Annotated in this window: 58 protein-coding genes (1 of these 58 running past the window's edge); 17 read left to right on the plus strand and 41 right to left on the minus strand. The window is 59.0% G+C overall.

All coding sequences use genetic code 11. The features are described from left to right. Together TG4357_RS11955 and TG4357_RS11960 are read left to right on the plus strand one after the other, a co-directional pair. Positions 1-423: AMP-binding enzyme (locus TG4357_RS11955; protein WP_438695875.1), on the plus strand; the 423-nt coding region annotated here is incomplete at its 5' end. Positions 424-579: 156 nt separating this feature from the next. Continuing rightward, positions 580-855 (plus strand): hypothetical protein, encoded by a 276-nt coding sequence (locus tag TG4357_RS11960; protein ID WP_058263138.1) that lies wholly within the window; start codon positions 580-582, stop codon positions 853-855. Positions 856-915: 60 nt separating this feature from the next. Here the strand turns inward: TG4357_RS11960 and TG4357_RS11965 are convergent, their stop codons facing one another. The 4 genes from TG4357_RS11965 to TG4357_RS11980 all read right to left on the minus strand — a co-directional run bounded on the left by TG4357_RS11965 (position 916) and on the right by TG4357_RS11980 (position 4,952). Next, a complete protein-coding gene (locus tag TG4357_RS11965) occupies positions 916-1,386 on the minus strand; it encodes a helix-hairpin-helix domain-containing protein (RefSeq protein WP_058263139.1) in 471 nt (156 codons plus the stop codon). An 88-nt stretch (positions 1,387-1,474) separates the two neighbouring features. Next, entirely contained in the window at positions 1,475-2,275 is an 801-nt protein-coding gene (locus TG4357_RS11970) for a 3-hydroxybutyrate dehydrogenase (protein WP_058263140.1), read from the minus strand. Positions 2,276-2,277: 2 nt separating this feature from the next. Next, a complete protein-coding gene (locus tag TG4357_RS11975; protein ID WP_058263141.1) occupies positions 2,278-3,795 on the minus strand; it encodes a class I adenylate-forming enzyme family protein in 1,518 nt (505 codons plus the stop codon). After that, positions 3,792-4,952 (minus strand): acetyl-CoA acetyltransferase, encoded by a 1,161-nt coding sequence (locus tag TG4357_RS11980; protein WP_058263142.1) that lies wholly within the window; start codon positions 4,950-4,952, stop codon positions 3,792-3,794. The genes TG4357_RS11975 and TG4357_RS11980 overlap by 4 nt, the downstream gene beginning before the upstream one ends. 119 nt (positions 4,953-5,071) lie before the next feature. Between TG4357_RS11980 and TG4357_RS11985 the strand changes: the two genes are divergently transcribed. From TG4357_RS11985 to aat, 4 genes are all read left to right on the plus strand, one after another. Beyond that, positions 5,072-5,608 (plus strand): LuxR C-terminal-related transcriptional regulator, encoded by a 537-nt coding sequence (locus TG4357_RS11985; protein WP_058263194.1) that lies wholly within the window; start codon positions 5,072-5,074, stop codon positions 5,606-5,608. Positions 5,609-5,780: 172 nt separating this feature from the next. Further along, complete coding sequence (gene accB, locus TG4357_RS11990) at positions 5,781-6,266, plus strand: acetyl-CoA carboxylase biotin carboxyl carrier protein (RefSeq protein WP_058263143.1); 486 nt, start codon at positions 5,781-5,783, stop codon at positions 6,264-6,266. A gap of 10 nt (positions 6,267-6,276) precedes the next feature. Continuing rightward, a complete protein-coding gene (gene accC / locus TG4357_RS11995; protein WP_058263144.1) occupies positions 6,277-7,623 on the plus strand; it encodes an acetyl-CoA carboxylase biotin carboxylase subunit in 1,347 nt (448 codons plus the stop codon). A gap of 59 nt (positions 7,624-7,682) precedes the next feature. Beyond that, positions 7,683-8,333 carry a leucyl/phenylalanyl-tRNA--protein transferase gene (aat, locus tag TG4357_RS12000; RefSeq protein ID WP_074647215.1) on the plus strand — a complete coding sequence of 217 codons (651 nt, stop codon included), beginning with the start codon at positions 7,683-7,685 and terminating at the stop codon, positions 8,331-8,333. Here the strand turns inward: aat and TG4357_RS12005 are convergent. From TG4357_RS12005 to TG4357_RS12035, 7 genes are all read right to left on the minus strand, one after another. Continuing rightward, entirely contained in the window at positions 8,288-8,659 is a 372-nt protein-coding gene (locus TG4357_RS12005) for a DUF2155 domain-containing protein (RefSeq protein WP_058263145.1), read from the minus strand. The genes aat and TG4357_RS12005 overlap by 46 nt on opposite strands. Next, complete coding sequence (gene mlaD / locus TG4357_RS12010; RefSeq protein WP_058263146.1) at positions 8,656-9,120, minus strand: outer membrane lipid asymmetry maintenance protein MlaD; 465 nt, start codon at positions 9,118-9,120, stop codon at positions 8,656-8,658. The genes TG4357_RS12005 and mlaD overlap by 4 nt, the downstream gene beginning before the upstream one ends. A 10-nt stretch (positions 9,121-9,130) precedes the next feature. Next, positions 9,131-9,514, minus strand: a complete 384-nt coding sequence (locus TG4357_RS12015) for an NADH:ubiquinone oxidoreductase subunit NDUFA12 (RefSeq protein WP_058263147.1) — start codon at positions 9,512-9,514, stop codon at positions 9,131-9,133. 114 nt (positions 9,515-9,628) lie between these two features. Continuing rightward, positions 9,629-11,248 (minus strand): Vgb family protein, encoded by a 1,620-nt coding sequence (locus TG4357_RS12020; protein ID WP_139193691.1) that lies wholly within the window; start codon positions 11,246-11,248, stop codon positions 9,629-9,631. 243 nt (positions 11,249-11,491) lie between these two features. After that, positions 11,492-11,851, minus strand: a complete 360-nt coding sequence (locus TG4357_RS12025; RefSeq protein ID WP_058263149.1) for a RidA family protein — start codon at positions 11,849-11,851, stop codon at positions 11,492-11,494. Between the two features lie 164 nt (positions 11,852-12,015). Next, a complete protein-coding gene (gene clpX, locus TG4357_RS12030; RefSeq protein WP_058263150.1) occupies positions 12,016-13,281 on the minus strand; it encodes an ATP-dependent Clp protease ATP-binding subunit ClpX in 1,266 nt (421 codons plus the stop codon). Between the two features lie 140 nt (positions 13,282-13,421). Further along, complete coding sequence (locus TG4357_RS12035; protein WP_058263151.1) at positions 13,422-14,060, minus strand: ATP-dependent Clp protease proteolytic subunit; 639 nt, start codon at positions 14,058-14,060, stop codon at positions 13,422-13,424. Positions 14,061-14,305: 245 nt separating this feature from the next. Between TG4357_RS12035 and TG4357_RS12040 the strand changes: the two genes are divergently transcribed. After that, a complete protein-coding gene (locus TG4357_RS12040; RefSeq protein ID WP_058263152.1) occupies positions 14,306-15,313 on the plus strand; it encodes a GlxA family transcriptional regulator in 1,008 nt (335 codons plus the stop codon). A 15-nt stretch (positions 15,314-15,328) separates the two neighbouring features. Here the strand turns inward: TG4357_RS12040 and TG4357_RS12045 are convergent, their stop codons facing one another. The 10 genes from TG4357_RS12045 to TG4357_RS12090 form a co-directional block, all read right to left on the minus strand. Continuing rightward, on the minus strand, positions 15,329-15,949 hold the full coding sequence (locus TG4357_RS12045) for a thioredoxin family protein (RefSeq protein WP_058263153.1): 621 nt from the start codon (positions 15,947-15,949) through the stop codon (positions 15,329-15,331). Between the two features lie 106 nt (positions 15,950-16,055). Next, positions 16,056-17,114: a c-type cytochrome gene (locus TG4357_RS12050; protein WP_058263154.1), complete on the minus strand. Its 1,059-nt coding sequence runs from the start codon at positions 17,112-17,114 to the stop codon at positions 16,056-16,058. Further along, positions 17,098-18,372 (minus strand): sulfite dehydrogenase, encoded by a 1,275-nt coding sequence (gene soxC / locus TG4357_RS12055; protein WP_058263155.1) that lies wholly within the window; start codon positions 18,370-18,372, stop codon positions 17,098-17,100. Before soxC ends, TG4357_RS12050 begins: the two co-directional genes overlap by 17 nt. 85 nt (positions 18,373-18,457) lie before the next feature. Next, positions 18,458-20,161 (minus strand): thiosulfohydrolase SoxB, encoded by a 1,704-nt coding sequence (gene soxB, locus TG4357_RS12060; protein ID WP_058263156.1) that lies wholly within the window; start codon positions 20,159-20,161, stop codon positions 18,458-18,460. Between the two features lie 141 nt (positions 20,162-20,302). Continuing rightward, a complete protein-coding gene (gene soxA, locus TG4357_RS12065) occupies positions 20,303-21,157 on the minus strand; it encodes a sulfur oxidation c-type cytochrome SoxA (protein ID WP_058263157.1) in 855 nt (284 codons plus the stop codon). Positions 21,158-21,214: 57 nt separating this feature from the next. Next, positions 21,215-21,544: a thiosulfate oxidation carrier complex protein SoxZ gene (gene soxZ, locus TG4357_RS12070; RefSeq protein WP_058263158.1), complete on the minus strand. Its 330-nt coding sequence runs from the start codon at positions 21,542-21,544 to the stop codon at positions 21,215-21,217. A gap of 21 nt (positions 21,545-21,565) precedes the next feature. After that, positions 21,566-21,982, minus strand: a complete 417-nt coding sequence (gene soxY, locus TG4357_RS12075; protein WP_058263159.1) for a thiosulfate oxidation carrier protein SoxY — start codon at positions 21,980-21,982, stop codon at positions 21,566-21,568. A gap of 29 nt (positions 21,983-22,011) precedes the next feature. Beyond that, positions 22,012-22,485 (minus strand): sulfur oxidation c-type cytochrome SoxX, encoded by a 474-nt coding sequence (gene soxX, locus TG4357_RS12080; protein ID WP_058263160.1) that lies wholly within the window; start codon positions 22,483-22,485, stop codon positions 22,012-22,014. Between the two features lie 138 nt (positions 22,486-22,623). Then, positions 22,624-23,178 carry a thioredoxin family protein gene (locus tag TG4357_RS12085; RefSeq protein WP_058263161.1) on the minus strand — a complete coding sequence of 185 codons (555 nt, stop codon included), beginning with the start codon at positions 23,176-23,178 and terminating at the stop codon, positions 22,624-22,626. Positions 23,179-23,195: 17 nt separating this feature from the next. After that, entirely contained in the window at positions 23,196-23,933 is a 738-nt protein-coding gene (locus tag TG4357_RS12090) for a cytochrome c biogenesis CcdA family protein (RefSeq protein ID WP_058263162.1), read from the minus strand. A 74-nt stretch (positions 23,934-24,007) separates the two neighbouring features. Between TG4357_RS12090 and TG4357_RS12095 the strand changes: the two genes are divergently transcribed. The 5 genes from TG4357_RS12095 (at position 24,008) to cobT (ending at position 28,411) form a co-directional block, all read left to right on the plus strand. After that, a complete protein-coding gene (locus tag TG4357_RS12095) occupies positions 24,008-24,376 on the plus strand; it encodes a thioredoxin fold domain-containing protein (protein ID WP_058263163.1) in 369 nt (122 codons plus the stop codon). Between the two features lie 98 nt (positions 24,377-24,474). Then, positions 24,475-24,816, plus strand: coding sequence for an ArsR/SmtB family transcription factor (locus tag TG4357_RS12100; protein ID WP_058263164.1), 342 nt, complete (start codon positions 24,475-24,477; stop codon positions 24,814-24,816). 37 nt (positions 24,817-24,853) lie between these two features. Continuing rightward, entirely contained in the window at positions 24,854-25,912 is a 1,059-nt protein-coding gene (locus tag TG4357_RS12105) for a YeeE/YedE family protein (RefSeq protein ID WP_058263165.1), read from the plus strand. A gap of 153 nt (positions 25,913-26,065) precedes the next feature. Further along, positions 26,066-26,461: a hypothetical protein gene (locus tag TG4357_RS12110; RefSeq protein WP_058263166.1), complete on the plus strand. Its 396-nt coding sequence runs from the start codon at positions 26,066-26,068 to the stop codon at positions 26,459-26,461. Positions 26,462-26,533: 72 nt separating this feature from the next. Next, positions 26,534-28,411, plus strand: coding sequence for a cobaltochelatase subunit CobT (gene cobT / locus TG4357_RS12115; RefSeq protein ID WP_058263167.1), 1,878 nt, complete (start codon positions 26,534-26,536; stop codon positions 28,409-28,411). 134 nt (positions 28,412-28,545) lie between these two features. On the opposite strand, the gene TG4357_RS12120 is transcribed toward cobT, so the two are convergent. Genes TG4357_RS12120 through TG4357_RS12140 form a run of 5 tightly spaced genes read right to left on the minus strand, consistent with a single transcriptional unit; the run spans position 28,546 to position 32,520 of the window. Beyond that, positions 28,546-28,953 (minus strand): hypothetical protein, encoded by a 408-nt coding sequence (locus TG4357_RS12120; protein ID WP_058263168.1) that lies wholly within the window; start codon positions 28,951-28,953, stop codon positions 28,546-28,548. Next, positions 28,950-29,663: an ABC transporter ATP-binding protein gene (locus tag TG4357_RS12125; protein ID WP_058263169.1), complete on the minus strand. Its 714-nt coding sequence runs from the start codon at positions 29,661-29,663 to the stop codon at positions 28,950-28,952. The genes TG4357_RS12120 and TG4357_RS12125 overlap by 4 nt, the downstream gene beginning before the upstream one ends. 3 nt (positions 29,664-29,666) lie before the next feature. Further along, positions 29,667-30,800, minus strand: a complete 1,134-nt coding sequence (locus TG4357_RS12130; protein WP_058263170.1) for an ABC transporter permease — start codon at positions 30,798-30,800, stop codon at positions 29,667-29,669. Then, entirely contained in the window at positions 30,797-31,957 is a 1,161-nt protein-coding gene (locus TG4357_RS12135; RefSeq protein WP_058263171.1) for an efflux RND transporter periplasmic adaptor subunit, read from the minus strand. The genes TG4357_RS12130 and TG4357_RS12135 overlap by 4 nt, the downstream gene beginning before the upstream one ends. Then, on the minus strand, positions 31,954-32,520 hold the full coding sequence (locus TG4357_RS12140) for a TetR/AcrR family transcriptional regulator (protein ID WP_058263172.1): 567 nt from the start codon (positions 32,518-32,520) through the stop codon (positions 31,954-31,956). The genes TG4357_RS12135 and TG4357_RS12140 overlap by 4 nt, the downstream gene beginning before the upstream one ends. A gap of 378 nt (positions 32,521-32,898) precedes the next feature. Between TG4357_RS12140 and TG4357_RS12145 the strand changes: the two genes are divergently transcribed. Next, positions 32,899-34,701: an aminopeptidase P family protein gene (locus TG4357_RS12145; protein ID WP_058263173.1), complete on the plus strand. Its 1,803-nt coding sequence runs from the start codon at positions 32,899-32,901 to the stop codon at positions 34,699-34,701. Positions 34,702-34,761: 60 nt separating this feature from the next. Then, positions 34,762-35,103 carry a DUF427 domain-containing protein gene (locus TG4357_RS12150; RefSeq protein WP_058263174.1) on the plus strand — a complete coding sequence of 114 codons (342 nt, stop codon included), beginning with the start codon at positions 34,762-34,764 and terminating at the stop codon, positions 35,101-35,103. Between the two features lie 26 nt (positions 35,104-35,129). On the opposite strand, the gene TG4357_RS12155 is transcribed toward TG4357_RS12150, so the two are convergent. Next, a complete protein-coding gene (locus tag TG4357_RS12155) occupies positions 35,130-36,821 on the minus strand; it encodes a chloride channel protein (protein ID WP_058263175.1) in 1,692 nt (563 codons plus the stop codon). Between the two features lie 80 nt (positions 36,822-36,901). On the opposite strand from TG4357_RS12155, the gene TG4357_RS12160 reads away from it, so the two are divergent. Next, entirely contained in the window at positions 36,902-38,275 is a 1,374-nt protein-coding gene (locus tag TG4357_RS12160; protein ID WP_058263176.1) for an FAD-binding oxidoreductase, read from the plus strand. A 75-nt stretch (positions 38,276-38,350) separates the two neighbouring features. Here the strand turns inward: TG4357_RS12160 and recN are convergent, their stop codons facing one another. The 13 genes from recN to ftsW all read right to left on the minus strand — a co-directional run bounded on the left by recN (position 38,351) and on the right by ftsW (position 53,564). Continuing rightward, on the minus strand, positions 38,351-40,006 hold the full coding sequence (gene recN / locus TG4357_RS12165) for a DNA repair protein RecN (RefSeq protein WP_058263177.1): 1,656 nt from the start codon (positions 40,004-40,006) through the stop codon (positions 38,351-38,353). 27 nt (positions 40,007-40,033) lie between these two features. Next, positions 40,034-40,882: an outer membrane protein assembly factor BamD gene (locus tag TG4357_RS12170; protein ID WP_058263178.1), complete on the minus strand. Its 849-nt coding sequence runs from the start codon at positions 40,880-40,882 to the stop codon at positions 40,034-40,036. A 151-nt stretch (positions 40,883-41,033) separates the two neighbouring features. Beyond that, positions 41,034-41,954, minus strand: coding sequence for a UDP-3-O-acyl-N-acetylglucosamine deacetylase (gene lpxC, locus TG4357_RS12175; protein WP_058263196.1), 921 nt, complete (start codon positions 41,952-41,954; stop codon positions 41,034-41,036). Between the two features lie 209 nt (positions 41,955-42,163). After that, entirely contained in the window at positions 42,164-43,801 is a 1,638-nt protein-coding gene (gene ftsZ, locus TG4357_RS12180; RefSeq protein WP_058263179.1) for a cell division protein FtsZ, read from the minus strand. Positions 43,802-44,156: 355 nt separating this feature from the next. Beyond that, complete coding sequence (gene ftsA / locus TG4357_RS12185; protein WP_082644136.1) at positions 44,157-45,491, minus strand: cell division protein FtsA; 1,335 nt, start codon at positions 45,489-45,491, stop codon at positions 44,157-44,159. 4 nt (positions 45,492-45,495) lie between these two features. Further along, positions 45,496-46,359: a cell division protein FtsQ/DivIB gene (locus TG4357_RS12190; protein WP_058263180.1), complete on the minus strand. Its 864-nt coding sequence runs from the start codon at positions 46,357-46,359 to the stop codon at positions 45,496-45,498. Next, positions 46,347-47,261: a D-alanine--D-alanine ligase gene (locus TG4357_RS12195; protein WP_425329307.1), complete on the minus strand. Its 915-nt coding sequence runs from the start codon at positions 47,259-47,261 to the stop codon at positions 46,347-46,349. Before TG4357_RS12195 ends, TG4357_RS12190 begins: the two co-directional genes overlap by 13 nt. Positions 47,262-47,360: 99 nt before the next feature. Beyond that, positions 47,361-48,290 carry a UDP-N-acetylmuramate dehydrogenase gene (gene murB / locus TG4357_RS12200; RefSeq protein WP_058263181.1) on the minus strand — a complete coding sequence of 310 codons (930 nt, stop codon included), beginning with the start codon at positions 48,288-48,290 and terminating at the stop codon, positions 47,361-47,363. Between the two features lie 78 nt (positions 48,291-48,368). Continuing rightward, positions 48,369-48,620 carry a DUF2484 family protein gene (locus tag TG4357_RS12205; RefSeq protein ID WP_058263182.1) on the minus strand — a complete coding sequence of 84 codons (252 nt, stop codon included), beginning with the start codon at positions 48,618-48,620 and terminating at the stop codon, positions 48,369-48,371. Continuing rightward, entirely contained in the window at positions 48,617-49,810 is a 1,194-nt protein-coding gene (locus tag TG4357_RS12210) for an APC family permease (protein ID WP_058263183.1), read from the minus strand. Before TG4357_RS12210 ends, TG4357_RS12205 begins: the two co-directional genes overlap by 4 nt. Next, on the minus strand, positions 49,803-51,203 hold the full coding sequence (murC, locus tag TG4357_RS12215) for a UDP-N-acetylmuramate--L-alanine ligase (protein WP_058263184.1): 1,401 nt from the start codon (positions 51,201-51,203) through the stop codon (positions 49,803-49,805). The genes TG4357_RS12210 and murC overlap by 8 nt, the downstream gene beginning before the upstream one ends. Beyond that, the gene (locus TG4357_RS12220) at positions 51,200-52,297 is read right to left on the minus strand and encodes a UDP-N-acetylglucosamine--N-acetylmuramyl-(pentapeptide) pyrophosphoryl-undecaprenol N-acetylglucosamine transferase (RefSeq protein ID WP_058263185.1); all 1,098 of its coding nucleotides are present in this window, start codon (positions 52,295-52,297) and stop codon (positions 51,200-51,202) included. Before TG4357_RS12220 ends, murC begins: the two co-directional genes overlap by 4 nt. 100 nt (positions 52,298-52,397) lie before the next feature. Beyond that, positions 52,398-53,564: a putative lipid II flippase FtsW gene (gene ftsW / locus TG4357_RS12225; RefSeq protein WP_058263186.1), complete on the minus strand. Its 1,167-nt coding sequence runs from the start codon at positions 53,562-53,564 to the stop codon at positions 52,398-52,400. Between the two features lie 148 nt (positions 53,565-53,712). Between ftsW and TG4357_RS12230 the strand changes: the two genes are divergently transcribed. Further along, the gene (locus tag TG4357_RS12230) at positions 53,713-54,894 is read left to right on the plus strand and encodes a BaiN/RdsA family NAD(P)/FAD-dependent oxidoreductase (RefSeq protein ID WP_058263199.1); all 1,182 of its coding nucleotides are present in this window, start codon (positions 53,713-53,715) and stop codon (positions 54,892-54,894) included. A gap of 103 nt (positions 54,895-54,997) precedes the next feature. Here the strand turns inward: TG4357_RS12230 and TG4357_RS12235 are convergent, their stop codons facing one another. Next, the gene (locus tag TG4357_RS12235) at positions 54,998-55,456 is read right to left on the minus strand and encodes a GatB/YqeY domain-containing protein (RefSeq protein ID WP_058263187.1); all 459 of its coding nucleotides are present in this window, start codon (positions 55,454-55,456) and stop codon (positions 54,998-55,000) included. A 198-nt stretch (positions 55,457-55,654) separates the two neighbouring features. On the opposite strand from TG4357_RS12235, the gene carA reads away from it, so the two are divergent. Continuing rightward, on the plus strand, positions 55,655-56,117 hold the 5' portion of the coding sequence (carA, locus tag TG4357_RS12240) for a glutamine-hydrolyzing carbamoyl-phosphate synthase small subunit (protein ID WP_058263188.1). Its footprint extends 698 nt past the window's final position; only the first 463 of its 1,161 coding nucleotides appear in the window; it begins with the start codon at positions 55,655-55,657; its stop codon lies beyond the right edge, outside the window.

Raw genomic sequence — 56,117 nt, forward strand, 5'->3', positions numbered from 1 at the left:
TACTGGATCACCGGCCGGGTCGATGACGTGATCAACGTGTCGGGCCACCGGATGGGCACGGCGGAAGTGGAATCGGCGCTGGTGGCGCATCCGCAAGTGGCCGAAGCCGCGGTGGTGGGCTATCCGCATGACATCAAGGGCCAGGGCATCTATTGCTATGTCACCTTGATGAACGGGGTCGAACCCACCGAGGCGCTCTACAAGGAATTGCGCGCCTGGGTCCGCACCGAAATCGGTCCGATCGCCAGCCCCGACCTGATCCAGTGGGCTCCCGGCCTGCCGAAAACCCGGTCCGGCAAGATCATGCGCCGGATCCTGCGCAAAATCGCCGAAAACGACTATGGCAGCCTCGGCGACACATCGACCCTCGCCGACCCGTCCGTCGTCGAAGACCTGATCGAAAACCGGATGAATAAGGCCTGATGTCTGAAATCTGAAGGCGCTGATATCTGAGGAAAGACCGGCCTTCGGGCCGGTTTTTTCATTTCTGTATTTGCGCAGGATCAAGAAAGGTTGCGAAATTAGTGTTACACTCTTGTGGTGAGCAACAATTATTCACCATCCACGAGAGGGAAAATCATGAAACATCTGATCATCGGCGGTCTTACTGCGTCCCTATTGGCCCTGCCTGGCTGCTACGGAATGACCCGTCAGGAAAGCATGGTCGTGGGCGGGTTGAGCGGTGCCGCCCTAGGGATTGCGACAGCGGATGTGTTCAATGCGAACCGCAACTGGACCGTGGTTGCCGCCCTTGCCGGGGCAGCCGCAGGGTCGCAAGTGGCGGTCAATCAAAAGACCAATGAATGCGCTTATGCCAGAGCAGATGGCCGTTACGACGTACGGCGCTGTAACTGACGGCAGACACGCTCGTTTAATCGGACCGGTGCAATCGGACCGTTCGCGACAAGCGGACGGTCACTTGCCCTTTTTCTTGGATTTCTTGCCGTCTTTTTTCTTCGGCTTGGTCTTCGAAGTCTTTTTGCCCGACGTCTTGGATTTTTCGGCCTTTTTGGCGTCTTTGGCTTTGGCCTTTTTCGGCTTGCCCGCCTTTTTGGATGATTTGGCTTCGGTCTTTGCAGACGATTTCGAGCCTTTCTTTTTGGCTCTCTTTGGTTTGTCCGTCTTGGCCGGGGCCACCTGCGCCGGAACGGGTTCTGTCACCGGCACAGGGTCTGCCACAACCGGTGATGCGGGGGCCGGCAAAACATCGGCCACTTCGCGCGCCGCAGCAATCAGCATCAAGGCGCGCGCGGGCCCAACCCGCGGAATGGTGGTCAAATCGACCGGATCAGCCTTTGCCAGATCGGTCGCCGTTTTGATCCCCAGCGCGGTCAGTTGATCGGTGATCGCCGGCCCCACCCCTTTGACGTTGGATATTTCTGTCATTTTTACCTGTCCTTCAGGGTTCAAGAAATTTGACAGCAACCTACATCACAGGCACATACAATGTATATACATTTTCACGACCAGCCCGTCACTGCGCGGTCCAGCCGCCATCGATGGGAATCGCGGTGCCGGTCACGTTATGCGCAATCGGGGCACAGAGCCACAGCGCCAGCGCGCCGATTTCGGACGGATCAGAGGTGCGCAGAGAGGGCTGTTTTTCCGACAACAGATCGGCAATCCCGGCATCGCGATCACCGCCATGGGCGGCGGCGCGAGCATCGACCTGCGGGCCGATGATGGCGGTTTCGGTCCAGCCCGGACAGATGCAGTTCACCGTGACCCCGCCCTGCGCCTTGGTCCCTGCGGCGGCATATTCCAGCGCCGCCACCCGGCTGAGCCCGACCAACCCGAATTTGGCGGCCACATAAGGCGCTTTGTCCTTGCTGGCGACCAGACCGTGCACGCTGGCAATGTTGATCACCCGGCCATAGCCGCGTTCGGCCATGCGTGGCAGCGCCTTTTGCATGGTCGCAAAGGCCGCGCTGAGGTTGATCTGCAAGATCGCATCCCAGGTTTCGCGCGGCATGTCGGCCAGTGGCGCAGTGTGCTGAATGCCGGCATTATTGACCAGGATATCGACCCCGCCCCAGGCTTCGACCGCGTCCATCATATCGTCGATCTGATCCGGCTGCCGCAGATCGCCACGGAAAAATTCCGCCTGCGGCGATCCCTTGGCGCGCAGATGTTCGCAAACGTCGTGAATTTGCGCATCGCCCGCGATGCCATGCACCGCGATCCGCGCTCCCGCTTCGGCCAGGCTTTCCGCGATCGCCAGACCGATCCCCTGTACCGATCCGGTGATCAGGGCGGTTTTACCGGTTAGATCCATTGTCACATCTCCTCCAGACGTTTGCGCAGTTCGGTTTTCAGAACCTTGCCGTAGTTGTTTTTGGGTAGTTCATTAAGCGTGAAATAAGCCTTGGGCCGTTTGAACCGCGCGATCTGATCCAAGCAATGCGCGTCCAGCGCGGCCTGATCCATCTCTGCCCCTGTCGCCATCACCACGAAGGCGACCACGACTTCGCCCCATTCGGCGTCGGGGCGTCCGACGACGCTGACCTCGGCCACGGTGGGGTGGGTCAACAGCGCCTCTTCCACTTCGCGCGGATAGATATTGGTGCCGCCCGAAATGATCATGTCCTTGGACCGGTCTTGCATGGTGACATAGCCGTCTTCGTCCATGAACCCGACATCGCCGGTCAGCAGCCACCCGTCACGGATCGTTTTATCGGTCGCTTCCGGGTTCTGCCAATAGCCCGGCATCACGATATCGGACCGGACCATGATTTCCCCCGCTTGCCCGTGCGGCAGTTCGCAACCGTGTTCGTCCCCGATCCTGATTTCGACCGCCGATTGCGCCCGACCGACCGATTTCAGCCTCTCCTGCCAACGTATATGGCTCCGGTCGGCGACGTCATGGCGCGACAGAGCGGTGATGCCCATCGGCGCTTCACCCTGTCCGTAAATCTGTACGAAGATCGGACCGAAGTGATCGACCGCTTCGATGATATCGGCCTGATACATCGGGCCGCCGGCATAGATGATCGACCGCAGCCCTTCGCCGGTTTCGCCGGTCGCCTTGGCGATCTGGGTCATCCGTTTGACCATTGTGGGGGCGGCGAACATATGCACATTGCGGTGATGGCGGGCGAGATCGAAAATTTCGGCCTCCTCGAACCCGCCAGAGGGTGGACAGACATGACGCGCCCCCATCAGCACATGCACCATGTTATAGATGCCCGCGCCGTGGCTCATCGGGGCGGCGTAAAGGATGGTATCGTCAGAGCGGACCTGATCGGTATCGGCCAGATAGCTGAGCGACATGGTCATTAGCATCCGGTGATTGATGATCACCCCCTTGGGCCGTCCGGTTGTGCCCGAGGTATAAAACAACCACGCCAGATCGGTCGGATCGCGCGGCACCGGGGACACCGCAGAATCGGTTTGAAAAATCCCGGCATAGGCAGGCGAGGCAATGTCGATTATGTCCCCCGCCGCCCCGGCCTGTTGCAAGGCGTCGGTCAGGCCGGGTGAGGTGAAACTGAGCTTGGCGCCTGAATTTTCGATGATCCACGCGGCTTCGCGTCCGTGCAGTTTGGCATTGATCGGCACCACTGCGGCCCCGGCATACCAAGCGCCATAATGTGCGATCAGATAATCGGGGCAGTTTTTCAGGAACAACGCCACCCTGTCACCGGGTTCGATGCCCTTCCCGTGCAGCCAAGCCGCCACTTGCAGCGACTTGCGGTGAAATGTGGCGTAATCGGCCACGCAATCGCGGCCCAGGTGCAGCGCGGGGCGTTGCGGGTGTATCTGCGCAATGCGTTCCAGCCAACACCCGATATTCATGATTTCACCGACTCAAGGATCGACACATGCGACGCCACGCCGGACCCGCCCATGTTGAACACCAATCCCAGTTCCGCACCGGGCTGCTGCATCGCGTCGGCCTGACCGGTCAATTGTCGCATGATCATCGCGTGCATTGACACGCCGGTCGCGCCGACCGGGTGGCCCTTGGCCTTCAATCCACCGGACAGGTTCACCGGCAGACGGCCACCGGCATAAACGCTGCCATCTTCCAGCACCGACGCGCCCTGTCCTTTGGGGGCCAGTCCCATGGCTTCGTAGATCAGCAGTTCGGCAATGGTGAAACAATCATGCACCTCGGCCACGTCGAGATTGTCGACGCTGATCCCCGCCCGTTGATAGGCCAATGCCATCGCCCGTGCCGGACCTTCAAAATCTGTCAATTTACGCGCCGACAGGGGCAGCAGATCGTTGACATGCGCCACGGACCGGAACCGCACCGCTTTGGCGAAATCGCTTAGCATGTCTTCGGCCACCAGAACCACCGCCGCCGCGCCGTCGGAAACCAGCGAACAATCGGTTTTCTTCAGCGGGGCCGCGATCATCGGGTTGCGGTCGCTTTCGGTGGCGCAAAAATCCAGATCCAGTGGTTTTTGCAGCTGCGCCAGCGGGTTGTTCACCGAATTGCCGTGGTTCTTGGCGGCGATTTTCGCCAATGCCATGGAATGATCGCCGAATTCGTTGAAATAGGCTTGGGCGAATTGCGCGAAAATACCGGGGAAAGAAATGCCGGCTTCTTCCTTCTGATAGGATGCCCGGCCAAGTGCTGCAGTGACATCAGCCCCGGGCAGGTGGGTCATCTTTTCAACCCCCACGACCAGCGCCACCTTGCAGTCCCCGGCCAAGATTGCCTGCCGCGCCGCATGCACCGCCGCCGATCCAGAGGCGCAGGCATTTTCCAAACGGGTTGCCGGTTTGAACTGCAACCCCGGATCGATGCTCAGCATCAAGGACGAAGCGAAGCCGTCATCGACCATACCGGCGTTGAAATGACCCAGCCACATGCCATCGACATCCGCACCCGCGATCCCGGCATTGGCTAGCGCCTGGCGCCCGGCCTCGACAATCAGATCTTCCAGCGACTGGTCGCTCAGACGGCCAAATTTGGTGTGACCCCATCCTGCAATGCAAACCATGATTTTTCTCCCATTTTCCTCGGCCGCAGCAAATCACCGGTGTGGCGTCCGATCAATTGGTAGTAATACGCGGCCCTTTCCAAGACGCAGGTTTCACGGCATATGGTGGCGCTATGGACATAAACGATCTTGGCTTTGAATACGCCCCTGTGGGGCTGTGCATGTTGGAAAACCGCATTATTCGCGGTTGCAACCGGCATTTCGCCGAAATTTTCCAAGGGCAGGCCGACAGCTTTGACAACGCGCCCTTGTCGGAATTCTATGCCAGTCCAGAAGATTACGAAACCATCGGCGCACGCGGTTTGGCGGCGATGCGGGGAACCGGGCGCTATTCCGACGAACGGATCATGAAGCGTCGCTCGGGGCAATTGTTCTGGTGCCGGGTGCGAGGGCAATCACTGACCCCGGATGATCCGTTCCAGCGCGGCATCTGGTCGTTTTCCGACCTGTCGGACGAACGCCCCATCGTGGCGCTGACCCAACGCGAACGCGAAGTTGCAATGCTGACCTGCCGAGGCATGACCAGCAAGGAAATCGGGCTGGAACTGAAATTGTCCTATCGCACTGTCGAAGTCTATCGCGCCCGTCTGTTGGAAAAATTCCAGGCGCGAAAGCTGGCCGAACTGGTGGCGAAACTGTCGGGCATGCCGATGTGATTCCGCTCAATGAGGCGCCCGTTGCATTTTTCCCCTCGTATTTTTCGCAAAAAGCCCCATTTTTACGACGACAAGGGCGCTTTCCGCTCCGTAAAGGATAGCATATAAGACGGCCCAATGGGGAACCGGGCCAAACCAATAAGCAGCCCAATCAAAACCGGTCGAGGATTATATGACAAAGAAAAACCATGACTCCGATGTGGCCTTCATTCAGGCCCTGGCAGAATTGTTGCGGGCAAATGAATTGACCGAACTTGAGGTGATGCGCGAATATGGCGACAATGACAGCCTGAACGTCCGGGTCAGCCGCGCCAGCCAAGTCGTGGCACAGGTCGCCGCACCAGCAACAGCGGCAGCCCCCTTGGCCGCCGCCCCGGCCCCCGTTGCCGAAGCCGCCGCCGCGTCGGAAGATCCCGCCAACCATCCCGGCGCGGTCACATCGCCGATGGTCGGTTCGGTCTATTTGCAGCCCGAACCGGGTGCCCCGAGCTTCATCAAGGTCGGCAGTCAGGTCAGCGAAGGCGACACCCTGCTGATCATCGAAGCGATGAAAACCATGAACCACATTCCCGCGCCCAAGGCCGGGACCGTCAAGCGCATTCTGGTCGAAGACGGCGCGGCAGTGGAATTTGGTGCCCCTCTGGTCATCATCGAATAAGGCGCAGGCAATGTTCGAAAAAATCCTTATTGCCAACCGGGGCGAAATCGCGCTGCGCGTGATCCGGGCCTGTCAGGAAATGGGCATTCATTCGGTCGCGGTGCATTCCACCGCCGATGCCGATGCGATGCATGTGCGCATGGCCGACGAAGCGGTCTGTATCGGTCCGCCGTCGAGCATGCAGAGCTATCTGTCGATCCCGGCGATCATCGCGGCGTGTGAAATCACCGGGGCGCAAGCCATCCATCCCGGTTACGGTTTCCTGTCGGAAAACGCCAATTTCGTGCAGATCGTCGAAGATCACGGCGTGACGTTCATCGGGCCCACGGCGGAACATATCCGTGTCATGGGCGACAAGATCACCGCCAAGGACACGATGAAGGCGTTGGGCGTGCCCTGTGTGCCCGGATCGGATGGTGGGGTTGCGACGCTGGAAGACGCTCAGCGGATCGGCGCAGAAATCGGCTATCCGGTGATCATCAAGGCCACCGCTGGCGGTGGCGGGCGCGGCATGAAAGTGGCGCAGACCGCCGCCGACATGGAAAGCGCCTTCATGACCGCGCGGGCCGAGGGCAAGGCCGCCTTTGGCAATGACGAAGTCTATATCGAAAAATACCTGACCACGCCGCGTCATATCGAAATTCAGGTTTTCGGCGATGGCAAGGGCAAAGCAGTACACTTGGGTGAACGCGACTGTTCGCTTCAGCGTCGGCACCAGAAGGTTTTCGAAGAAGCCCCCGGCCCCAGTATCAGCCCCGAAGAACGCGCCCGGATCGGCAAGGTCTGCGCCGATGCGGTGGCCAAGATCAACTATATCGGTGCCGGCACGATCGAATTCCTGTATGAAAACGGCGAATTCTATTTCATCGAAATGAACACCCGTTTGCAGGTGGAACATCCGGTCACCGAAAGCATTTTCGGCGTCGACTTGGTGCGCGAACAGATCCGGGTGGCCGAAGGCTTGCCGATGTCGTTCAGCCAGGATGATCTGGAAATCAACGGTCATTCGATCGAAGTGCGGATCAATGCCGAGAAGCTGCCGAATTTTTCCCCCTGTCCAGGCAAGATCACTGCGTTCCACGCCCCCGGCGGACTGGGCGTGCGGATGGATTCGGCGCTGTATGACGGGTATTCGATCCCGCCTTATTACGACAGCCTGATCGGCAAGCTGATCGTGCATGGCCGCAACCGGGCCGAGGCGCTGAGCCGGTTGAACCGTGCTTTGGGTGAATTGATCGTTGACGGTGTCGACACCACTTTGCCGCTGTTCCACGCGCTGTTGCAGGAAGAAGATATCCATTCCGGCAATTACAATATCCATTGGCTGGAACATTGGTTGGAAACCAATATGGGCTAAGGCCCCTTGCGGCGGGCCGCTGACGCCCGCCGATCCCATTCGAACAGGATGCGTTCCCGGTGAAGGATGACGATCCCTTTCTGACCCCGCAATTGCTACTGCACGCCTATGCGTCGGGGGTTTTTCCGATGTCCGAAGGCCGGGATGATCCAGATATATTCTGGGTCGACCCCAAATTGCGCGGCGTCTTCCCGCTGGACCGGTTCCACATTTCACGATCATTGGCCCGGCGCCTACGGCGGGACGATTACGGCGTGTCGGTCAATGCCGATTTCGAAGGCGTGTTGCGCGGCTGCGCCGACCGCGAAGAAACCTGGATCAGCGATGTGATCCATGATCTGTACCTGCAACTGCACCGGCTGGGCCGCGCCCATTCATTGGAAGTCTGGATGGGTGGTGAATTGGTCGGTGGGGTTTACGGCGTCACGCTGGGGCGGGCATTTTTCGGCGAAAGCATGTTTTCGCGCCGCACCGATGCGTCGAAGATCGCGCTTGCCTATCTGGTGGACCGGTTGAAACTGGCCGGGTTCGTCCTGTTCGACACCCAGTTCATCACGCCGCATCTGGCGTCATTGGGAGCGATCGAAATACCACGGGCGGACTATCACAGGCGGTTGGAAAAGGCGTTGCTGGGAGCTGCGGATTTCACCGCACCGCAATTGCCTCAATCCGCTTCAGAAGTGTTGCAGCGCAACACCCAAACGTCGTAGCGGGCATTGTCCAAGGCGTGTAGCGCCGGTGCTGATGCCATCATCCAGCCTTGGAAGACCGGTGTATCGCTCCCATCTTCGCGGATCGTCAGGAACGCATAGGCGTCGCCGGCCGGGTTGCCAACCGGGTAACGGCATTCCCCCAACACCACTGTCAGCCGACCGTAATGCGCCGATCCGCCGTTTTCCAGAACGATATCGGTGGTTTCGCCGTTGACCTTGTCCAAGCCGCGTAGCGTTGCGCCTTGTCCCAGACTGACCTCTTCGGCCAAGCTGGGACCCGCCATGGTGGCCAGCAAGGCGAGAACGGACAGGAACCGGATCATTCTGTCGGGCCCGAACCGTTCGAGCCGCCGGAAACGAATTTCAGCAACAGCGACACCAGAGACACCGCCCCTTGGGTATCTTCTATTTCATCGCCAGCGGTCAGGTTGAACGGTGATCCGCCCGGCACAATTTCCATGAAATTCCCGCCCAGCAATCCTTCGGAGGCAACAACCACGGCGCTGTCATCAGGGATATCGATCCCCTCCTTGACGCTGAAGGTGGTGTCGGCACGGAAGGTCTGGGGGTTGAGCGCGATATCGGTGACGGTGCCGATTTTCACCCCGGCAAGACGCACATCGGTGCCCACGGTGATGCCTTCCAACGACCGGAAAGACGCATTCAGCGGATAGCCGCCGCTGCGATCGGTAAAGCCGGTCATCTGACCCGCATAGACGACAAAGCCGATTGCAACGGCCAGAACCATGCCGCCAACAGCCACTTCGGTTTGATTGCTGGACATCGCTGCTGCCTTATTCCGGCGACCAAGCCTCGTAGTCGCTGCGTTCTGCCGGGGCAGCGCGACGGATCGAACCGGTCGGCGCGTAGGCCTGCGCGGTCCCGGTCAGGTTTTCCATATGCGGTTTTTCCCAAGTTTTATGAGCTATGGGACGGTCGGTCGGCGCATCCTTGAAGGTCCAATGCATCCAACCATGCCAGTCGGGGCTGATCCGGCTGGCTTCAATTTCGCCGTTATAGATGACCCAGCGGCGTTTGCCGTCACGGGTTTGGTAGAACACGTTGCCCTGTTCGTCTTCACCCACTTTCACGCCTTTTCGGGCGGTATACATCTGAGTGTTGAGCGTTTGACCATCCCACCAGGTGACGGCGCGAAAAAGAGTGTTCAGAAGGCCCATGAGTCTCTCCGCAGTTCATTGCCCTTGATATGAACCAATTGGCAGCAAAGGTCCAGCCTACAGCACCGGTTAGGATGCCGCCCGCGCAGGGCGGCATCCACATTTGGTTTCACCTTATTGCGGGGTGAGCCGATAGATGGCGTTTTCCACATCGGACACGACATAGATGCTGCCATTTCCACCCACTGCGACACCGCTGGTCACATAGGTTGGCGGCGTTCCCTTGGCGGCCACCACCCCCATGGCAATGCTTGCGGCCAATTCCGTGACAGCCCCAGTTGCCGGGTCGATCGAGATTACCCGCTGTTTGCCAGCCTCTGCCACGATCAATGTGCCGTCGGGCGCGATATCGATCCCTTCGGGACCAACAAGCCCTTCTGCCACCACGGTTTTAGCGCCGTTGGCCAAATCCACACGCGATACCGTGCCTGCCCCGGCTTCGGTGACATAAACGCCCTGATCCTTCAAAACCAAGCCCACTGGAAGCACCAGACCGTCGATCAGAACTTCGCGTGTGTCACCATGTTCACCCGAAACATTGACCAAGCTTCCAGTGGCAAGTTCGGCCACGAGATAGCTGCCATCGGCCAGTTCAACCGCATCCTGCGGGGCCGCGAAGTTGTGGAACATATGTAGAGATTCGCCCGTTTTACGGTCAAAAACCTGAACCGAACTGGTAAACCAACTGGACAGGATCACATGATCCTTGTTGGCCCGCGCATTGAATGGGTATTCCAGATGATCGGCCTGCATCCGTGCGACATCTGTCACGGCACCGGTGGCGGCGTCGATGGTGCGATAGGCGAACAGATCGGCCAGATACAACGTTTCGCTGCCATCGTCATCAGCAATCAAGGCGATCCCGCCCGGGCTTGCCAGCGCGCCCTTGACCACCTGCCGCACGGCCCCGGTTTCTGGATCGATTTCCTGAATTCCGTTATCGGCCATGTTCGACACGAAAATGCGATCTTGGTCATCAATCGCCAGATTGTCCAACGAGGTCGACAATTGCGCCACCATGGCTTTATCGCCGCTGACCGGATCGATTTTGACCAATTGCCCCAAAGCGGTATCAACCACCCAGATATTGCCCTTGGAATCCAGGTTAACGGCGGCTGGAACCTTGAACCCGTCTGCGACGGTTTCGATGTCTCCGGTATCCGCATCAATGCGTACGACCTGCCCCTTGAACCACAAAGGCCCGTAGATCTTGTCATCGGGACCGAACTGGAATCCGTTCAGACCGCCCATTCCTTCAATGATTTTGCGCGGTGGCGTTTCACCACTGGTGTCGATTTCATATAATGCATCGCCAATGAACACTTGCGACGCATACAGCCGCCCGTCGGACCGGTAAGCCAGCGAATTGATCCCGGGCAGGCCCGAAGCGAGTTTTTTCACCGTGCCGCCGGGGGCGCGGACATAAATGTCCCCGGTGATGAATCCAGTCCATGCCATCGTGCCGTCAGGCGCAAAGGCGATATCGTCGGCCATCCCATCAGGGTTGGCAATTTCCACCCCGACCTTGCCGGTTGCGCGATCAACGTTGTAAATCGATTGCCCGATCACGCTTCCCGCGTAAAGCTGTCCGTTCGGATCGATACCCAACCCGTGAACACCATGAAAATCCGATCCCGGCACGAACAGATCAACCGCATAACCATCTGCCAAGGCTGGCATTGCGACCCCGATCGTCAACGCCAGCGCCGACACAGTGCGGCGTGTCCAATTCATTAACATCATTCTCTCCTCCCTAGTGAATGCAACGAGCAGCAGCGACTTAACCTGAGGCTGAGACGCTGCCGCCACTTCACATTAGGAGAGAATTTCACGCTGATACTTGTGACGCGGCGTCATACTGCAGAAATCAATTCCATCATACGAAATAAGGCGGTGCAAATTGGATCAACCGCATTTCCCAAAATTGCCCTTCCACCCCGGAAGTTAGCGTTGCGTTGCGCCAATCCGGTGGATGGTTCAACCCACCAGAGCCGTCAGTTCAATTTCGATTCGGTACTTCGAATCGATCAATCCACATTCGATCATCGTGGCGACGGGCGGATTGGCACCGAACACCTGCGACAGGATCGGCCAGCAGGGTTCGAATTCTGCTGCGTCCGGCAGGTAATAATTCACCCGCACGGCATTTGCGAAGGAACTCCCCGCCTCATCCAGCGCCTTGCCGATGGTGTCGAGCGCCGCGCGGCATTGGTCCTCGACCGTGTCGCCCTGCCCCACAGTGCCGGCCACATGGACGAAACCCCCGGCCACAACGGCCCGGCAATAGCCGATCTTGGCTTCGAATTCGCCGCCCGAATGAATGCGTTTGATGGTCATGTCTGATCTCCCGAACCTTGATCGCCGAAGCGCAAATGCGACGCGCATATTCCCGCGAAACCGGAGGAATTCAATGGGTGAAATGCGGCCTTGTCGCCAAAGAAAATGCCCGCGAAATCCGCAGGCATTTTCAAAGTTCAAATTTTCAGCCTAGAAAGCGGTAATCAGCTGGCGCTGGCTTCTTCTTTCTTGGCGTCCGAATAGATCATCAGCGGTGCCGCTTCGGCGCTGACGGCTTCTTCGTTCACCACCACTTCTTCGACATTTTCCATCCCCGGCAGTTCGAACATGGTATTGAGAAGAATTTCTTCCAGAATGGACCGCAGACCACGCGCGCCGGTTTTGCGCTGAATCGCGCGTTTGGCAATCGCGTGCAGCGCATCTTCGGTGAAGGTCAGCTGAGTGTCTTCCAGTTCGAACAGGCGCTGATATTGTTTGACCAGCGCGTTTTTCGGTTCGGTCAGGATGGTGACCAGTGCTTCTTCATCCAGATCTTCCAGCGTTGCCAGAACCGGCAAGCGCCCGACAAATTCCGGAATCAGGCCGAATTTCAGCAGATCCTCGGGTTCCAGTTCCTGAAACAGTTCGCCGACCCGACGTTCATCGGGATCCTTGACGTCGGCCCCGAAGCCCATCGCAGACCCCTTGCCACGCTGCGCGATGATCCGGTCGAGACCGGCAAAGGCACCGCCGCAGATGAACAGGATGTTGGTGGTATCGACCTGCAGAAATTCCTGCTGCGGATGCTTACGGCCGCCCTGCGGCGGCACCGAGGCAACAGTGCCTTCCATCAGTTTCAACAGCGCCTGCTGCACACCTTCTCCCGACACGTCGCGGGTGATCGAGGGATTTTCCGACTTGCGGGTAATCTTGTCGACTTCGTCGATATAGACGATGCCGCGCTGCGCCCGTTCCACATTGTATTCGCTGGACTGCAACAGTTTCAGGATGATGTTTTCCACATCTTCGCCCACGTAACCGGCTTCGGTCAGGGTGGTCGCGTCAGCCATGGTGAACGGCACGTCGAGAATCCGCGCCAACGTCTGTGCCAGCAAGGTCTTGCCGCAGCCGGTCGGGCCGATCAGCAGGATGTTCGATTTTGACAGTTCGATATCGCCGGATTTCTGCGCGTGGTTCAGCCGCTTGTAGTGATTGTGGACTGCCACAGACAGCACACGCTTCGCCATCGCCTGACCGATCACATAATCATCCAGCACATTGCAGATATCCTGCGGGGTCGGCACCCCTTCGGACGATTTCAGCCCGGCGCTTTTGGTTTCTTCACGGATGATATCCATGCAGAGTTCCACGCATTCGTCGCAGATGAAAACGGTCGGACCGGCAATCAGCTTGCGGACCTCGTGCTGGCTCTTGCCGCAGAAAGAGCAGTAGAGCGTGTTTTTGCTGTCGCCGCCGGTGGAATTCGCCATTTCTTCCCTTTCAGGCCTTGAGTCGAAGTTTGCGCCCCTGCGGGCCGCCCCGTGCTTCTTGGTCAAACAGCTTAGGACAGGCCCATGGTCGCTACAATGCAAAAATCGACGCGGCGGCGTTTACCGCCGCGCCTTATCGCTTAGGAGCCGCCTTTTTCGTCATCCCCGGACGCACGGCTGGATACGATTTCGTCGATCAATCCCCATTCCTTAGCGTCTTCGGGGGACATGAAGTTGTCCCGCTCCAGTGCTTTTTCAACATTTTCTAACGTCTGGCCGGTATGGTGGACATAAATTTGGTTCAGACGCGTTTTCAGCTTCTGGGTTTCTTCGGCGTGGATCATGATATCCGTCGCCTGCCCCTGATACCCGCCAGAGGGCTGATGTACCATCACCCGGCTATTGGGCAGCGAAAACCGCATCCCTGCCGCCCCTGCGGTCAGCAGCAGCGACCCCATCGAGGCCGCCTGACCGATCACCAGCGTCGACACTTTGGGTTTGATATACTGCATGGTGTCATAGATCGACAGGCCGCTTGTCACCACGCCGCCCGGCGAATTGATATACATGCTGATTTCTTTCGACGGGTTCTCCGCCTCAAGGTGCAGCAACTGTGCCACGATCAGGCTGGACATGCCGTCATGAACCGGGCCGGATACGAAAATGATCCGTTCCTTCAACAGGCGCGAAAAGATGTCGTAAGCCCGTTCGCCGCGACTGGTTTGTTCCACCACCATCGGAACCAGAGTGTTCATGTATACGTCTAAGGGATCTTTCATTGCCGCCTGCCTATTGCTTACCGTTATGATCATTATCGACCAATTCCTTCTAGAATCTTAGTGCTGCACCAAACCGGCTGCAAGGGCAGGAAAATCATTTGTCGCATCCGGCCCAATACCTGCGTCATCTGTCGCAGATATTTTCAACCTTGTCGTAAAATGTATATTGAGCGAAAAGCACGGTCTCTGGATTTGCACCGACACCTGCGCCAGATCACTTATCATCCGATTGCTTGGGCTTCACGATGCAACAAGACCATTTCATTCAGAAAGCCGCGTCTGCCAGTTTTCCGATGACGTTCGACGGGCCACCTCAGGATTTCTATTTCTTGCTCTTGCCGAATATGACGATGCTGTCGGTAGCTTCTGCGATCGAGCCGTTGAGGATTGCCAATCAGCTGACCAATAGCAGGCTCTACCGATGGTTCACGATGACCGAGGATGGTGAACCGGTCACCTGTTCCACCGGGATAAAGGTGACGCCTGACACCGCGCTAAAGCCGTTGCCGGCCAATTCGGTCGGATTCGTTTGCTGTAGTATCCAACCCTATGGCATGGCGTCGGAAAAGACCCTGAACTGGCTGCGGCGCGAAGACCGATTCGGCAGGCCGCTGGGCGGGATATGTACCGGCGCTTTCGCGCTGGCCGAGGCGGGTTTACTGACGGGGCGGCGGTTCACCCTGCATTGGGAAAACCACGACAGTTTCCAGGAAACCTATCCCCAGCTGACCCCGTCCCCCAACATCTATGAAATAGACGGTCGGATCATGTCCTGCGGCGGCGGCAATTCGGCCATCGACATGATGCTGGCGTTGATCGAGAAACAGCACGGCCCCGATCTGGCCGCATTGGTGGCGGACATGTGCCTGCACACACGGTCCGGACCGACCAATTCGCCGCAAAAATCATCGCGGTCCTTCACCATCGGCACCCGCAACCGCAATCTGCTGGCAGCGATTCGGGTCATGGAAAATGCGCTCGAAGAACCGCTGTCGATGGGAGGTCTGTGCGCCACACTGGGTGTATCCCGGCGCCAGATCGAGCGTTTGTTCAAACGCTATCTGGGGCAAAGCCCGATGTCGTATTACAACGATCTGCGGCTGACCCGGGCTTACGGTTTCCTGAATGAAACCGACATGACGGTGACGGAAATCGCAGCGGCGACTGGTTTCCGGTCGGCCAGTCATCTGGCCCGCGCCTTCCGCAAGAAATACGGCAATAATCCCAATTCGTTCCGCAAATACTGGTCTTGAGCGCAGGTTTGTCGATCACCAGACATCGGGGTCGATTCCCTGCTGCCGGAGATGGTCGAACTTGTCCTGCAAGTAGCGCTGGAAACGTTGATTTTGATAGTCCTGCGTCACCACGTATTCTAGCGAACTGAGATAGTGGAACGGTTTGAGATAGCCGGGCATGCGAAAGGTTTCGGCCCGTCGCATGTCCGCGGCACCGGCATTGGCACCGTCACATAATATCGTGGTCGGGGTGAAATTCACGAACCATTTTTCCGCCAGATCGCGTTCTTCCAAGGCTTCGCCATCGAAGTCCAACACTTCGCGCGCCCCAAACATGTCAAGCTGCACCACATCGAAATGGGCGGTAATATACTCGACGATTTCACGACGTCTGAAATTGACCTGGTGCAATTCCCGGCAATAGGGACAGCCGCGTTGTTCCCACAGGATCATCAGGTTGCGGCCGTTTTGCGCCGCAGTGGACAGGTCATCGCCCAATTCCAGAAAGGAATCGGTGAACCAAGGTTGTTTGTGCAACCCATCGTCGCCCAGCACGGCCTCGCCCGTATCAGCCCCCCAGGCTGCAGCGGGCAAAATCGCCCCCGCCAGACCGAGGCCAGCCCCGTTTTTAAGAAGATTGCGTCTAGTGAGCATCGTTTTCCTCCGCAAACGTTGCGCACCCATTGTGCCATCAAATCGTCAAAACGCAAAACGGGACCGCATACGCGGTCCCGTTTTCAACTCAGCACTCTTTACTCGATTATTGCGATACGGATTTCAGATACTCGGTCACAGCCGCGATATCCTTTTCCTTTTTCAGACCGACAAAGCTCATCTTGGTTTTCGCGATGAAGTCTTTCGGCTTGCTCAGGAACGCGGCTAAGTTTTCGTCGGTCCATGTTTCACCGGAGTCACCGAATTCCTTCATCCCTTTGGAATATTTGAAATCTTCGATCACCGCGACCGGACCACCGACCACGCCGTTCAGCATCGGGCCGGTCTTGTTCTGGGCACCTTCACCGACCTGATGGCAGGCTTTGCACTTCTTGAAGACCTTTTCACCGTCTTTGACCAGTTCGGGGTCAAGTGCGGCAGCTTCTTCCACAACGGGCTCAGCCGCCGGTTCTTCCGCTTTGGCTTCCTCGACCGGGGCGGCTGGTTCTGCCGGAGCTTCTTCAGCGGCGCCCTCTTCTTCTGGAGTCACGTTCAGGACCGTGGCGCGCATGGTGATCTTCACCTCGCCTTCCTTGCAGTCTTTCATGCAGGGTTCGGTCCAGAACGATGCTTCGGCAGTTTCGCGGTCATCGACGATGAAACCGCCCGCATTCGGCATTTCCACATCAAGGAAGTTTTCGTTGCTTAGAACGAAGTCGTCTTCGACGATATAGTTCGAATACAGGATATAGGCCGTGATCGCATAGACGTCGTCATCGCTCATGGTCTGAGCGGCACCGAACGGCATCGAACGGCGGACATAGTCATAGACGGTCGACAGGTAAGGCCAGTAAGACCCAACGGTCTTCAGCGGGTCCTTATCGGCCAGCGTGCCATCCCCTCCGGCCAGTTTCGGCCAGTTGTCCACGCCTTCTGCGAATTCACCGTGGCAGATGGCACAGTTTTCCGAAAAGATCGCTTCGCCATCTTCGACAGAACCCGATCCGACCGGCAGGCCGGTGCCATCGGGGGAAATATCGTGATCCCACGCTGCGACTTCTTCGGGCAGTGCCGGGCGGCCAATGCCATATTTTTCGGCCAAAGCAGGAGATGCGGTCAGAGCGGCCAGAGCGGATCCGATCAGGAAATTACGATACTTCGACATTTTCGGCCTCCCCATCTGCCTTGACCCACCAGGTCTGAATGCAGTTGTTGTGATAGACAGAGTTTTCTCCGCGAATTTCGCGCAGCATGTTCTTGGTCGGTTGAACATAGCCGGTTTCATCCATGGCGCGCGATTGCAGGTACATTTCTTCGCCGTTCCATTCGGTATCGAGATAGAAACGGGTCAGGGCCATCGGTTGACCAGGATTGGCCAGACGCGCGGTTTCCCAAGTCTTGCCACCATCCTTGGACACGTCAACGCGGGTGATTGCGCCACGTCCCGACCAAGCCAGACCGGTAATGACCAGCGGGCCATGACCGTGCTTGATCGGCGATTGCGGGCTGGGCGACGTGACCACCGATTTGGCGTCCATGACCCAAGTCCACTTGCGCGCGGTGCCGTCTTCCAGCGTGTCGGTGTATTTGGACGTTTCTTCACGGCTTTCGACCGCGATTTCCTTCACCTCGATGCGGCGGACCCACTTGACCCACATGTTGCCTTCCCAGCCGGGAACGACCAGACGCACGGGATAGCCATGTTCCTTGCGCAGCGCCTCGCCATTGGCTTTGAAGGCGATGATGCAGTCATCAAGCGCCTTTTCGATCGGAATCGAACGGCCATTCGAAGAGGCGTCGGCACCTTCGACATAGACCCATTTGCCTTCGGGCTTCACGCCGGCTTCTTCCAGCAAGGTGCGCAGCGACACACCGGAATATTCCATGTTGTGGATCATGCCGTGGGTGAATTGCGCACCGTTCAGCTGCGCCCCAGCCCATTCCATGCCGGTATTGGCGGCACATTCCAGGAAGAAGGTTTTGTTGACACGCGGGAAGCGTTCCAGATCTTCGTAGGTGAAAACCAGCGGCGTATCGACAAGGCCGTTGATCATCAGGCGGAAATCTTCCTTGCGCAATTCGATCGCACCGGAATGGTGACGTTCGAACGCACAGCCCTGCGGCGTGATGGTGCCGTCCAGCGCGTGGATCGGGGAAAAGTTAATCGAACTGATCGTGTCAGCGGTCAACCATTCGACGTTGCGGCGAATCACATCGCCTTCGAACTGAATCGGCAGGCCATAAGGCGTTTCATCGACACCGTCGCCGGTGCCCATTGCCCAGTCCTGTTTTTCGGTGATCAGAGGATCGGGGCCCGCTGCATTGGCAGCCCCGGCCCCGGCCATTACCCCCGCCGTCGACGCCAGCGTCCCTTTCAGGAACGCGCGCCGCGAAGGTTTTTTGCTGGTGAAGCGGACGGTCATCTGTCTTTGGCTCCTGTTACATTATCAAATTCATTTTCGTGAATTTGTTAGGGATAGTAAAGCGCTTTTTCGTCGTCGTTGGGGCTTACGCCCCAACGACCTTGACGTTGTCGCGCGGTTGTACCGAAACGGTGCCTTGTTTGCGGATATGATTTTCCACCACATCCCAAATCTGCGGACCTTCGGTGCCTTCGTTTACGCTGGCCCAACCGGCAACCATATAGGTCTTCGCCGGATCGATCTTTTCGCCGGTCTTGAGCAGCGTCATATTGCTGATCCGTTCACCCTGCGGTTTGGTGACGTCGATTTCGTAGCCCATGCCACCGATCCGAACCATGTCGCCGCCCTGTTGGTAATAGGGATCTGAGTTGAACAGGTTGTCGGCCACGTCTTCGAGGATGACATTGATGAATTCACCCGTCATTTCAGACCGATAAGCCTGACCATAGGTCATCGAAGTGACGTTCCAGATATCTTCGCGGGTGATGTCCTGTCCGGGCAGGATCGACGGCCCCCAACGAACTCCGGGCGACATCGCGATATCGGCATCGCGTTCACTGATCAGTGCATCGCAGATCAGATCGTCCCAAGTGCCGTTGAAGTTACCGCGACGATACAGCAGGCTGCTATCGTCAGTGCGGCCAATCACTTCGCTCATCTGGTCCAGATGCGGCGCTCGCTGCTCATCGATGACCTTGGTCACCGCAGCGTCCGGTTCGATCACGTCGCTGAAGATCGGGATCAATTTGTGCCGGAAGCCCATCATCCGGCCATCGCGGACATCCAGATCGATTCGCGACACGAATTTACCGTTCGACCCCGAGGCGATGATGATGGTGTCACCCGCCACAACCGGTTCCGGTATCGCGTCATGGGTATGACCCGACAGGATCACGTCAATGCCCTTGACCCGGCTGGCCATCTTTTTGTCCACGTCAAAGCCGTTATGGCTCAGCAGGACGACAAGTTCTGCGCCTGCGGCCTTCACTTCGTCGACCACTTCCTGCATCCGTTCGTCGCGGATACCAAAGCTGTATTCGGGGAACATCCAACGCGGGTTAGCGATCGGCATATAGGGGAAGGCCTGACCGATTACGGCGATTTTCACGCCACCGCGTTCGAACATCTTGTAGGGGGCGAAATCTTCGGCCGGTTCGTCCCATTCGGAATCAAAGATGTTGGCACCCAGTGCCGCAAAAGGCAGATCCTGCACGATTTCGCGGACCCGGTCACCGCCCAAGGTGAATTCCCAATGGAATGTCATCGCATCGGGTTTCAGCATGTTCATCACGTTGACCATGTCCTGGCCTTCGGTGTGGTAGCAGGTATAGGATCCGTGCCATGTATCACCGCCATCCAGCAACAGCGCATCGGGCCGTTCGGCGCGGATCGAGTTGATGACGGTCGACACCCGGTCCAGACCACCAACCTTGCCATAGCCTTGTGCCAGCGCGGTAAAATCTTCGTAAGTCAGCGCATAAGCCGAAGGCGAACCGTCGGCGATGCCATACATCTTGCGGAAATCGGCTCCGGTGACATGCGGCACCTGACCAAACGCGGCACCAACGCCGAGATTGATTTCAGGTTCGCGGAAATAGATCGGTTTGAGCTGCGCGTGGATGTCGGTGATATGGATCAGCGACACGTTGCCGAAGGTATCGAATTGCAGCAGCTGATCCTGTGTCAGTTTCTGCTGTGCGGCCAGGCGCGCCCAGTTGCCAAATCCCGATGCGCCAAGCATCGCGGAGGCAGCCATAGATACCTGCAAAAAATCGCGGCGAGAGATCATTTCTCAAAGCTCCAAATGGTTAGAGTGGTCCAGCCCCTAGCCTGACGGATAGAGGTCAGGCCGGTTTGGCCTAGATTTCAACCTGTTGAGAATTATTATGGTTGTCCGAGGGCACCGTAAAAGCGCCCTCGGAAGGTGTTTTTAGTTACGCACAGACGGCCCTTCGACCGACAACCCATTGCCGCGCGAAGCGACATAGAGTTCCAGCGCCAGGAATTCGTTGCTGCCGGGACTGTAAGTTTCGGCACGGGTGTCGCGGACGCACCCTTTGAAACGACCCTGCGGGGTGGTCAGCTTGGTATCCTTGAGACGATACACCGGGAACCCGTTGATATGACCTTGGCTCAGGTGGTCGGCGCGAATCATGTTGCCATAGTTTTCTTCGTGGCAGCTTGCGCAGGACAGATCCAACTGACCGGTGCGGGTGTAGTACAATTCCTTGCCTTGTTCCCACATCGCCTGGGCCGGGCCGTCGATCGCCACGTTCACGGGCATGCCGCGCGACACCGAAGTGACCAGCGCTTCCATGTTCTTGGCGTCACCGGCGTCATATTTCCACGCTTCCGCGCCCATCCGGTTGGTCCGGCAATCGTTGAACTGCATCTGAAGGTTGCGAACCTCTCCGGCGGCTTCGTTCCATTTCGGGTAGACCGCCTTGACGCCCTTCATGCTTTCCTGGACATCACCGTGGCAGGACGCGCAGGATTTGCCTTCGCTGCCGTCAACGGTTTCCCAAACGTCCATAGCGGCTTCGACGCCCAGCATGCCGGGGTTGTCGAAATCATCCATTTCCATTGCCTGGGTGCCGTCATCGCGGAAATGCCAGCCGGAAATGATTTCGTCCAACGCATCCGAAAGATGCGCCGGCGCCGCGGTCTTGGTAACGATTTCAATTTCGCCGTTGATGACAAGGGTGTCATCGTCCGCGTCCGCCATACCCAATGTCGGAACCGACAGGGCCAGGGCGGCAATTGCGCTCATTGGCTTGAATTTCATCTAGCTTCCTCCCTGAAAGCGGCCTTGTTCCCGGTCGGGAACAAGGCGCTCTGATTATTAAGCGATCGCGACGGTTTTGTTTTCTTCGTAAACCGATCCATCGTCGTCGTACCAAGTGAATTTGAAATCACCTGCTTCGGGCACAACGGCTTCGAATTCGAAATACGGGTTGGTCGAAATCGCCGGTTCCATCGTTACGTCAATCACGGACTTACCGTTGAATTCGCACGTGAACCGATTAATGATCGAACGCGGAATGACCGAGCCATCCTTGTTCTTGCGCTGACCTGATTCCATGTTGTGGCTGATCAGGGTCTTGAGCGTAACGGTTTCACCAGCAGCCGCCTTTTTGGGGGCTTTGACGCGGGGTTTAACACCTTCTGCCATTTTTTATCTCCTGTATCCTGATTAACCGCCGCAGCCGCCGATGGTGACCTTGACGGTCTGGGCTGCCTTGGCAAAGGAACCATCCGCCAGCTTGGCGATGGCAACGACGTCTTGCGTGCCCGCCAGACGGATACGAGTCGATGCCGACTGCGATCCGGCCAGTTCGCCGAAGTTGAAGGTGGCCACACCCGGGGTCGGGTTACCGGTTGCCAGCAACAAAACCGCCGAAGCACCGGGCGCATCAACCGCGACCGGCACGGTATTACCGTTTTCGGCGATTTCCGGAGCGGTCAGAGTGACCCCGCCTTCACCGATATCAGCACCGCCGGTGAAGGCGGCAATTGCGTCATCCGCAGCCGCATTCAGCCGGAAAGGCAGAACGGTCAGAGCCGCCGCCCCCAGCCCAAGCGCCAGCGTATCGCGTCTTGAGAATTCCATACTCATCTCCTTACTTCAGGCCCGTCAGGTCACTCTTTCAGAGTGCCCAGAAACGCGACCACATCTTCAATTTGCTGGGCCGACAACAGCGGGTCCAACGGACCTTCTGCGGCCTTGCCAGTATAAGCGTTACCCGGACGGGTGTAGCCATCGACCTTGAAATAGGCAGGCATGACCGTGCCTTCATAGGTCATCTTGGCATTCACCAGGATGCCGCGCAGCTGGGTTGCATCCCAGCGATCCGCGACGCCGTCCAGAATCGGGCCTACATTGCCGTGAAACGGCGCATCGGCCAGAGCGGTGATTTCGTGGCAGGCAACGCAGTTCCCGATCGATTTGGCTTTCATGATATTGGCGCCCTCTTCAGGGTTGCCAGCAACGCCGGTAAGCGATGCTTCTACGCCGCCATCTTCATTGAAAACCACATCGGCATAAGAGACTGGATTGGCGAATGCCGCCCCAGCAGCCAGCGTTGCCGCCAGTGTCAGTGTTAAAAGCCTCATGTTTCCTCCCTTGGCTACCAGATCTTTGACTGAGATAGCTCTGTGTACCGTAGTCTACGCTCCGCCCTAACGCAACATCAAATTCATGATTTTGAATTTACCAATGTGTTTCGCGCGGAGGGCCTATACGAAAGAATATTACTGGGAAAGTCTGCGCTGCAGATACTTCTGAAAAGGTTCATCACTATCGTATCCCTTTTCTTTCACCCAGTGCAGCATGGCCAGGGTTGTGCCCTTGCCAAACGCCCCGGGAACTACAGAAACAGCCGCTTGCTGAGCCGTCAACCCTTCTGCAACTTCCTCTGGAAAGAACATCATCGTCGGGGTAAACATCAGCCCCCATTTCCGCACCATTTCCTTTTCCGTCAGAGTATCGCCATCGAAATCCGTCACTTCGACATCCCCGAACATGTTCAGCTGAACCACAAAATAATTGTCAGTGATGAACGAATCGATAGCGGCGTCGGGAAAGACTTCTTCGTGCATCTTCTTGCAATAGATGCAGCCGCGTTGTTCGATGATGATAACGAAGCGCTTGCCTTCGGCATTGGCTTCACTCAGGTCTTCGCGCAGATCTTTGAAAGTGTCGCGCATCCAATGCGTCTTGTGCAGTCCGTCATCGCCCATTTCGGCCGCCCAGACCGGCAAAGCGAAGATGATCGCCGCAACACATGCTGTCAGAAAACGTTTCATTTCTCTTCCTCCCTAAATCATCCAACCGTCTGGAATGACGGCATCCAGCGGATCATCAGATCTGCAATCAGGTTTACGCCATTTGTCGCGATCAGGATTGCAAACACAATCAGCATCACGCCCATGACTTTTTCGACATAACCCAGATATTTGCGATTGCGCTGCATCCAGCCCAGGAACGGGCGTGCAAACAGGGCCGCGATCACGAATGGCGCCGTCATCGACAATCCATAGACCAGCAGCAAAAGCCCGCCGCGCCAGATATCGCCCATGCCGCTGGCCACCATGAGAATCGATGCCAGGGCCGGCCCGACACACGGCGTCCAGCCAAACCCGAAGGCCAACCCCATGACATAAGCGCCAACCACCGAGGTCGGTTCGGCTTTGCTTTCGATCCGCGCTTCCCGGTAAAGAAAGCCGATCTTGACGACCCCGAGGAAATGCAGGCCAAACACAAACAACACGGCAGCGGCAATATAGCTGAGCGGCTGTTTCCACTGAACAAACGCCTGCCCCAATGCGGTCGCGCCCATACCCAGCAAAACAAAGATCGTGCTGACGCCAAGCGCAAAGAAAATAGACGACAAAATCAGACGTCGCTGCGCCCCGGGGGCAATCGCCCCGTCGCTGCGCAATTCAGACATTGATATCCCGGCCATGTAGCATAGGTAGAACGGGACCATCGGCAGGATACAGGGCGTAAAGAAACTCAACAGCCCCGCCAGCGCCGCGCCGGCAAAGGTAATATCCAGCATTACCGCAATTCCTTGATTAATTCACATATTCATATTATGTTATGGAAAACATGTCCGTCAATCCAGAGTTTGTCATGCAGCGTATTTTCCGGATCTTCGCCCCGCTTGTATTCATCGCGTTGCCTGTCTTGGCACAAGCGGTGGAATTGGTCATGGTCGAACGTCAGGGATGCCATTACTGCATAGAATGGAAGGCCGATCTTGGACCGATCTACCCCAATACAGCAGCGGGCCAATACGCCCCTTTGCGGGTCATTGATATCGCCGAAGACGTTCCCGCCGACCTGAATTTCGCACGCAAAGTTGTCTTCACGCCGACCTTCATTCTGGTGGAGGAAGGACGCGAGATCGGCCGGATCGAAGGTTATCCGGGGGAAGACTTCTTCTGGGGGCTGCTTGAGATGATGCTGAAATCCAAGACAGATTTCGGCGGAGGGAGCTGAAAATGCCGCGGAAACGCGGCGTCGGGCTGGACGATGGTCCGCATATTGGGCTAAACGACCCAAACCTTAACGCGGAAAATACCTGTAAGAGGTGTTGTATGGGACTACCAGTGTTCGACGACAGCATCACCGATGACGAAATGGACCTGATGGTGGACAATGCCACCACCGCGTCCAATTTCCTGAAGGCTGTCAGCCACGAAGGTCGGCTGTTGATCCTGTGCCACTTGGTTACCGGCGAAAAATCCGTCACCGAACTGGAAGATCTTTTATCGGCGCGGCAGGCTGCGGTATCACAGCAATTGTCGCGCTTGCGTCTGGAAGGGTTGGTCGTTCCCAGACGCGACGGCAAGGCGATCTATTATCGTTTGGCCGATGACCGCCCTCGGCGTATACTTGAACTGGTTTACGAGCTGTTCTGCGCCGACGACAAAGGCTGAACGGCAACCGCGCGGCCAGGTCTGGGAGGTTCCGGCAATGCTTGATATTCTCGGTGAAGAAATAGCCATAGCCTTGGTTGGTCTGGCGGGGGGTGTCCTGCTTGGTCTGGCGGCGCGTCTGGGGCGGTTTTGCACCATGGGTGCGATCGAAGACCTTTTATATGGCGGGTCCGACCGGCGCATGCGGATGTGGATTCTTGCCATCGGCGTAGCGGTGCTGGGCGGTTTTGGATTATCCTCGGCCGGGCTGTTGCAGACCGAAACATCCTACTACCTGTCGATCCGCTGGATGCCGGTCGCTTCGATCCTTGGCGGGTTGATGTTCGGCTATGGCATGGCGCTGGCGGGCAATTGTGGCTACGGGTCCATCGCGCGGCTGGGGGGCGGCGATCTGCGCGCCTTCGTTATCGTGGTGGTGATGGGCGTCAGCGCCTATATCTTCCTGTCCGGGCCGCTGGCAGGATTGCGGGTCATGTTGTTCCCGCAAAACGCCGTGGTCAATGACATACCGCCCGGTCTGGCCCATCTGATCGGACAGTGGACCGGGTTTTCGGTGAATGCCGTCGGGATGACGATCGGTGGGCTTATCGTGCTGGCTGTTCTGGCCAAGAAAGAATTTCTAACCGATGCAAAGGCGGTTTTCTGGGCAACGGTCGTGGGCGTTGCCATCACCACCGGGTGGGCCGGCAGTTATTGGGTGGCCACCCAAGGCTTCGAAGACATCCCGGTTGTATCGCACAGCTTTTCCGCCCCGGTGGGGGAAAGCCTGCTGTATCTGATGACCGCTTCGGCGCGGGCACCGTCCTTTGCGGTCGGTTCCGTGGCGGGCGTGGCGCTTGGTGCCTTTATCGGATCGCTGTTCAAGGGGCATTTCCGCTGGGAAGCCTGTGAAGACCCGCGCGAATTGCGCCGTCAGATCACCGGGGCCGCGCTGATGGGGGCCGGTGCGGTGCTGGCGCTTGGCTGTACCATAGGACAGGGATTGTCGGCGTTTTCGATGCTGGCCTTTTCCGCGCCGGTCACTTTTCTGGCGATTTTTGCCGGGGCGGCGTTTGGACTGCGCCAGCTGATCGAAGGGTTTCAGCCAGCCGAATAACGGTCGTGGCCGGAGTATTTTTACCAAGATGAAACGGATTGATCCCCCGGCATCCGGGAAACCGGTTATTTGGCACGGGTCCGAATTTGCGCCCAGGAATAGTTTTTATTTCGCCTTCTTTTTTGGCATATTTTATGCTGAAATGATCGCATCATGGGCGCTTTGAAAACTTTATCCTGTGTTTTGTTGTTGGCATCGACGCTTGTCGCCCCTGCCCTGCCGGCCTTTGCCACCGCTCAGCCAGACCCTTTGCGACTTATCGCCACCTGCACCGGACGGATGTCGGCGCAAATGGAATTCCAGTGGATGTTCGATGGTGCCAAAGCCGATGCAACCGAAGCCGTGCGGGACAGAATGATCGACATTCTTGAGGCGATGATGTCGCCAGACCAAGGCAGGGACGTTCTGAATTGGCGTATCGAGGCGAAAATGGCCCAAGCCGCCCTGCTGTCACGCGCGGTGTTCAATCTCGATAAGCGCGACGCGCGGCGGGCACAGCGCGCCGCACAGCAGAAAATCGGGGCCTGCCGGTCGCTGCTGCTGAGCTGACTCGGCGGCGCATGGCTTCGAGAAAGCGATTCCTACCTTGCCTTTTGCGCCGGGGACGTGATTTATCGAGCTATGAAAAAAGCCTCTGACAATCCCGCCGATCCGTTCAAGAAAGCCCTGGCCGAAGCGACCAAGGTGATGGCCGACGATCCCGAACTGAATGTCGCCTATTCGGTCGACCCGTCGGGTATGGCTGGCGACACCATGCGGCTGCCACAGGTCAGCCGCCGGATGACGCGTGATGAAGTCCTGCTGGCGCGGGGCACCGCCGACGCGCTGGCGATGCAACGACGCTATCATGACGATGGCACCCATGCCCGCTATGCGCCGCCCGGCGACATGGCGCGCAGCCTTTATGAAGCGATGGAAACCGCCCGTTGTGAAGCGATGGGCGCGCGCGACATGCCGGGCACCGCCGGCAATATCGACGTCAAGATCGAAGCCGAAGCGCGGCGGCTGGGCTATGACCAGATCAAACAGCCGTCGGAGGCCCCTTTGTCGGTGGCCGCAGGGTACATGATCCGCCATCTGGCAACCGGGCGCGATTTGCCCCCGGCCTGTGACAATGTCATGGAGCTGTGGCGCGGGTTCATTGAAAATCAGGCTGGCGACACGCTGGAAAACCTGCAGGAGAAATTGTCGGATCAGGCGGAATTCGCCAAATTTGCCCGCAAGGTCATCGAAGATCTGGGCTATGGTGATCAGCTTGGCGATGATCCCGATCAGGAAGACGACGATCAGCAAGACGATGCCGAGGAAGACAGCGAAGATCAGACTGATCAAGACGATGCCGGTCAAGATGATCAGGACGACCCCGATGCAGAAGCCGACCCCGAACGGTCGCAGGACGAAACCCAGGACAGTTCCGAAGCCCAGGTCAGCATGGATGATCTGGCCGAGGACGAGATGTCGGAAGAAACCGACATGCCCGATGGCGACGCACCGCTGGAACCACCGCCGCCCCCCCCTGCCTCCGAAGCCGATCCCAATTACACCGTCTATGACGGCGGGTTCGACGAAGAAATCGCCGCCGAGGATCTGGCAGAACCGGCCGAATTGGAAAGGTTGCGCGCCTATCTTGATCAGCAGCTTGAGCCGCTCAAGGGGGCGGTCAGCCGTCTGGCCAACAAGTTGCAGCGCCGGTTGCAGGCACAGCAGAGCCGGTCCTGGCTGTTCGACATGGAAGAAGGCATTCTGGATGCCGGGCGCTTGGCACGGGTCGTCGCCAATCCGACCACGCCCTTGTCCTTCAAGGTCGAGAAAGACACCGAATTCCGCGACACGGTGGTGACGCTGCTGTTGGACAATTCGGGGTCGATGCGCGGCCGGCCGATTTCGATCGCGGCGATCTGTGCCGATGTTCTGGCCTCTACGCTGGAACGCTGCGACGTGAAGGTCGAGGTGCTGGGCTTTACCACCCGCGCGTGGAAGGGCGGACAGGCGCGCGAAAAGTGGCTGGCCGAGGGAAGACCGCAACAGCCCGGGCGGCTGAACGATCTGCGCCACATCATCTATAAGAAGGCCGATGCGCCGATGCGCCGGACCAAGGCCAATCTGGGCTTGATGATGAAGGAAGGGTTGCTGAAGGAAAACATCGACGGCGAGGCGCTGGAATGGGCGCATCGGCGGATGCTGGCGCGCCACGAACAGCGCAAGATCCTGATGGTGATTTCCGATGGCGCCCCAGTGGACGATTCGACGCTGTCGGTGAATCCGGCCAATTATCTGGAAAAGCACCTGCGCGATGTCATCGACATGGTGGAAAAGCGCAAACAGGTGGAATTGATCGCGATCGGGATCGGCCATGATGTGACCCGCTATTACCAGCATGCGGTGACGATCACCGATGCCGAACAATTGGCCGGGGCGATGACCGAGCAATTGGCAGGCCTGTTCGATCAGGATCCGCGTGCGCGGGCACGGATGATTGGCATCAAGAAAGCGGGTTGAGGATCAGGCGGGATCAACGCAGCACCGGTTGCCACGTGGTGAAAACGCGGGGCGGTTGATGTCACCCGATCGCTGCGTTCTATGCCGTCTAGCGTCACGGCCAAATGGATTGGGGCGTGACGCTAGGATGGGTGTTAGCGGCGCGAACCGGACTTGGCCGAACGGCCGAGGAATATGGCGATGACGATCCAGACCCCGGCGCGTAAAACCATCGCGCCCGCAGTGCGCATTTCATATGCACCGCCCCGAAACACGTGCCAACCGAATAGAGCGAAGACCGCCACGATCGCAAGCGCCAGCGTCACGGCAAGCGTACGCCCCCAAGGTTTGCGCATCGCGATCCCGATCCCGGCAAGCACATAGACAAAGCCCGACAGGAAATTGAACCACAACACGAAGGGCACTGCATTCCCCACAGCGGCCTGCGCTTCAGCGCCGCCAAACAAAGCCCTTCCTCCTGACACGATGGTCAGCGCACCGAACACGATCGCAATGCCTGCCGCGACCCAAAGTCCTGTCGATCCTGAATTTTTAGGTGTCATTTCAAGTCTCCATTGTCATTTTCAAGGCGCCCGTCGCGCAGGTGAAACAATCGGTCGAACCGGTCGAGAATTTTTTCGTCATGGGTGACAGCGATGATGCAGGCGTCCTGTTCTTCTGCCAGCTTGCGCAACAGATCCATCACGATGCCGGCCCGTTTGCTGTCCAGCGCGGCAGTCGGTTCATCGGCCAGAATGATGCGCGGGCTGTTGGCAAGCGCACGGGCAATCGCAACGCGCTGTGCCTCGCCGCCTGACAACAGGGCCGGCATGGCGCGGGCGCGGTGTCCCACCTCCAGATAGTCCAGCAATTCCTGCGCCCGGGCTTGCGCCTGCGCACGCGGTTTGCCCGCCAGTTGCAGCACGAGCGCCACGTTGTCGGCGGCGTTCAGGAACGGCAGCAGGTTATGCGCCTGAAAGATGAACCCGATCTTGTCGAGCCGAAGTCGGCGCAGATCAGAGCGCAGCCAACGATTGTCATAGACCAGCTCCCCATCCAGACTGACCTGCCCCGTGGAAGGTTCAATGATGCAGCCGATGATGTTCAATAGCGTTGTTTTACCCGAACCGGATGGGCCCAGCAGCGCCACGACTTCGCCCGCATGTACCGTCAGGTCAAGATTGCGAAGCGCATCGACGCGCGTTTCACCTTCACCGTAATGTTTGGCCACGCCGCTGATATCGACAATTACCCGATGGCTGTCATCCCGCATGGCCTATCCCCCCAAAGCGGTGGCAGGGTCCACCTTCAACGCGGCGCGCACGCCCAGCCCAGAAGCCAGCACGCAAACCACAAGGATGATCCCGGTCAGCGCCAGCGCATTGACCGGTTCCAGCAGCACGCGGCGGGGGAAGTAATCCTTCACCGTCATGATCAGCCCAAGGCCAAGGACAAGCCCCACCCCCCCAAGCGCAACAGATTGCTGCACGATCAGCGCGATAATGGTGCGGTCCGGTGCGCCGATCAGCTTCAGCGTGGCGATCTGTTTCAGCTTTTCCATCGTCATCGTGTAGATGATCAGTGCGATCACCACGGCAGACACTGTCAACAGGATGCCAAGGAACAAACCAATCTGCTTGCGCGCCTTGTCGACCACCGATTTGATCAGGATGTCTTCCTGATCGGCCTGCGTCAGGGCGGCAAGGTGTTTCCACTGCCGCACCGTCTGCGCCACGCTGCGCGCATCCACATTGGCATCCAGCCGTGCGATCACGGCGGCAACCGTGGCGTTGCTGGTGGCTGCCGACCCGCGTGCGACCTGAACACGCGCCGCCGGAGGGGCAAGCTGCGTTTGCAACACCTGCGCGTCGGCCAAGGTGATGAAAATTGCGGGATCGCCGCCCGAATTCATCGTATCCTTGACCAGCCCGACAACTTCGAACCGATTGCGGCCAAGGGGGATCGTGTCGCCAAGCGCCAGCCCGCTTTTAGTGTCGGCCACCATTTCGAAATGACTGGCCTCCAGCCCGCGCCCTGCCGCGATGGTTTGGGGGCCGCCCAGTCGCCCCCGTTCGTAACCGATGACGTAAAGCCGCAGCACCGCCCCGCCAAAGGGGGCTTCGATCGTCTGATAGGTGATACTGCCCGCCTCGGTGACACCATGCAGCCGCGCCACCGCATCGCGGGTGTCATTGGGAATTTTGGAGGCCTCGGCAAAGGGTCCCTGAGTGTCGGCTTCCACCACCCAGATATCCGCCTGAGGGGCTTTCACCACGTTCAGCGCATCAGCGACCAAACCGTTGTAAATCCCCATCATCGCCAGAACCACAGTCATCAGCAGGCCCAAGCCGAGACAGGTCAGGATGAAGCGAAACAGATTGTGACGTACATCGCGCCAAGCCAAGTTCATGGCGCATCCCCCGTCACACGCGCAAGCCGTCCCTCGGCCAGGGTCTTGTTCGGGCTTGCCACGATCTGCGCGCCTTCGGGCAGATCCGAAACAACCTCGACTCGGGCATCTTCGGTGCGATGGCCAAAGATCAGAGGCACGTTTTTCAGCCGTCCATTTTGCACCACCCAGACACGGCCCTGATGACCGTCAAACCCCTGAACCGCGATTTCCGGCACCAGTATCGCGCTGTCGAGCGTGGCGGTGGTTATGCGCACCTCGGCCTGTTCGCCCAGAAAAGCCTGATCCGGGCAATCGGTGCAGGTGATCCAGACCCGGCGTTCTTCGTTCACGCGGTCGCTTTCGATGCCGATACGGGCAACCGTGCCCGTGAACACCGAATGCGGCAAGGATCGCAGTCTGATTTCGGCAACCTGCCCCAGCGCCAGTTCACCGGCACGCCCTTCGTCGATATAGGCCTGCACCCAGACGGTTTTCGGGTCCATCAAGGTGAAGATCACATCGCCTGAGCGCACCACGGTGCCCGTTTCGGCGTGGCGCTGGACGATGACGGCATCGAATGGGGCCGTCAGCACATGGTGGTCCAGCAACGTCTGTTCATATCGCAACGCTGCGCGAGCATCCGCGGCTTGCGCCGTGGCGACGCCCACATCGCTTTGCGCAACAGTCAGATCGGCGACGGCAACATCGACATCGCGTTGGGCTTCTTCTGCCAAAGCCGAGGCAATTGTGCTGCGCGACGCCAATTCCTGCTGACGCGCGTTTGCCGCCAACCGCTGCCCCAACACCGCGTCCGCCCGTTCGACATTGGCTTCGGCCTTCTGAATTGCGGCTTGGGATGCCGCCACTCCCGCCTCGGCTCGCGCCACCCGGGCCACTTGTTCTGCGGGATGCAGCTTGGCCAGAACGTCACCTGCGGCCACGACATCATTGCTGTCGACCATCAGGTCTGTCAGCGCCGCGCTCACTTCGAAGCCGATTTTCGAGACGACTCGCGCCTCGACGGTGCCCAGCCCGAAAATCCGAACCGGCACATCCTGTTCGACTGTCACCACCGGCACAAACACCGGACGTTCGGTCAGGAAAAACCACCCCGCGACCGCAACCGCCGCGACGGCTGCCATCCCGAAGATATTGCGTTTTGTCAGAAGTCTCATGCGGTTTTCTCCATCAACGCCGGGGCGCGGAACAATGCAATCTGACGGGCCAGCAATCGCCCACCTTCGGCTTCCAGCGAAAAGGTGCGTTGTCCAAGCGACCAGCGGATCGCCAACCCCTGGACCAGTGATATCAGCAAAATCGCAGCATCCGATGGCGCGATATCTGAACGGAACACGTGTTGCGCCTGCCCTTCGGCCAACGCCTCAACCAGCAACTTCTGAAACCGGGCCATCAGGCCCAGGAATTGCGTACGCAGCGCAGCATTTTCGGCATGAAGTTCGCGCGAATGCAAAATTGCCGGGATCGCGGGGCTTGCCGTGATCTGACGCAGTTGCACCAAGATCAGTGCCGTTACCCGATCTTCTGGGGATGCGTCAGTTGCCAGAACGTCTTCCCATGCTTCGGACATGATTTCGGATATATGGGAGGCAACCGCCAACCAGATATCTTGCTTTGTCGGGAAGTGCCGAAATATCGCCGGCTGGGTCAAACCTACGGCCTTGGCCACTTCATTCGTCGTCAAACGGTCTGGCCCCAGCTCATCTGCCAGTCTGAGCATTGCGATGACGATTTCAGTCCTGCGACTGTCAGCTGATTTGCGTGCGCTCACGTGCCATGGTCCGATATGTTAGTTATCAATCACTAACATATCGGACCTTAGCGGCGTTTTGTCAACCTGGTTGGAAAAAACCGATGATACCCACCAATATATCAAACCTGACATCCAATATCTTCCAAGCGTATCTGGAACGCGGTTTGAAACTAACTTACTGGATTTAAATAAGTTCTAAAGGGCGTGGGAATTTTGTTGAACAGATGATATGGAACGACTGCTCCGGTGGGCGTATTTGAACCAAGGTGAAAACCATTTGCGTCTTGGGGTTGTTTCCGACACCTAAAACACGTTTTCTGGGCCTGTTACATTTTGGGAGACGCAATGTTTCAATCCTTTGAAGAAAGCGCTGATCCGGGTCAGGGACCGGCGCGTCTTGCCGCGCTGCGCCAGATGTTGGCGCACGAAGGTCTGAGCGGGTTTCTGGTGCCACGCGCCGATATGTATCAGGGCGAATATGTTGCCCCGCGCGATGATCGGCTGGCCTGGCTGACCGGGTTCACCGGATCGGCCGGCTTCTGTGCCGCGTTATTGCACGATGCCGGCGTATTCATCGACGGGCGCTATCGGACCCAGGTCAAGACGCAGGTCGATCTGGATCATTTCACCCCGGTGCCCTGGCCGGAAACCCGGCTGCAGGACTGGTTGCGCAACAGCCTGCCGCAAGGTGGCGTGGTGGGGTTCGATCCCTGGCTGCATACCAGCGATGAGATTTTCAAGCTCGAACAGGATTTGAAAGGTAGCGCGATAGAACTGCGCCCGGTGGCCAATCAAGTCGATGCGATCTGGGCCGACCAACCCGATCCGCCCCGCGGCAAGGTATTCGTTTACCCCGACGACATGGCCGGTGAAAGCCATGGGGAAAAACGCGCCCGGCTGGCCGCGACCCTGCGCGAAGAAGGACAAAAGGCGGCGGTGATCACCCTGCCCGACTCATTGGCCTGGTTGTTGAACATCCGTGGCAATGACATTCCGCGCAACCCGGTGGCCCATTGCGTTGCCATCCTGCACGATACCGGCCATCTGAGCCTGTTCATCGAAGCGGACAAATTGGACGATACGGTGCAGGAGCATCTGGGCGATGAGGTTACGCAACTGCCTTTTACCGGCTTTGCGGCAGCCTTGCGCACGCTCAGCGGTCCGGTGCGGGTCGATAAAGCCACTGCGCCGCTACAGGTCGTGCGGGAACTGGAAGACGCCAATGTGGCGCTGAACTGGGGCCCGGACCTGTGCATCCTGCCCAAGGCCTGCAAAAACACCACCGAAATCGCCAATACCAAAGCCGCGCATCTGCTGGACGCTGCGGCGATGTGCGAATTCCTCTGCTGGTTCGATGCCCAGCCCCCGGGCAGCATCAGCGAAATCGATGTGGTAACGACGCTGGAAAACATGCGCCGCGCCACCAATGCGCTGCGCGATATCAGTTTCGACACCATTGCCGGTACCGGTCCGAACGGGGCAGTGATTCATTACCGGGTGACGCAGCACACCAATGCGATGCTGCAAGACGGCCAATTGATCGTGGTCGATAGCGGCGGGCAGTATTTGAACGGCACCACCGATATCACCCGCACCCTGCCAGTGGGCGAAGTTGGAGCAGAGGAAAAGACCTGTTTCACCCGCGTATTGCAGGGCATGATCGGGATTTCGCGGCTGCGCTTTCCCATCGGGCTGGCGGGGCGCGACATCGACGCGATTGCACGCATGCCGCTTTGGGTCGCCGGACAGGATTTCAACCATGGCACCGGCCATGGGGTTGGGGTTTACCTGTGCGTGCATGAAGGACCGCAGCGGATCAGCCGGGCGTCCGACGTGGCGTTGAAACCGGGAATGATCCTGTCGAATGAACCGGGCTATTACCGCGAAGGGGCATTTGGTATCCGGATCGAAAACCTGATCGTGGTACAGCCAGCCGCCGATCTGGACGGGGCCGATGACCGGCCGATGTTGGATTTTGAAACGCTGACCTGGGTGCCGATCGACCGCCGCCTGATCCTGTCGGAAATGCTGAGCAAGGCTGAACGCGACTGGATCGACGGATATCACGCTGCGTGCCGCGACAAAATCAGCCCTCGGCTTAGCGAGGCTGCGCAGCTATGGTTGCGCCAAGCCACCGCGCCGCTGTGACATCTGTTTGTCATAAACATCCGGCACAGCGAGATGCGAACAGGAAACAGGGAGAAAAGCATGACCGATATTACGATCCGCAAGGCGGAAGGCACTTGGGTTGTCCGCGCAGGCGGGGCCGTTCTGGGGGAAAGCAAGGATGCGCTGGAATTGAGCGAAGGATCTTTGGCCCCGGTGATCTATTTCCCGCGCGGCGATGTTGCGATGGCGTTTCTCGACAAAAGCGATCACAGCACCCATTGCCCGAAGAAGGGCGATGCAAGCTATTATTCCATCGTGACCAAAAGCACGACATTGGAAAACGCCGCCTGGTCCTATGAAGCCCCCAAGGAAGACGTTGCGCGGATCAAGGATTATCTGGCCTTCTACGGGTCCGATACATTGGCTGTCGAACGGGTCTGATCCGTGCAAGCCGTAACGACAGCGGTTCAACTGTGTTCTTCTGCGGCTTTGGTCGCCAGCGCACTGTTATAAGTCTTCAGCGCATCGACATGGAACAAGGCTCCCAGCGGTTCGCGGGGGCCTTGCGGATCTGAAACAGGTCCGACGATTGGAATGAACGGCACCCCGGCCCGATCAAACAGGGGCATCGCCTGCTCCAACGTCGCTTCGACATCAAGGAAAATCCCGTCTTCGACCATTTCGCGGCAGCGCTCGATATCCGCCGCGCCGGGATCTTCGGGGAGACGCATCAGCGTGGCCGCCCGGAACATCGACAGAAGATAGGCCTGCGGTCCGGCTGCCAGATGGACATTGCGCCGTTCCAGTTGGGTCAGGAAAAACGACCGGTCCACCAGACGCGAAGCCAATGCCGTCGACAGCGACACCGCCACCATCACCGCCAGCCCGGTTTGCCAATCCCCGGTCAGTTCGAACACGATCATGGTGGTGGAAATCGGTGCGCCGAGAACGGCCGCTGCGACCGCCCCCATGCCTGCCAACGCGTAAAGCGTATGTGCGCCGGACACTTCGGGGAATATCCCGGTCGCAATCAGCCCGAAGGCCAGCCCGGTCAGCGCCCCGATCATCATTGACGGGGAAAACATGCCGCCGCCCATCCGACCCGCCATGGTGATCACGACCGCAAGCACCTTGACCATTGCAAAAAGGATCGCCTGTCCCAGCAAAAGCTGCCCGGTCAGCGTCGCCGAAGTGGTTTCATAACCGACCCCGATGATATGCGGAAACCAGATGGCCATGGCCCCCAGCACCGCCCCGGCCAGCGCCGGGCGCAGCCAGCGCGGCATGCCGCTGCGATCCTGAATGAAATTGCCGATATCTTCCGCCAGGAAGACCGAACGCATCAGCAGCGTCGCAACCAGCCCGCAAATCAGCCCCAGCAAAAGAAAAGCGGGCAATTCGACATAGAATTCCAGCACATTCGCTTCGGGCAGGTGAAATTCGGTCACCCCGCCAAATTCCAGCCGGTTGATGATCGTGCCGGCCACGCTGGCGATCACGATCGGGGCAAAGGCATGCACAGCGAAATGGCGCAATATCACTTCCAGCGCGAACAGCGCCCCGGCGATAGGGGCGTTGAAGCTTGCTGAAACGGCAGCGGCCACGGCACAGCCCAGCAAATCCCGCCCGGTGATGCCATCGGCATGGATCCGGTTGCTGACCCAACCGGAAATCACCCCGGCGATATGCACGACCGGTCCTTCACGGCCCGTCGACCCGCCAGTGCTGAGCGTGATGAAAGAAGCAACGGCCGACGCAATCCCGGCACGTCCCTCGACCCGCCCGTTATTCATCGCCGCACCTTCGACCACGTCGGCCACCGCCCGCACCCGCGCGTCGGGGGTGAAAAAATGCAACACCAACCCGGTCGCCAACCCGCCTGCGACCGGCAGCAGTAATATCCAGTACCAAGGCAGCGTTTCGGAAAGGTGTCGCAAATTGGCGGTGTTGTCGGTGCCGTAAAGAAAGGCTTGAAACAACTCGATCCCTTTGCGGAAAAACAACGCGGCAAACCCTGCCGAAGTGCCGATAGACGCCGCAATCAGCCAGAACTGAAACTGGCTAGGCCCTTGTCGGCGCATCAACTGAAGGGCTTCGACAAAGAAATGCAGCCAATCGCGGATCAGCTGAAAAAATTGGTTTCTGATCCGCTCGGGCATTGTGCCTTCCCTGCACTTTCACTCTTTTCGCGCCCCGTCGGTTGGCCTAGGTTTTCCGGCACCAGCAACGGGAGACAGAAATGACGATCCAGAACGCACTTGCAGAGCTTACATCCTTACTAGGCCAAGGGCTGAGCCGCTCCAAGTCCGATCTTGACCAGCATGGCGCGTCCGAGTCGCATTTTCCGCTAAGCCCACCCGATGCTGTGGTTTATCCCGAAAGCACCGAACAGCTGTCGGACATCGTGAAAATCTGCGCCCGCCATGGCTGCCCGCTGATCGGCTGGGGGGCGGGCACCTCGCTGGAAGGTCAGGCGCAAGCGTTTCAGGGCGGCGTATCGGTCGATTTTAGCAATATGAATAAACTGCTGCGCGTCAGCCCCGAAGATATGGACGTGACAGTGCAGCCCGGCATGACCCGTGAAGAGCTGAATACCGAATTGCGCGCAACCGGATTGTTTTTCCCGGTCGATCCTGGGGCCAACGCGTCGATTGGCGGCATGGCGTCGACCCGGGCCAGCGGCACCACCGCAGTGCGCTATGGCACCATGCGCGACAATGTTTTGGGATTGCAGGTGGTGCTGGCCGACGGCCGGATCATCCATACCGGCACGCGGGCCCGGAAATCTTCGGCAGGGTATGACCTGACCGGGTTGTTTGTCGGTGCGGAAGGCACGTTGGGATTGATCACTGAATTGACGCTGCGGCTGCATGGGCAGCCCGAAGCGATCACCGCCGCCGTCTGTGCCTTTGACAGCATTGACGACGCAGTACAGGCGGTGATTGCCACGATCCAGATGGGCATTCCGATCGCCCGGATCGAATTCGTTGATGCCGCCACGGCGGCGGCCTTCAACGGTTATTCAGGATCGGACATGCCGCTGTGCCCGCATCTGATGGTGGAATTTCAGGGCTCCGAAGCAGGCGTTGCCGAACAGGCCGAAATGTTTGGGGACATCGTTGCCGACCATGGCGGTAAAGGATTCGAATGGGCGACCAAGCCGGAAGAGCGCACCGCCTTGTGGAAAATGCGCCATCATGCGCATTGGGCGGTTCTGGCATCGAAACCGGGAGCCAAGGCGCTGGTCACGGATATCTGCGTGCCCATTTCGCGGCTGGCCGACGCGGTCAACGAAACCCGCGCCGACATCGAAACTTCGCCGATTTCAGGGCCAATTCTGGGTCATGTCGGCGACGGCAATTTTCATGCGATCCTGTTGTTCGATGACGCCAACCCCGACGAGGTGAAGGCGGTCGAAGCGCTGTCACACCGGATGGTCGAACGGTCCTTGGCGATGGGCGGTACCGCAACCGGCGAACACGGCATCGGGATCGGCAAGAAAAAGTACATGGAAGCCGAACACGGCGCGGCATGGGATGTGATGGGCGATATGAAGCGGGTGCTTGATCCGCAGAACATCATGAACCCGGGCAAGATGCTGCGCGGGAATTGAGCACTGCTTGCGACCCGTGTTCCGGGGCGCAATATTTCAAGATCCTACAACGATCTTAAACATGAGTTTTGATGTTCAGGACGTCGCGGCCAGCAATGCCCGCGCCGCGCCGCGTGCTTCTTCTGTGATGCTGTCACCGGCAACCATGCGGGCGATTTCATCGACCCGTTCGTCCGCATCCAACGGCACAACGGTCGACGTCGTGACATTATCCGCGACCCGCTTTTCCACCCGCCAATGATGCGCCCCCAAGGCGGCGACCTGCGGCGAATGGGTGACCACCAGAACCTGCGCCCCTGCCGCCAAGCTGGCCAGACGCCGGCCCACCGCGTCGGCGGTGGCGCCCCCTACCCCACGATCAATTTCGTCAAAGATCATGGTGATGCCCGATTGGCTTTGATGCAGGCTGACTTTCAACGCCAACAGGAACCTGCTGAGTTCGCCACCCGAAGCGATCTTGGCCAACGGCCCGGACGGCGCACCGGGATTGGTGGCAACGGTGAAAGCCACCGCGTCGCGTCCTTCGGGGCTGGGATCGGCCGGGCCGATTTCAGTGGTGAACACCGCACGTTCCATTTTCAGCGGTGCCAATTCATCCGACACCGATTTGTCCAGACGCGCCGCCGCTTCGGTCCGCGCCGCGCTCAGATGCGTTGCAGCTTGATCATATGTTGCCTCTGCCACAGACAGAGACTGCCGCAGCGCGGCCATATCGGCATCGCCCCGGTCCAGCGCCGCCAGCCGCCCGCGCAGATCTTCGGCAAAGACGCCCAGTTCATCCGGCACCACCCCATGCTTGCGGGCCAAGCCGCGGATGGCGAACAGGCGTTCTTCGGTTTCTTCCAATTCATGCGGATTGAAACTCAGGCTTTGTAGCGCGGTTTCGACCCCTTGCACCGCGTCGCCCAGTTCGTTGAAGGCGCGACCCAAGGCTTCGATCGCGCCATCCAGCGCACCTTCGGCCTTGTCCGCCGCCCCGTCGAGCCAGCGCATCGCGTCGCCCATTGCGCCTTCGGCCCCGTCGCCCGACAGCACCTGTAATGCGCGCGACACGTCTTCACGGATCCGTTCGGCCCCTTGCATCTGACGCCGGCGACTGTCCAGTTCGGCATCTTCGCCCGGCTGCGGATCAAGCTGATCAAGTTCGGCCACCGCATGACGCAGGAATTCTTCTTCGGCGCGCATTTCGGCCAAGGCGGATTCGGCCTTGGCCAGCTCCTTGCGATTTTGCGCCAGATCGCGCCACGCCGCGCGGGTGGTGCCCTGCAAATCGGGATAAGCGCCGAACGTGTCCAGCAACAGCCGGTGCCCCTTGGGATCAAGCAACCCACGATCATCGTGCTGCCCGTGCAGTTCGATCAGGGTTTCCGACAGATTGCGCAGCACCTCACCAGAGCAGCGGCGATCGTTGACCCAAGCGGTTTTACGGCCCTCACGGGTATTGACCCGGCGCAGGATCAATTCTTCGCCATCGGGCAGACCGGCGTCCTGCAACACGGCATGGGCGGGATGACCTGCCGGCAAGTCGAAAACGGCGATCACTTCGCCCTGATCGGCCCCGCTGCGGACCAATTCGGCCCGCCCGCGCCAGCCCAGCACAAAGCCCAGAGAATCCAGCAGAATCGATTTACCCGCCCCGGTTTCGCCGGTCAGCACGTTCAAACCCGGCTGGAAATCCAATTCCAGCCGGTCGATGATCAACATATCGCGGATTTCAAGCGCGCGCAGCATTCCGCCACCTCGGATCGGATCGGACTATCAGATCCATTTGCCCCTGATCATTTGACGATAGATCTGATTGAGCCAGTTATCGCCCTTGGCTTTCAGTTCCAGACCTTGCCCGGTCAACAGCCTGTAGCTGTCTTCGTACCATTCGGTGGATCGGAAATTGTGGCCCAGAATCGCACCAGCGGACTGCGCTTCATCGGTCAGACCCAATGACAGGTAGGCTTCGACCAGACGGTGCAACGCTTCAGCCGTATGAGTCGTGGTCTGGAAATCCTCGACCACCACGCGGAACCGGTTGATCGCAGCGGCGAAATGATCGCGGCGCAGATAATAGCGCCCGATTTCCATTTCCTTGGCCGCCAGATGATCGAAGGCCAGTTCAAATTTCAGGATTGCCGAACGGGCATATTCGCTGTCGGGATACCGTTCAATCACCATGCGCAGCGACTGCAACGCTTGGAAGGTCAGGCCCTGATCACGGCCAACTTCATCTATCTGGTCGTAATAGCTGAGCGCCAGCAGATATTGCGCATAGGCCGCGTCGTCATCTGTGGGATAGAAATCGATATAGCGCTGCGACGCCGCACGGCTGTTTTCGTAGTCCTTATCCTGGTGATAGGAAAAGGCCTGCATGATCAGTGCCCGCTTGGCCCAATCGGAATAAGGGTAAAGCCGTTCGATTTCGGAAAAGAAAAACGCGGCCTTTTCCGGCCGATTGCGATCCAGTTCGAATTCACCACGCCCGAAAATCTGTTCAGCGGTGTAATCTTCCAACGGGACTTCGCCGCGATCCAGCGCCCCCTGCCCGCCGCAACCGGCCAGCAATCCGACCAGAAGAAGAACACCGATCACCCGTTTGCGCGATCCGCTGCCTGTCATGACCTGTCTCACCCTCGTCTGGACCGTTATCAGGGATCTTGAATCCCTTGCTCGTTCCGGTCCTAGCACAGAAAATTCCGGTGCAAAACGTCTTTGGCTGGATTTCACGCCGGGAACGTCCCGACAATTGATCATCCGCCTATCACGAGGATCAGGCGACGGCGGGAATTTCACCCGGATGGACGCCAACACCGGGCAGGCGCGCCATCAGATTGCGGTCACAAGTGACCATGCGGAACGCGTCGGGTTGCGCGAACAACGCCCGCAACAAATCGTTGGTCATCGCATGTCCGGCACGGTGGCCGACATAATGTCCAACAATCGGAGCCCCCGCCAGCGCCAGATCGCCAAGTGCATCCAGCATCTTGTGCCGTACCGGTTCATCCGACCGGCGCAGCCCGCCGGGACTCAACACCTTGTCACCTTCGACCACAACGGCATTGTCCAGCGTCCCGCCAAGAGCAAGCCCATTTTCGCGCATCGCATCGACATCCGCCTGGCGGCAGAAGGTCCGGCAATCGCAAAGTTCGCGCACGAAACTGCCATTGGCCATGGAAAGAGATTTTTCCTGAACGCCGATGGCGGCGTCGGAGAAATCGATATGGAAATCGATCTGCAATTCGTCATGCGGGTCCAGTCGCGCCCAAGCGTCGCCCCGGCGGACTTCGACCGAACGTAGGATCTTGATCGCGCGTACCTGCTCGGCCTGTTCCCGCAGACCTTTATACAGGATACCGCGCACGAAACTGGCCGAACTGCCGTCGAGGATCGGAACTTCGGGGCCGTCGATATCGATCAACGCGTTATGCACACCGCAACCGGCAAGCGCCGCCATGACATGTTCGATGGTAGAAACCGAAACGCCTGAATCGTTTTCAATTCGGGTGCAAAGAGGCGATTGGTTCACCGCATCCCACCGTGCAGCAACCATCGCGTCCTTGTACAGAACATCGGTACGGCGGAACCAGACCCCCTGATCGGCCATGGCCGGTCTGAGCGTCATACGGACAGGTTTCCCTGAATGCAGTCCCATGCCGGTAAACGTGACCGGCCCTTTAAGAGTTGTCTGCAAGATCTTCCCCAACATCTTGTCGATGCTTCTGTGTGCACCGCATGAATGTCGTACCCCTAGCCTAAAGTAGGCTCAACTCAATCTTTGTAACGTACTGAAACATCTAGTAGACAGATGCGCCGATTTTCGCCAATTCACCCACCAACCCTTTGCTATAAAATGAAAAAGGCCGCCCTAAGGCGGCCCATTCATTGATCTGAAACTTGGCGTCAGTTCGCTTGGCGGCGCAGGAAAGCAGGGATTTCGATCCGTTCCTGTTCCGGGTCCGCTTCGGGTTGCGGCACCGGTTGCTGTGCGCGCAGTTGCGGTTGTTGACGGGCGGCCTGCTGCTGCGGTGCGGCCGATGCCGCCTCGGGGCCGTGGCCCGTCATGCGGTTGATCAGCGAATTCAAACCGAAGCGGCTGCGATCGGCCTGGCCGTGGTCTGCGGCCGGTTGGGCCTGCTGCACAGGTTGCTGTTGAGCGGCGGCCTTCTGCGAAGGCACGTTGTGAACCGCTGCCTGAAGTCGTGCAATCGCTTCGTCCGACGGCTGACCGGCGGGGCGGGCCTTGGGGGCCACGAAGCTTTCCAGATTTTCCGGCTCGGCTTCAAACGCATCGGGCAGCGGATTGAACTGCGCGACCTGCGGCTGATAAGCCGGCGGCGGCAAATCGCCTTCGGCTTCGTATTCTTCTTCGAAGATATCTTCCATCTGGTCTTCTGCAGCTGCGCGCTGCGCGTCCAGATCCTCGAACAGGCTCGGCTCTACCGGTGCCACGGTTTGCGCGGCGACCGGCGCGGGTTCTGCGACCGGAGCTTTCGCGGTTTCGGCGCTGACGGTCTGGGTCAGCGGTGCAGCCATCGAACGGCGCGGAACAGGAAGTTCGCTATTCACATCTGCGGCATCAATGCCGGTGGCCACGACGCTGACGCGCATGTGGCCTTCCATGCCGGTATCCAACGTCGAGCCGACGATGATGTTGGCGTCGGCATCGACTTCTTCGCGGATGCGGTTGGCGGCTTCGTCCAGTTCGAACAGGGTCAGGTCGTGCCCGCCGGTGATGTTGATCAAAACGCCCTTGGCACCGCGCAAGCTGATTTCGTCCAGCAGTGGGTTGGCAATCGCCTTTTCCGCGGCTTGGATGGCGCGATCTTCGCCACCGGCTTCGCCGGTGCCCATCATCGCCTTGCCCATTTCATCCATCACGGCGCGTACATCGGCAAAGTCGAGATTGATCAGGCCCGGACGCACCATCAGATCGGTCACCCCCTTGACGCCCTGATACAGCACATCGTCGGCCATGCTGAAGGCTTCGGTGAAGGTGGTCTTTTCATTGGCCAGTCGGAACAGGTTCTGGTTCGGAATGATGATCAGCGTATCGACCATCTTTTGCAGCGTCTCGACGCCTTCTTCGGCCTGACGCATCCGTTTCGCGCCTTCGAACTGGAACGGTTTGGTCACTACGCCGACGGTCAGAACACCCAGTTCACGGGCCGCCTGCGCGATGATCGGGGCCGCCCCGGTGCCTGTACCTCCGCCCATACCGGCGGTGATGAAGCACATGTGCGCTCCGGCCAGATGGTCGACGATCTGTTCGATACTTTCTTCTGCCGCCGCGGCACCGACTGATGCCCGTGCGCCTGCGCCCAACCCTTCGGTGACTTTCACGCCAAGCTGAATGCGGGTGTCGGTCTTGGATTGTTGCAGCGCTTGTGCGTCCGTGTTGGCGACCACAAAGTCAACGCCGGTCAGATCCTTTTCGATCATGTTATTCACAGCGTTGCCGCCCGCGCCACCGACGCCAAACACAGTGATACGGGGTTTCAAATCGTCGTCGTGCCCGGGCACCGAAAGGTTCAAAGTCATGGATCTGTCCGCCTGATTTTGTTACCCGCTTACGCGGTTTTTCTGCCTATTACCTATAATGGTAACGAGAACCAACCCGTGCGTCACCAAAAAAACGCAAAAACACCACGAAATATAGACAAAATTGGGACTATTTATGCGGCATCTTGCCGATTCCGGCAGATTTTGCGGATCAGACGCCAAAGACCACAAGACAAGCGCTGCCTGCACGCGAAACCCGCGCGGTGCATTGCGTTTTCAGACTGTTCTGAGGGCCTGCCCGGTCCTCGATTTACCCCACCTTTACACAGGCGGCTGTGGATAACTTAACGCAGGGAAACCGGCGCGTCATCCCCTTTTTCGGGTCTTTGACGGATCACCAGTTATCCCGGAACCATTTCACTGCACGTTTCAGCGACCGCGCCGGGTACCGATCCACCGGCAGGTCGAAATCCCACCATTCGTCCTGCGGATGGGCGGCGAACAGGCACATGCCGACGGCGCTGGCAAATCCCGGCCCGGTGGCGGCCTGAGGCAATCCGTGCACCCGCAAAGGTCGGCCCAGCCGCACCTGTTGCCCCAGGATCTTGCTGGCCAACCCGTCAAGGCCGGGGATCTGGCTGCCGCCGCCGGTCAACACGATTTGCTGGCTAGGCAGATGTTCGAACCCGGCCGCGTCCAGCCGCGCGCGGACCTCTTCCAGAATTTCTTCGACCCGGGGGCGCATGATGCCGATCAGTTCGGCCCGGCTGACAGAGCGCCGGTCATGTTCCCAATCACCAGTATCGCCGCCGATTTCGATCATTTCGCGGTCATCCATGCCGGTTGCCACCACACCGCCATAGAAGGTCTTGATCCGTTCGGCGGTGTTATACGGCACCGACAGGCCCATCGAAATATCGCTGGTCACGTGATCGCCGCCCATGCGCACGCTGTCGGCATAGATCATGTGTTTCTTCATGAAAATCGATAGGCTGGTGGCGCCGCCACCCAAATCGATACAGGCTGCGCCAAGTTCCTGTTCATCCTCGACCAGCGCTGAAATGCCCGACACATAGGCCGAACTGGCGATCCCGGCCAATTCCATGTCGCACCGCTTGACGCAATGGGCCAGATTTTGCACTGCCGCCGCATCGATGGTCAGCATATGCATGTCGGTAGACAGCGTATTGCCCATCTGCCCGCGCGGATCGGCCAGACCCGAGCGGTGATCGAGCGCGAAATTCACCGGCTGGGCGTGCAGCACTTCGCGCCCCACACCGTAATCGGGCACATCGCAGGCCGACAGCACCCGGCTGATATCCTGTTCCGATACGATCTGTTCGGCGACTTCGACCTGACCGGCAAGCCCGTAGCTGCGCGGTTCGGCCCCAGCAAAACAGGCGATCACGTGATCGACCCGAATATTGGCCATCTTCTGCGCCGCCTGAAGCGCGGTGCGGATCGCCCGTTCGGTTTCCTGCATCGCGCAGATTTCACCGAATTTGACACCGCGCGACCGGGTCGTCGCCGCCCCGATCACCCGGAACCCGGCCTGCCCCGCCAAGGGACCGATCCCGTCATTTTCAAAGCCATGTTCGGCCCCGTCGAAACGCAGCACAAGGCAGGATATTTTCGAACTGCCCACATCCAGAATGGCGACAACACCCCGCTGCATCGCCGCCTTGCGCATTGTCCGCATCGCCCGTTGGGATTCATAAAGTTCTATCATGCCGTCAGTCCTTGAAACCGATCTTGTTAATGCGCCACCACTGCTCGACGGCGGCTTCGTTCATTCTGATTGTCGGGCGCGACCCGATCCGCATATCGACCTGTGCCAGATCGCGGGCCATGACCTCTTGCGCCTGATGCAAGGCGATGACCCGGTCCAATGCCTGTACCGGTTTGTCCTCGGGCAGCAGAATGCGCTGATCGCGGTCCAGCACCAAATCCCAGCGCCGTTCGCCCATCCGAACCAATCCACGCATGCGCGACCGCAGCGGCCCAGCCGCCGCGATCAGTGCCAAGGCTTCGGGAACCGCCCGATCCGCGCCTTCGCCTGCGATCAAGGGCAAATCCGCGTGACTTCCCCGGCTTACCGCCTGTCCGACATAAAACCCGTTTTCATCCAGCAGCGCCAAGCCGTTTTCGTCCCGCCACAGGATTACCGGCAACCGTTCGATCACATCGACCTGCAACACCCCGCCCGGACGCACCCGCACGCTGACATCCTTGACGGCGGGCAATTCGGCAATGGTTTGACGCATCCCGCCCAGATCAAGATCGAAAGAACTGATCGGGAAATCTATCGGTATGATTTCACGAATATCTTCGGCCACGCTGGTGCCCGCCCCGTCGATTGCCATCAGCTTGACCATGAATTCCGGCCGGGTTTCGATTTCATTGCGAATATCGCTGACCCACAACCGGAACGCATCGCGATTGCCTTCTTGAGCGAAATAGATCGACGTTGCCGCGAACACCGCCGCCATTGGCAGCCCGACCCGAAGCAAAAGCCGAAACAGCGGCGTCAGCATCAGCCGCTGCATCCGGTAGGACCACCGCGACGGTGCTGGATCTGGACGGGTCACCGATTGCATGAAGCGTCCTCCACCAACCAGCGGCACAACGCGCCGAAACTTAATCCTACTGCCTGCGCCTGTTCCGGGCTGAGCGAGGTCGGTGTCATCCCCGGCTGGGTGTTGGTTTCCAGAAGATACAGCCCCTCCAGACCGCGGGCTTCGTCCCAACGGAAATCGGTGCGGCTGAAGCCCCGGCATCCCAGCGCCTGATGCGCACGCAAGGCGTAATCGAGACAGGCGTCGAAAATGTCCTGTGGCAGGTCGGCCGGCACCACGTGGCGCGATCCTCCGGTCGAATATTTGGCATGATAATCATACCAACCTTCGGAATAGATATCGGTGACGGTCAGCGCCCGGTCGCCCATCACCGTCACAGTCATTTCACGGCCCGGCACATATTCTTCGACCATGACGATATCGGGCATGTCTTCGGACAGGTGCGGTGGGCTGTTGGCCGCCTCTTGCACGATATAGACACCGACGCTGGACCCTTCGTTATAGGGTTTGACGACATAGGGGGGCGCCATCACATGGCGCGCCTCGACTTCGGCCTTGGTGGCCAGCTGGCTGGGCACCACCGGCAAGCCAGCGGCGCGGTAAACCTGTTTGCTGCGTTCCTTGTCCATCGCCAAAGCCGACGCCAGAACGCCGGAATGAGTATAGGGAAGGCCCATCCATTCCAGTATACCCTGCACACAGCCATCTTCGCCCCAACGACCGTGGAGCGCATTGAAAACGACATTCGGCTTGAGATCGGCAAGACGCATAGGCAGATCGCGGCCCGCATCGACCTCGACCACTTCAAAACCTTCATCCCGGAGCGCCGCGGCGCATTCGCGCCCGCTTGTCAACGATACCTCGCGTTCAGCCGAGGGGCCGCCCATCAATACCGCCACTACCGGGTTTGCCCTGCTCGACATACCCACACTGTGCCTCAATTGCATGACCGCTTGAGCGGTCTTTATTGCTTAATGTATGGACCTGTTTCGGTCCTGCCTGTTTGCGCCTTTCAGCGGCGCTTATTCCGGGGTCGGTTCACCGACCCGCATGATTTCCCACTCTAGCGTGATCCCGCTGTTTTCGTAAACCTTTTTTCGCACATCTTCGCCCAAACCTTCGAGATCGGCCGCCGAAGCATCACCGGTGTTGATCAGGAAATTCGAATGTTTTTGGCTCATTTGCGCCCCGCCACGACGGGCGCCGCGCATCCCGGCTTCGTCGATGACCTTCCAGGCCTTGAGGTCATGAACATCATCGGTGCGCCCCGTGCTGGAAAATCCGGCGGGGTTGCGGAAGGTACTGCCGGCGCTGCGGTCCTTGGTCGGTTGCGTTTCGTCACGCTTTTTCAGTTGTGCGTTCATTCTATCGGCCAACACCTGCGGGTCGCCCGATGGGGCCTTGAACGTCGCGTCGACCAGAACCCAACCTTCGGGCAGGTCGGTTTGTCGGTACTGGAACTTCATTTCGTCCGGGCCCAGTTCAACCAGATCACCCTGACGGGTCACCGCGCGGGCCGAAACGAACGCATCCGCCGTATAAGATCCATAGCAGCCCGCATTCATCCGCACCGCGCCGCCGATACTGCCTGGAATGGTACGCAAGAAGGTCAGGTCCAACCCCGCCTCGGCCGCTTTTTTCGCCACATGAGCATCAAGCGCGGCAACACCGGCGGTCACCAAGGCACCGTCGATCTGAATACTGTTGAACCCCCGCCCCAGCCGGATCACCGCGGCCCTGAGACCGCCATCACGCACGATCAGGTTGCTGCCCACCCCGATCGGGAAAACCGGCACGTCACCGGAAAGCGCGCGCAGAAAATCCTGCAAATCCGCGATATCGGCGGGCTGAAACAGCACATCGGCTGGCCCGCCCACGCGCAACCATGTCAGATCCGACAGCGGTTTGCCTTCGGTCAGCCGTCCGCGTACCTGCGGCAAGTTCTGGATCATCTTCGCGCCCTCGTTTCGGTCTAACGCGTCTTAACGGCAAAACCCGACAGGGGCAAACGGCTCTGGCACACGTGGTCCCTATTCGCACCCAATCTTCCGCTTGACCCAACGACCCAGATAAATCACTGGCCAGCGCAGTACCGACATTGCGGCGGCCAGGAATATTAGCCCCGCCCATGGCCCGTGCTGATAGATCAGGTAGATCAAGATCGGAACGCCCAGCGCGATCAGCGCATAGGCCTGCGGCCAGTGATTGCGCTTGCTGGGAAACATCCCCACAACATTGACCAGCACCAGCCAACCACAGGCAAGCACAAGCGACAGGCTCATCCGAACCGTCCCACCAACGAGGCGGCAAAGGCAGCGATACAGCTCAGAACTCCAAGCCATGGCATCCACGCCGGCACTTTGAATTCGGCGTCGGGATGTTTGCGCTTCACCCCGATCAATGCGGCGTTCACGATGGCGAACACCACCAACAATGCCAGCGTCGACCCTTCGGCCAGAACCGCAACAGGCAAGGTCAGCGCCGCCCCGATCGTCGCCGCGCCGATCAGAACCGTGCCCAGCACCGGTGTACCCAAATGCGGGCTGGTGCGCCGGAACATGGCCAGCCAGAGCGACCGTTTGCCCAAACCGTAAAGCACCCGGCTGGCCATGACGATCTGCGCCAGAACGCCGTTCAGCGCCGCCGCGACCGCAATCGCGCTGAGAAACGCTGCCGACCGGCCTGCCCCGGCTTCCCAAACCAATGCCAGCGGACGATCTGACACCGCCAGCAGATCGCGCGGTACCGCGCGGATCGCGGCCAGTGACACAAGCGCATAAAGCAGTGCCGTCACCGCCAGCGCCGTAAGGATCGCAATCGGCATGGTGCGCACGGGGCTGCGGGTTTCTTCGGCCACATTGACGATGTCATCAAATCCAATGAACGCGAAAAAGGCGAAAATCGTGGCCAAAGCGATCCCGCTCCATTCCGGCGAAGGCAAAGGCAGATGGTAATCGGCGACGGGTGCTGCGCTGAACCCGGCCCAGATCACCATGCCCAACCCGGCAATTTCGATCACTGTCAGGACTGCGGCAAAGCTTAGGCTTTCCAACACACCGATCAGCGCCACGATGGTCAGCAATACGCCCAGACCGACAACGCCCCAGACAAACGGAATATCGACCAGCGCCAGTAAATAACCAACCCCGCCGCGCAGCACAGCAGCGGCAGCAACGGTGCCGACACCGACATTGATCAACCCGACCACCACGGCCAGCCAATGCAGCCCCAGCCCCTTTTCAATATAGGCGGAATCACCCGCTGCTTCGGGAATGCGGGCCGAAAGTTCGGCAAAGGACAACGCCGAAGGGATCGCGACCAGACCGGCCAGCACGAAGGCCAGCGGTGCCCACATGCCCGCCGCCCCCACCGCAGCCCCGGTCAGCACGTAAATGCCCGCCCCGACCATGATACCGATACCATAAAGCGTCAGGACAACCGGACCGATCCGCCGCTTGAGCGCTTCAGCCATTGCGCAGACGCTCCGGCAATCGGTTGGCCCAGGCGCTGATCGTGCCGGCCCCAAGGCAGACGACCATGTCTCCCGGTTGGGTCTGTTCGCGCACCATCGTTTCCAGATCGTCTTCGGACCGGATCGCGCGGGCATGGCGGTGACCATGGCGGATCAGACCGGCAACCAGATCGTCACGCGATGCGCCTTCAATCGGATCTTCACCAGCGGCAAAGACTTCGGCAATGCCAACCACGTCGGCTTCGTTGAAACAGCTGCAAAAATCGTCGAACAGTGAATGCAGCCGGGAATAGCGATGCGGCTGATGCACCGCGATCACCCGGCCTTCGGTGGCCTGACGGGCGGCTTTCAGCACGGCGGCGATTTCCACCGGGTGATGGCCGTAATCGTCGATGATGGTAACACCATCCACTTCGCCCACCTTGGTGAAGCGGCGGTTGACGCCGCCGAAACTGGCCAAGGCGTCGCGGATCTGATCGGCGGTCATGCCCAGATGCAACGCCACCGCCACTGCGGCCAGCGCGTTCGATACGTTATGATCGCCGGGCATCGGCAGGGTACAATTTTCGATGATCCGATCATCGGCTTGAAGCGCGATGTCGAAATGCGCCACGCCCGCCCTGTAGGTCAGATTGATCGCGCGCACATCGGCTTGCGCGTTGAAGCCGAAGGTGGTGACGCGGCGGTCGGTGATCTTGCCCACCAAAGCCTGCACTTCGGGGTGATCGGTGCAGCACACGGCCAGCCCGTAAAACGGGATGTTTGACACGAAATCGAGAAAACCCTGACGCAGGTTTTCGATCGTGCCCCAATGTTCCATATGTTCGGGGTCGATATTGGTGACGATGGCAATGGTCGCGGGCAACCGGTTGAAGGTGCCGTCGCTTTCATCGGCTTCGACCACCATCCAGTCAGACGCCCCCACCCGTGCATTCGATCCATAGGCGTGGATGATGCCGCCATTGATCACCGTCGGGTCGATCCCGCCGCCATCCAGCAGCGCCGCCACCATGGTGGTGGTGGTGGTTTTCCCATGGGTTCCGGCCACGGCGACGTTGGACTTCAACCGCATCAGTTCAGCCAGCATTTCAGCCCGGCGCACCACCGGCAGACCCATGCGGCGGGCTTCGTCCAGTTCCGGGTTGCCCGGCTTGATGGCGGATGAAATCACCACCACCTCTGCACCTTCCAAGTTCTCGGCCCGTTGGCCTTCGAAAACCTTCGCCCCCATCCCGGCCAGACGTTCGGTGATTTTCGAAGTTTTCAGATCGCTGCCCTGCACCGCGTAGCCGTGATCGATCAGGACTTCGGCAATCCCCGACATGCCGATGCCGCCAATGCCCACGAAATGGATCGGTCCGATATCGACGGGAAGTTTGGTTGCCCCATTCATGTCTTGCCTTTCTCTGCCAGCGCCTCGACCATTTCGCTCAGCTCTTGCGCCGCGTCGGGTTTGCCGCGCGACAATGCGGCCTGGGCCATCATCGATGCACCGCGCGGATTGGTCAGCACCGTGGTTATCTGCTCTGCCAGCGCGGCAACATCAAGCCGGTTTTCCGGGATCAGGATCGCGGCCCCGGCATCGACCAGCCCACGCGCATTGGCACTTTGATGATCTGCCGTTGCGGCAGCATAGGGGATCAGGATCGACGGTCGTCCGATCACACTGATATCGGCAACGCTGGACGCACCGGCCCGCGAAATCACCAGTTGTGCTTCGCTCATCCGGCGGGGCACATCGTGGAAAAACGGCTGCACATCGGCATCAATGTCATGATCGGCATAAAACCGGGCGACGCGGTCACCGTCTTCGTCGCGGGCCTGATGGGCAACGCGAATATTTGCCAGCAATTCTTCGGGCAGCGCCGCGATTGCAGCGGGCACCATATCGGACAGGATGCGCGCGCCCTGACTGCCACCGATCACCAGGATCGACATCGGATAATCCCCCGGCGTGATATAACCCGCTCCCGCCCGTTCCAGCACAGACGCCCGCACCGGGTTGCCGACATGATGTCCCTCGATGCCTTCGGGCAGCGTGGTCGGCCATGTGCCACAGGCAATCAGATCGACGCGCTTGGAGAAGATCTTGTTGACCCGGCCCAGAACGCCGTTTTGTTCGTGGATCATGCGCGGCAGACGCAACAGAACCGCAGCGCCCAGCGCCGGGATCGACGGATAGCCGCCAAAACCCACCACAACCGCTGGTCGGTCGCGCATCATCCGCAGAGTCATGCCAACGACACCGCCCAGAATGCGAAACGGCACCAAAGCCTTGGCCAACAGGCCGCCACGAGCGAAGGTGGCGCTTGAAACCTGTTCGATTTCCACCGAATGCGGAAACCCGCCAGTATAGCGCGCACCGCGCGCATCGGTGGACAGCTTCACCCGCCACCCTTTACGCAGCATGACCTCGGCCAGCGCTTGGGCGGGAAACATATGCCCGCCGGTGCCGCCAGCGGCAATAACAAGAAGCGGAGCGGTCATTGAGGCCTCCTAGCCGACCCCATGGGGCCGGAAAATTTGCAATTTCCCGTGGCGTTTCCTGATAAAGAAAACGTTTCGGCAAGGAAACCGGTGGATCGCATCACCGCAAGCGTCCGCGCAGAATATCGCCGATTTCCCCCTGAGGGCGGCTGCGGGTAAAGGCCAGCAGCATCCCCACCGCGATCCCGCCCGCGATCAAGGAGGAGCCGCCATAGCTGACAAAGGGCAATGTCATTCCCTTGGCCGGCAGCAGCCGCACCGCCACCCCCATATTGACCAATGCCTGCACGCAGAACATCGCCGCCAACCCGGTTCCAGCCAGCCGGATGAACGGGTCGCGTTCCTTTACCAACCGGTAGAACGACCGCAACACGATCAGGGCAAAAAGCCCGATGATGAACAGCACCAGAATCAGCCCGTATTCTTCCGCCGCCACCGCGATGATGAAATCTGTATGCGCATCGGGCAGCGACCATTTCACCTGACCTTCGCCAACGCCAACCCCGAAGAAGCCGCCTTCGCGGATCGCGTTGGTGGCATAACCCAACTGCGTCGTGGGATCGATATCGGGATTAAGAAAGCCGTCGATCCGGCGCGCGAAATGTTCCGAATTATTGTAGGCAAAGCTGCCCGCCAGCACCACCATCCCGGCCATGCCGACCAGCAGCAGCATCGGCGCACCGGCGACGAAATACATTACCCCCCAGCCGAACAGGATCAGCGATGCCTGACCGAAATCGGGTTGCAGCGCCAACACGAAGACAATGAAAATGGTCAGCACAAAGGACCACATCCGCCCCGGTGGGCCGTTGATTTCCTGCGACGCGGCCAACAACCACGCCGCCACCACCACGAAGCCGGGTTTGAGAAATTCCGACGGTTGCACGCTGGCAAAACCCAGCGAATACCAGCGCACCGCGCCTTTGCCGAAATCGGTCCCGAAAAGCGGCAGCGCCAGCACCGCAATAAACGACAGGATGAAGCCCATCACCGCCAGACGTCGCACCAGTATTGGCGACATCATCGAGGTGAGAAACATCGCGGTCAGCGCCATCCCGCCGAAAAACGCTTGTTTTTGCACATAATGGAACGGCGCAAAGCCGTTCTTTTCCGCCAGCGGCGGCGACGCCGCAAACCCCAAAAGAAGCCCGACCCCGAACAGGATCAGAATGCAGGACATCGTCCATTTGTCGATTGTCCGCCACCATTTTGGAAGAACCGGTTCCACGTCCCGTAAAGGGGTGGAACCATGCACCATTGCCGTCATGGGTTACCGCCGTATCTGCCTCAACTTCGCCCCGTTTTCGGGGTCTCGATTGCAGTTTAGCGCGAATGCGATTCGCTGACCAGCTTTTTGAATGCCCGATTGCACCGTGCCCTTGTCAAAAGCGATGGTTTCGGGCAGGCCCGCAGCCATGCAATTCGAAACGATCATTCTGGGTGCCGGGGCTGCCGGCATGATGTGCGCCATTCATGCCGGGCGCGATGTGTTGCTGCTGGACCATGCCAAGGCACCGGGGGAAAAGATCCGCATCTCGGGCGGCGGGCGCTGCAATTTCACCAATATGCATGCCGGGCCTGCAAATTTTCTCAGCCAGAATCCGCATTTCGCCAAATCGGCGCTGGCGCGGTACACCCAGTGGGATTTTCTTGATCTTGTCGGTCGTCACGGCATCGACTGGCACGAAAAAACACTGGGGCAACTGTTTTGCGATGACAGCGCCAAACAGATCGTGGCGATGCTACTGGATGAAATGACCCAAGCGGGGGCAACGATGTGGCTGCAAACCACGATTGCCTCGGTGGACAAGACTGAAACCGGGTTCCGGTTGGTCATCGAAAGCGACGGCAGGCGCAAAACCGTTGACTGCCGCCATCTGGTGATCGCGACCGGGGGCAAATCCATCCCCAAGATGGGGGCCACCGGCTTGGCCTATGACATCGCGCGACAATTCGGCCTGACATTGACCGATATCCGCCCGGCGCTGGTGCCGCTGACCTTTCCCGATGGGCGTTTTACCGGGCTGGCGGGGGTTGCTCTGCCGGTGCGGGTCAGTTGCAACGCCACCCGCTTCGACGAAGCGATGCTGTTCACCCATCGCGGTTTGTCCGGCCCGGCGATCCTGCAAATTTCGTCCTATTGGCGCGAAGGCGATACGATCCGGGTCAACCTGTTCCCCAATTCCGACCCGTTCGAGGCGCTGCGGGCGCAAAGACAACAGGCCGGGCGCAAGAACCTGTCGACGGTTCTGGCGCAGATGCTGCCGTCGCGTCTTGCGGATTACCTGACCCGGGAATGGCAAATCGCAGGCAATCTCGGCGATCAAAGCGACGCAGCGCTTGGCGCGTTATGCGACCGGCTGACCGGGTGGGATCTGACCCCGACCGGATCAGAAGGCTATCGCACCGCCGAAGTGACGCTGGGGGGGATCGATACCGATGGGCTGTCGTCCAAAACGATGATGTCCAAGACGGTGCCGGGGCTCTATTTCATTGGGGAATGCGTCGATGTGACCGGCTGGCTTGGCGGGTTCAATTTCCAATGGGCCTGGTCGTCGGGATTTGCCGCCGGATCGGCGATTGCCGCGCAGGGGTGAGAGCCGAGGCAAAACCGGCCCGGACCACTGACATCACAAACCCCGTGAATGCAAAACCCCGCCACAAGGGCGGGGTTTCGAATTCATGTTTGACGGGGTGATGTCAGGACAGCCGGTCCTTGACCATCGGCCCGACAGATCCGAAATCCATCTGGCCGGTATATTTTGATTTCAAAGCGCCCATGATCTTGCCCATGTCGCGGATCGAATTGGCACCGACATCGGAAATGGTGGCGTCAATAGCTTTCGCCACCTCGTCCTCATTCAGCTTGCGCGGCAAGAAATCCTCAATCACTTCGATCTCGGCCTGTTCCCGTTCTGCCAGATCGAGCCGCCCTGCTTCTTCATATTGGCGGGCGCTTTCTTGGCGTTGTTTGACCATCTTCCCCATAATCGCCAACACTTCGGTATCGCCAACGCCGTCGTCATTGCCAATCCCGCGTTCCGCGATATCACGATCTTTGATTGCAGCACTGATCAGACGCAAAGTCGCCAGCTGCGTCGTGGCTTTGTCTCTCATGGCTTGTTTCAGGGCCGTATTGACCCGTTCGCGCATACCCATTTGGTCCCTTCCCCTAGGGGTTTCGATAGCCGCCCACCCTAGTCAATTGCGACCGGGCTGACAACCTGTCCACTTGCGCCCCCCTGCCCGCGCCGAAACAGGACCCAAAGCCGTGTGTTTTCACGGCGCGGGGCCTTGACCCTCTGTCCGGCCAGCCGTAGATATCCGCCAATTTGCCCAGATCGCCGGAGAAAGCCCATGGCCCAGCAGACCGATACCCGTCCGACCGCCTGCCTCGCTCTTGCCGATGGCACCATCTTTTATGGCAAGGGTTTCGGCGCGACCGGGACCGCGCAGGCAGAACTGTGCTTCAACACCGCGATGACCGGGTATCAGGAAATCATGACCGACCCTTCCTATGCCGGGCAGATCGTGACCTTTACCTTCCCGCATGTGGGCAATGTCGGCGTCAATCCCGATGATGACGAAACCGCCAATCCGGTGGCGTCCGGCATGGTGGTGAAATGGGACCCGACCGAACCCAGCAATTGGCGCGCGGCGCAAACGCTGACCGAATGGTTGACCAACCGGGGCCGGATCGCCATCGGCGGCGTCGACACCCGTCGGTTGACCCGGGCAATCCGTCAACAGGGCGCACCGCATGTCGCGCTGCAACACGATCCCGACGGCAATTTCGATCTCGAAGCGCTGGTCGCCAAGG

Origin of the sequence: Thalassovita gelatinovora (genome assembly GCF_001458355.1) — a bacterium.
Lineage (GTDB): Bacteria > Pseudomonadota > Alphaproteobacteria > Rhodobacterales > Rhodobacteraceae > Thalassobius > Thalassobius gelatinovorus.

What these genes read in the sequence shown, in the direction of transcription:
- TG4357_RS12140 (WP_058263172.1), bottom strand. Translation starts at nt 32,520, where the DNA reads ATGCTCAGACTGGCAGATGAGCTGGGGCCAGACCGTTTGACGACGAAT.
- TG4357_RS12040 (WP_058263152.1), top strand. Translation starts at nt 14,306, where the DNA reads ATGCAACAAGACCATTTCATTCAGAAAGCCGCGTCTGCCAGTTTTCCG.
- TG4357_RS11975 (WP_058263141.1), bottom strand. Translation starts at nt 3,795, where the DNA reads ATGAATATCGGGTGTTGGCTGGAACGCATTGCGCAGATACACCCGCAA.
- TG4357_RS11980 (WP_058263142.1), bottom strand. Translation starts at nt 4,952, where the DNA reads ATGGTTTGCATTGCAGGATGGGGTCACACCAAATTTGGCCGTCTGAGC.
- recN (WP_058263177.1), bottom strand. Translation starts at nt 40,006, where the DNA reads ATGCTGCGCGCGCTTGAAATCCGCGATATGTTGATCATCGACCGGCTG.
- TG4357_RS12160 (WP_058263176.1), top strand. Translation starts at nt 36,902, where the DNA reads ATGACGATCCAGAACGCACTTGCAGAGCTTACATCCTTACTAGGCCAA.
- TG4357_RS12005 (WP_058263145.1), bottom strand. Translation starts at nt 8,659, where the DNA reads ATGATCCGGTTCCTGTCCGTTCTCGCCTTGCTGGCCACCATGGCGGGT.
- accC (WP_058263144.1), top strand. Translation starts at nt 6,277, where the DNA reads ATGTTCGAAAAAATCCTTATTGCCAACCGGGGCGAAATCGCGCTGCGC.
- TG4357_RS12100 (WP_058263164.1), top strand. Translation starts at nt 24,475, where the DNA reads ATGGGACTACCAGTGTTCGACGACAGCATCACCGATGACGAAATGGAC.
- soxB (WP_058263156.1), bottom strand. Translation starts at nt 20,161, where the DNA reads ATGATCTCTCGCCGCGATTTTTTGCAGGTATCTATGGCTGCCTCCGCG.
- TG4357_RS12195 (WP_425329307.1), bottom strand. Translation starts at nt 47,261, where the DNA reads ATGTCGAGCAGGGCAAACCCGGTAGTGGCGGTATTGATGGGCGGCCCC.
- TG4357_RS12110 (WP_058263166.1), top strand. Translation starts at nt 26,066, where the DNA reads ATGGGCGCTTTGAAAACTTTATCCTGTGTTTTGTTGTTGGCATCGACG.
- TG4357_RS12235 (WP_058263187.1), bottom strand. Translation starts at nt 55,456, where the DNA reads ATGGGTATGCGCGAACGGGTCAATACGGCCCTGAAACAAGCCATGAGA.
- murC (WP_058263184.1), bottom strand. Translation starts at nt 51,203, where the DNA reads ATGAATGGGGCAACCAAACTTCCCGTCGATATCGGACCGATCCATTTC.
- TG4357_RS12125 (WP_058263169.1), bottom strand. Translation starts at nt 29,663, where the DNA reads ATGCGGGATGACAGCCATCGGGTAATTGTCGATATCAGCGGCGTGGCC.
- clpX (WP_058263150.1), bottom strand. Translation starts at nt 13,281, where the DNA reads ATGGCGAATTCCACCGGCGGCGACAGCAAAAACACGCTCTACTGCTCT.
- TG4357_RS12205 (WP_058263182.1), bottom strand. Translation starts at nt 48,620, where the DNA reads ATGAGCCTGTCGCTTGTGCTTGCCTGTGGTTGGCTGGTGCTGGTCAAT.
- TG4357_RS12045 (WP_058263153.1), bottom strand. Translation starts at nt 15,949, where the DNA reads ATGCTCACTAGACGCAATCTTCTTAAAAACGGGGCTGGCCTCGGTCTG.
- TG4357_RS12085 (WP_058263161.1), bottom strand. Translation starts at nt 23,178, where the DNA reads ATGAAACGTTTTCTGACAGCATGTGTTGCGGCGATCATCTTCGCTTTG.
- soxY (WP_058263159.1), bottom strand. Translation starts at nt 21,982, where the DNA reads ATGGAATTCTCAAGACGCGATACGCTGGCGCTTGGGCTGGGGGCGGCG.
- TG4357_RS12015 (WP_058263147.1), bottom strand. Translation starts at nt 9,514, where the DNA reads ATGGGCCTTCTGAACACTCTTTTTCGCGCCGTCACCTGGTGGGATGGT.
- TG4357_RS12220 (WP_058263185.1), bottom strand. Translation starts at nt 52,297, where the DNA reads ATGACCGCTCCGCTTCTTGTTATTGCCGCTGGCGGCACCGGCGGGCAT.
- TG4357_RS11970 (WP_058263140.1), bottom strand. Translation starts at nt 2,275, where the DNA reads ATGGATCTAACCGGTAAAACCGCCCTGATCACCGGATCGGTACAGGGG.
- accB (WP_058263143.1), top strand. Translation starts at nt 5,781, where the DNA reads ATGACAAAGAAAAACCATGACTCCGATGTGGCCTTCATTCAGGCCCTG.
- ftsZ (WP_058263179.1), bottom strand. Translation starts at nt 43,801, where the DNA reads ATGACTTTGAACCTTTCGGTGCCCGGGCACGACGACGATTTGAAACCC.
- TG4357_RS12150 (WP_058263174.1), top strand. Translation starts at nt 34,762, where the DNA reads ATGACCGATATTACGATCCGCAAGGCGGAAGGCACTTGGGTTGTCCGC.
- TG4357_RS12170 (WP_058263178.1), bottom strand. Translation starts at nt 40,882, where the DNA reads ATGACAGGCAGCGGATCGCGCAAACGGGTGATCGGTGTTCTTCTTCTG.
- soxC (WP_058263155.1), bottom strand. Translation starts at nt 18,372, where the DNA reads ATGACCGTCCGCTTCACCAGCAAAAAACCTTCGCGGCGCGCGTTCCTG.
- ftsW (WP_058263186.1), bottom strand. Translation starts at nt 53,564, where the DNA reads ATGACGGCAATGGTGCATGGTTCCACCCCTTTACGGGACGTGGAACCG.
- TG4357_RS12105 (WP_058263165.1), top strand. Translation starts at nt 24,854, where the DNA reads ATGCTTGATATTCTCGGTGAAGAAATAGCCATAGCCTTGGTTGGTCTG.
- TG4357_RS11960 (WP_058263138.1), top strand. Translation starts at nt 580, where the DNA reads ATGAAACATCTGATCATCGGCGGTCTTACTGCGTCCCTATTGGCCCTG.
- mlaD (WP_058263146.1), bottom strand. Translation starts at nt 9,120, where the DNA reads ATGTCCAGCAATCAAACCGAAGTGGCTGTTGGCGGCATGGTTCTGGCC.
- TG4357_RS12145 (WP_058263173.1), top strand. Translation starts at nt 32,899, where the DNA reads ATGTTTCAATCCTTTGAAGAAAGCGCTGATCCGGGTCAGGGACCGGCG.
- TG4357_RS12130 (WP_058263170.1), bottom strand. Translation starts at nt 30,800, where the DNA reads ATGAACTTGGCTTGGCGCGATGTACGTCACAATCTGTTTCGCTTCATC.
- TG4357_RS12190 (WP_058263180.1), bottom strand. Translation starts at nt 46,359, where the DNA reads ATGCAATCGGTGACCCGTCCAGATCCAGCACCGTCGCGGTGGTCCTAC.
- TG4357_RS12095 (WP_058263163.1), top strand. Translation starts at nt 24,008, where the DNA reads ATGCAGCGTATTTTCCGGATCTTCGCCCCGCTTGTATTCATCGCGTTG.
- soxA (WP_058263157.1), bottom strand. Translation starts at nt 21,157, where the DNA reads ATGAAATTCAAGCCAATGAGCGCAATTGCCGCCCTGGCCCTGTCGGTT.
- TG4357_RS12120 (WP_058263168.1), bottom strand. Translation starts at nt 28,953, where the DNA reads ATGACACCTAAAAATTCAGGATCGACAGGACTTTGGGTCGCGGCAGGC.
- soxX (WP_058263160.1), bottom strand. Translation starts at nt 22,485, where the DNA reads ATGAGGCTTTTAACACTGACACTGGCGGCAACGCTGGCTGCTGGGGCG.
- TG4357_RS12155 (WP_058263175.1), bottom strand. Translation starts at nt 36,821, where the DNA reads ATGCCCGAGCGGATCAGAAACCAATTTTTTCAGCTGATCCGCGATTGG.
- TG4357_RS11965 (WP_058263139.1), bottom strand. Translation starts at nt 1,386, where the DNA reads ATGACAGAAATATCCAACGTCAAAGGGGTGGGGCCGGCGATCACCGAT.
- ftsA (WP_082644136.1), bottom strand. Translation starts at nt 45,491, where the DNA reads ATGATAGAACTTTATGAATCCCAACGGGCGATGCGGACAATGCGCAAG.
- TG4357_RS12050 (WP_058263154.1), bottom strand. Translation starts at nt 17,114, where the DNA reads ATGTCGAAGTATCGTAATTTCCTGATCGGATCCGCTCTGGCCGCTCTG.
- TG4357_RS12090 (WP_058263162.1), bottom strand. Translation starts at nt 23,933, where the DNA reads ATGCTGGATATTACCTTTGCCGGCGCGGCGCTGGCGGGGCTGTTGAGT.
- TG4357_RS12035 (WP_058263151.1), bottom strand. Translation starts at nt 14,060, where the DNA reads ATGAAAGATCCCTTAGACGTATACATGAACACTCTGGTTCCGATGGTG.
- cobT (WP_058263167.1), top strand. Translation starts at nt 26,534, where the DNA reads ATGAAAAAAGCCTCTGACAATCCCGCCGATCCGTTCAAGAAAGCCCTG.
- soxZ (WP_058263158.1), bottom strand. Translation starts at nt 21,544, where the DNA reads ATGGCAGAAGGTGTTAAACCCCGCGTCAAAGCCCCCAAAAAGGCGGCT.
- TG4357_RS12020 (WP_139193691.1), bottom strand. Translation starts at nt 11,248, where the DNA reads ATGAATTGGACACGCCGCACTGTGTCGGCGCTGGCGTTGACGATCGGG.
- TG4357_RS12210 (WP_058263183.1), bottom strand. Translation starts at nt 49,810, where the DNA reads ATGGCTGAAGCGCTCAAGCGGCGGATCGGTCCGGTTGTCCTGACGCTT.
- TG4357_RS12025 (WP_058263149.1), bottom strand. Translation starts at nt 11,851, where the DNA reads ATGACCATCAAACGCATTCATTCGGGCGGCGAATTCGAAGCCAAGATC.
- TG4357_RS12135 (WP_058263171.1), bottom strand. Translation starts at nt 31,957, where the DNA reads ATGAGACTTCTGACAAAACGCAATATCTTCGGGATGGCAGCCGTCGCG.
- TG4357_RS12230 (WP_058263199.1), top strand. Translation starts at nt 53,713, where the DNA reads ATGCAATTCGAAACGATCATTCTGGGTGCCGGGGCTGCCGGCATGATG.
- murB (WP_058263181.1), bottom strand. Translation starts at nt 48,290, where the DNA reads ATGATCCAGAACTTGCCGCAGGTACGCGGACGGCTGACCGAAGGCAAA.